Origin of the sequence: Planosporangium spinosum (genome assembly GCF_049999945.1) — a bacterium.
Lineage (GTDB): Bacteria > Actinomycetota > Actinomycetes > Mycobacteriales > Micromonosporaceae > Planosporangium > Planosporangium spinosum.
Map to the genome: position 1 here is coordinate 1 of NZ_JBLYUB010000009.1, position 56,791 is coordinate 56,791.

47 protein-coding genes, 1 tRNA gene and 4 pseudogenes (1 of these 52 cut by a window edge) are annotated in these 56,791 nt (G+C 73.2%); 25 read left to right on the top strand and 27 right to left on the bottom strand.

The window, feature by feature from the left end; translation table 11 throughout:
• Positions 1–189 precede the first annotated feature (189 nt).
• Positions 190–612, bottom strand: coding sequence for a DUF2000 family protein (locus ACNTMW_RS14260; RefSeq protein WP_426634008.1), 423 nt, complete (start codon positions 610–612; stop codon positions 190–192).
• Positions 613–661: 49 nt separating this feature from the next.
• On the opposite strand from ACNTMW_RS14260, the gene ACNTMW_RS14265 reads away from it, so the two are divergent.
• Positions 662–1,465: an AraC family transcriptional regulator gene (locus ACNTMW_RS14265; protein ID WP_426634009.1), complete on the top strand. Its 804-nt coding sequence runs from the start codon at positions 662–664 to the stop codon at positions 1,463–1,465.
• A 194-nt stretch (positions 1,466–1,659) separates the two neighbouring features.
• Positions 1,660–2,667 carry a GGDEF domain-containing protein gene (locus ACNTMW_RS14270; RefSeq protein ID WP_426634010.1) on the top strand — a complete coding sequence of 336 codons (1,008 nt, stop codon included), beginning with the start codon at positions 1,660–1,662 and terminating at the stop codon, positions 2,665–2,667.
• Positions 2,668–2,688: 21 nt separating this feature from the next.
• Here ACNTMW_RS14270 and ACNTMW_RS14275 read toward each other — a convergent pair whose 3' ends face one another.
• Together ACNTMW_RS14275 and ACNTMW_RS14280 are read right to left on the bottom strand one after the other, a co-directional pair.
• Positions 2,689–3,102 (bottom strand): STAS domain-containing protein, encoded by a 414-nt coding sequence (locus ACNTMW_RS14275; RefSeq protein ID WP_426634012.1) that lies wholly within the window; start codon positions 3,100–3,102, stop codon positions 2,689–2,691.
• A gap of 270 nt (positions 3,103–3,372) precedes the next feature.
• Positions 3,373–3,468 (bottom strand) — tRNA-Sec (locus ACNTMW_RS14280).
• Positions 3,469–3,628: 160 nt separating this feature from the next.
• Here ACNTMW_RS14280 and selD point away from each other — a divergent pair.
• Positions 3,629–4,618, top strand: coding sequence for a selenide, water dikinase SelD (gene selD, locus ACNTMW_RS14285; RefSeq protein WP_426634013.1), 990 nt, complete (start codon positions 3,629–3,631; stop codon positions 4,616–4,618).
• A gap of 127 nt (positions 4,619–4,745) precedes the next feature.
• On the opposite strand, the gene ACNTMW_RS14290 is transcribed toward selD, so the two are convergent.
• From ACNTMW_RS14290 to fdh, 6 genes and pseudogenes are all read right to left on the bottom strand, one after another.
• Positions 4,746–4,979, bottom strand: coding sequence for a hypothetical protein (locus ACNTMW_RS14290; protein WP_426634014.1), 234 nt, complete (start codon positions 4,977–4,979; stop codon positions 4,746–4,748).
• A gap of 35 nt (positions 4,980–5,014) precedes the next feature.
• Positions 5,015–5,392, bottom strand: coding sequence for an MFS transporter (locus tag ACNTMW_RS14295; RefSeq protein ID WP_426634015.1), 378 nt, complete (start codon positions 5,390–5,392; stop codon positions 5,015–5,017).
• A gap of 26 nt (positions 5,393–5,418) precedes the next feature.
• Positions 5,419–5,793 (bottom strand): annotated as a pseudogene (locus tag ACNTMW_RS14300) (MFS transporter); the annotation flags it as partial.
• Between the two features lie 14 nt (positions 5,794–5,807).
• Positions 5,808–6,932 carry an NrfD/PsrC family molybdoenzyme membrane anchor subunit gene (gene nrfD / locus ACNTMW_RS14305; RefSeq protein ID WP_426634016.1) on the bottom strand — a complete coding sequence of 375 codons (1,125 nt, stop codon included), beginning with the start codon at positions 6,930–6,932 and terminating at the stop codon, positions 5,808–5,810.
• 37 nt (positions 6,933–6,969) lie between these two features.
• The gene (locus ACNTMW_RS14310; RefSeq protein ID WP_426634017.1) at positions 6,970–8,049 is read right to left on the bottom strand and encodes a 4Fe-4S dicluster domain-containing protein; all 1,080 of its coding nucleotides are present in this window, start codon (positions 8,047–8,049) and stop codon (positions 6,970–6,972) included.
• Positions 8,050–8,086: 37 nt separating this feature from the next.
• Positions 8,087–11,329: pseudogene (gene fdh, locus ACNTMW_RS14315) on the bottom strand (formate dehydrogenase); the annotation flags it as partial.
• Between the two features lie 384 nt (positions 11,330–11,713).
• Between fdh and ACNTMW_RS14320 the strand changes: the two are divergent.
• Positions 11,714–14,041 (top strand): hypothetical protein, encoded by a 2,328-nt coding sequence (locus tag ACNTMW_RS14320; protein WP_426634019.1) that lies wholly within the window; start codon positions 11,714–11,716, stop codon positions 14,039–14,041.
• 29 nt (positions 14,042–14,070) lie between these two features.
• Positions 14,071–14,352 (top strand): acylphosphatase, encoded by a 282-nt coding sequence (locus ACNTMW_RS14325; RefSeq protein ID WP_426634020.1) that lies wholly within the window; start codon positions 14,071–14,073, stop codon positions 14,350–14,352.
• 19 nt (positions 14,353–14,371) lie between these two features.
• Here ACNTMW_RS14325 and ACNTMW_RS14330 read toward each other — a convergent pair whose 3' ends face one another.
• A complete protein-coding gene (locus ACNTMW_RS14330; protein ID WP_426634021.1) occupies positions 14,372–15,001 on the bottom strand; it encodes an ATP-dependent Clp protease proteolytic subunit in 630 nt (209 codons plus the stop codon).
• Positions 14,998–15,297 carry a helix-turn-helix domain-containing protein gene (locus ACNTMW_RS14335; protein ID WP_426634022.1) on the bottom strand — a complete coding sequence of 100 codons (300 nt, stop codon included), beginning with the start codon at positions 15,295–15,297 and terminating at the stop codon, positions 14,998–15,000. Before ACNTMW_RS14335 ends, ACNTMW_RS14330 begins: the two co-directional genes overlap by 4 nt.
• A gap of 589 nt (positions 15,298–15,886) precedes the next feature.
• Here ACNTMW_RS14335 and ACNTMW_RS14340 point away from each other — a divergent pair.
• A complete protein-coding gene (locus ACNTMW_RS14340; protein WP_426634192.1) occupies positions 15,887–16,417 on the top strand; it encodes an RICIN domain-containing protein in 531 nt (176 codons plus the stop codon).
• Here the strand turns inward: ACNTMW_RS14340 and ACNTMW_RS14345 are convergent.
• Positions 16,396–16,938 (bottom strand): annotated as a pseudogene (locus ACNTMW_RS14345) (TetR/AcrR family transcriptional regulator); the annotation flags it as partial. The gene ACNTMW_RS14340 and the pseudogene ACNTMW_RS14345 overlap by 22 nt on opposite strands.
• 175 nt (positions 16,939–17,113) lie before the next feature.
• Between ACNTMW_RS14345 and ACNTMW_RS14350 the strand changes: the two are divergent.
• From ACNTMW_RS14350 to ACNTMW_RS14365, 4 genes are all read left to right on the top strand, one after another.
• A complete protein-coding gene (locus tag ACNTMW_RS14350) occupies positions 17,114–18,679 on the top strand; it encodes an MDR family MFS transporter (protein ID WP_426634193.1) in 1,566 nt (521 codons plus the stop codon).
• Between the two features lie 385 nt (positions 18,680–19,064).
• Complete coding sequence (locus ACNTMW_RS14355) at positions 19,065–19,841, top strand: C1 family peptidase (RefSeq protein WP_426634023.1); 777 nt, start codon at positions 19,065–19,067, stop codon at positions 19,839–19,841.
• A 207-nt stretch (positions 19,842–20,048) separates the two neighbouring features.
• Positions 20,049–21,524: a glutamate-cysteine ligase family protein gene (locus ACNTMW_RS14360; RefSeq protein ID WP_426634024.1), complete on the top strand. Its 1,476-nt coding sequence runs from the start codon at positions 20,049–20,051 to the stop codon at positions 21,522–21,524.
• Between the two features lie 141 nt (positions 21,525–21,665).
• Positions 21,666–22,889 carry an acyltransferase family protein gene (locus ACNTMW_RS14365; RefSeq protein WP_426634025.1) on the top strand — a complete coding sequence of 408 codons (1,224 nt, stop codon included), beginning with the start codon at positions 21,666–21,668 and terminating at the stop codon, positions 22,887–22,889.
• Here the strand turns inward: ACNTMW_RS14365 and ACNTMW_RS14370 are convergent.
• The 4 genes and pseudogenes from ACNTMW_RS14370 to ACNTMW_RS14385 form a co-directional block, all read right to left on the bottom strand.
• Positions 22,839–23,666 (bottom strand): annotated as a pseudogene (locus ACNTMW_RS14370) (hypothetical protein); the annotation flags it as partial. The gene ACNTMW_RS14365 and the pseudogene ACNTMW_RS14370 sit on opposite strands and share 51 nt — an antisense overlap.
• Before the next feature lie 67 nt (positions 23,667–23,733).
• Entirely contained in the window at positions 23,734–25,854 is a 2,121-nt protein-coding gene (locus ACNTMW_RS14375; protein ID WP_426634026.1) for a putative bifunctional diguanylate cyclase/phosphodiesterase, read from the bottom strand.
• Positions 25,851–26,057 (bottom strand): hypothetical protein, encoded by a 207-nt coding sequence (locus tag ACNTMW_RS14380; protein ID WP_426634027.1) that lies wholly within the window; start codon positions 26,055–26,057, stop codon positions 25,851–25,853. Before ACNTMW_RS14380 ends, ACNTMW_RS14375 begins: the two co-directional genes overlap by 4 nt.
• Before the next feature lie 265 nt (positions 26,058–26,322).
• Positions 26,323–27,246 (bottom strand): MHYT domain-containing protein, encoded by a 924-nt coding sequence (locus tag ACNTMW_RS14385; RefSeq protein ID WP_426634028.1) that lies wholly within the window; start codon positions 27,244–27,246, stop codon positions 26,323–26,325.
• A 555-nt stretch (positions 27,247–27,801) separates the two neighbouring features.
• Between ACNTMW_RS14385 and ACNTMW_RS14390 the strand changes: the two genes are divergently transcribed.
• The 3 genes from ACNTMW_RS14390 to ACNTMW_RS14400 all read left to right on the top strand — a co-directional run bounded on the left by ACNTMW_RS14390 (position 27,802) and on the right by ACNTMW_RS14400 (position 31,653).
• Positions 27,802–29,211 carry an alpha,alpha-trehalose-phosphate synthase (UDP-forming) gene (locus tag ACNTMW_RS14390; RefSeq protein ID WP_426634029.1) on the top strand — a complete coding sequence of 470 codons (1,410 nt, stop codon included), beginning with the start codon at positions 27,802–27,804 and terminating at the stop codon, positions 29,209–29,211.
• A 179-nt stretch (positions 29,212–29,390) separates the two neighbouring features.
• Complete coding sequence (ligD, locus tag ACNTMW_RS14395) at positions 29,391–30,329, top strand: non-homologous end-joining DNA ligase (protein ID WP_426634194.1); 939 nt, start codon at positions 29,391–29,393, stop codon at positions 30,327–30,329.
• Between the two features lie 139 nt (positions 30,330–30,468).
• A complete protein-coding gene (locus ACNTMW_RS14400; protein WP_426634030.1) occupies positions 30,469–31,653 on the top strand; it encodes a GAF domain-containing sensor histidine kinase in 1,185 nt (394 codons plus the stop codon).
• Between the two features lie 26 nt (positions 31,654–31,679).
• Here ACNTMW_RS14400 and ACNTMW_RS14405 read toward each other — a convergent pair whose 3' ends face one another.
• Entirely contained in the window at positions 31,680–31,943 is a 264-nt protein-coding gene (locus ACNTMW_RS14405; RefSeq protein WP_426634031.1) for a UBP-type zinc finger domain-containing protein, read from the bottom strand.
• Entirely contained in the window at positions 31,940–33,520 is a 1,581-nt protein-coding gene (locus tag ACNTMW_RS14410; protein WP_426634032.1) for a Na+/H+ antiporter, read from the bottom strand. Before ACNTMW_RS14410 ends, ACNTMW_RS14405 begins: the two co-directional genes overlap by 4 nt.
• A gap of 107 nt (positions 33,521–33,627) precedes the next feature.
• On the opposite strand from ACNTMW_RS14410, the gene ACNTMW_RS14415 reads away from it, so the two are divergent.
• The 3 genes from ACNTMW_RS14415 to ACNTMW_RS14425 all read left to right on the top strand — a co-directional run bounded on the left by ACNTMW_RS14415 (position 33,628) and on the right by ACNTMW_RS14425 (position 38,002).
• Complete coding sequence (locus ACNTMW_RS14415) at positions 33,628–35,391, top strand: thiamine pyrophosphate-requiring protein (protein WP_426634033.1); 1,764 nt, start codon at positions 33,628–33,630, stop codon at positions 35,389–35,391.
• A 54-nt stretch (positions 35,392–35,445) separates the two neighbouring features.
• Positions 35,446–36,453, top strand: coding sequence for a lactonase family protein (locus tag ACNTMW_RS14420; RefSeq protein WP_426634034.1), 1,008 nt, complete (start codon positions 35,446–35,448; stop codon positions 36,451–36,453).
• A 76-nt stretch (positions 36,454–36,529) separates the two neighbouring features.
• Entirely contained in the window at positions 36,530–38,002 is a 1,473-nt protein-coding gene (locus ACNTMW_RS14425) for an amino acid permease (protein ID WP_426634035.1), read from the top strand.
• A gap of 55 nt (positions 38,003–38,057) precedes the next feature.
• Here ACNTMW_RS14425 and ACNTMW_RS14430 read toward each other — a convergent pair whose 3' ends face one another.
• Positions 38,058–39,554: an amidase gene (locus ACNTMW_RS14430; RefSeq protein WP_426634036.1), complete on the bottom strand. Its 1,497-nt coding sequence runs from the start codon at positions 39,552–39,554 to the stop codon at positions 38,058–38,060.
• A gap of 329 nt (positions 39,555–39,883) precedes the next feature.
• Between ACNTMW_RS14430 and ACNTMW_RS14435 the strand changes: the two genes are divergently transcribed.
• The gene (locus ACNTMW_RS14435; RefSeq protein WP_426634037.1) at positions 39,884–40,600 is read left to right on the top strand and encodes a COG4315 family predicted lipoprotein; all 717 of its coding nucleotides are present in this window, start codon (positions 39,884–39,886) and stop codon (positions 40,598–40,600) included.
• A 200-nt stretch (positions 40,601–40,800) separates the two neighbouring features.
• Positions 40,801–41,673 carry an NAD(P)-dependent oxidoreductase gene (locus tag ACNTMW_RS14440; protein ID WP_483428539.1) on the top strand — a complete coding sequence of 291 codons (873 nt, stop codon included), beginning with the start codon at positions 40,801–40,803 and terminating at the stop codon, positions 41,671–41,673.
• A gap of 6 nt (positions 41,674–41,679) precedes the next feature.
• On the opposite strand, the gene ACNTMW_RS14445 is transcribed toward ACNTMW_RS14440, so the two are convergent.
• Together ACNTMW_RS14445 and ACNTMW_RS14450 are read right to left on the bottom strand one after the other, a co-directional pair.
• Positions 41,680–42,609: a hypothetical protein gene (locus tag ACNTMW_RS14445; RefSeq protein ID WP_426634039.1), complete on the bottom strand. Its 930-nt coding sequence runs from the start codon at positions 42,607–42,609 to the stop codon at positions 41,680–41,682.
• Positions 42,610–42,767: 158 nt separating this feature from the next.
• Positions 42,768–43,961, bottom strand: a complete 1,194-nt coding sequence (locus ACNTMW_RS14450) for a glucose-1-phosphate adenylyltransferase family protein (RefSeq protein ID WP_426634040.1) — start codon at positions 43,959–43,961, stop codon at positions 42,768–42,770.
• Between the two features lie 114 nt (positions 43,962–44,075).
• Here ACNTMW_RS14450 and ACNTMW_RS14455 point away from each other — a divergent pair, with 114 nt between their 5' ends.
• The 4 genes from ACNTMW_RS14455 (at position 44,076) to ACNTMW_RS14470 (ending at position 48,627) form a co-directional block, all read left to right on the top strand.
• Complete coding sequence (locus ACNTMW_RS14455; RefSeq protein ID WP_426634041.1) at positions 44,076–45,482, top strand: ferredoxin reductase family protein; 1,407 nt, start codon at positions 44,076–44,078, stop codon at positions 45,480–45,482.
• Positions 45,483–45,538: 56 nt separating this feature from the next.
• On the top strand, positions 45,539–46,111 hold the full coding sequence (locus tag ACNTMW_RS14460) for an FMN-binding protein (RefSeq protein ID WP_426634042.1): 573 nt from the start codon (positions 45,539–45,541) through the stop codon (positions 46,109–46,111).
• Positions 46,108–46,905 (top strand): FAD:protein FMN transferase, encoded by a 798-nt coding sequence (locus ACNTMW_RS14465; protein ID WP_426634043.1) that lies wholly within the window; start codon positions 46,108–46,110, stop codon positions 46,903–46,905. Before ACNTMW_RS14460 ends, ACNTMW_RS14465 begins: the two co-directional genes overlap by 4 nt.
• Positions 46,906–46,992: 87 nt before the next feature.
• Positions 46,993–48,627, top strand: a complete 1,635-nt coding sequence (locus ACNTMW_RS14470) for a sensor histidine kinase (RefSeq protein ID WP_426634044.1) — start codon at positions 46,993–46,995, stop codon at positions 48,625–48,627.
• 4 nt (positions 48,628–48,631) lie between these two features.
• Here the strand turns inward: ACNTMW_RS14470 and ACNTMW_RS14475 are convergent, their stop codons facing one another.
• The 4 genes from ACNTMW_RS14475 to ACNTMW_RS14490 all read right to left on the bottom strand — a co-directional run bounded on the left by ACNTMW_RS14475 (position 48,632) and on the right by ACNTMW_RS14490 (position 51,147).
• Positions 48,632–49,777: a PP2C family protein-serine/threonine phosphatase gene (locus tag ACNTMW_RS14475; protein WP_426634045.1), complete on the bottom strand. Its 1,146-nt coding sequence runs from the start codon at positions 49,775–49,777 to the stop codon at positions 48,632–48,634.
• A 17-nt stretch (positions 49,778–49,794) separates the two neighbouring features.
• Positions 49,795–50,175: an STAS domain-containing protein gene (locus ACNTMW_RS14480; protein WP_426634046.1), complete on the bottom strand. Its 381-nt coding sequence runs from the start codon at positions 50,173–50,175 to the stop codon at positions 49,795–49,797.
• Positions 50,176–50,248: 73 nt separating this feature from the next.
• The gene (locus ACNTMW_RS14485) at positions 50,249–50,641 is read right to left on the bottom strand and encodes a response regulator (protein ID WP_426634047.1); all 393 of its coding nucleotides are present in this window, start codon (positions 50,639–50,641) and stop codon (positions 50,249–50,251) included.
• 149 nt (positions 50,642–50,790) lie between these two features.
• Complete coding sequence (locus ACNTMW_RS14490) at positions 50,791–51,147, bottom strand: hypothetical protein (protein ID WP_426634048.1); 357 nt, start codon at positions 51,145–51,147, stop codon at positions 50,791–50,793.
• Positions 51,148–51,595: 448 nt separating this feature from the next.
• Between ACNTMW_RS14490 and ACNTMW_RS14495 the strand changes: the two genes are divergently transcribed.
• Positions 51,596–52,015, top strand: a complete 420-nt coding sequence (locus tag ACNTMW_RS14495; RefSeq protein ID WP_426634049.1) for an Imm1 family immunity protein — start codon at positions 51,596–51,598, stop codon at positions 52,013–52,015.
• A 53-nt stretch (positions 52,016–52,068) separates the two neighbouring features.
• Here the strand turns inward: ACNTMW_RS14495 and ACNTMW_RS14500 are convergent, their stop codons facing one another.
• Positions 52,069–53,685 (bottom strand): methyl-accepting chemotaxis protein, encoded by a 1,617-nt coding sequence (locus tag ACNTMW_RS14500; RefSeq protein WP_426634050.1) that lies wholly within the window; start codon positions 53,683–53,685, stop codon positions 52,069–52,071.
• A 91-nt stretch (positions 53,686–53,776) separates the two neighbouring features.
• A complete protein-coding gene (locus ACNTMW_RS14505) occupies positions 53,777–55,060 on the bottom strand; it encodes a citrate synthase (protein ID WP_426634051.1) in 1,284 nt (427 codons plus the stop codon).
• Positions 55,061–55,290: 230 nt separating this feature from the next.
• Here ACNTMW_RS14505 and ACNTMW_RS14510 point away from each other — a divergent pair, with 230 nt between their 5' ends.
• Positions 55,291–56,511, top strand: a complete 1,221-nt coding sequence (locus ACNTMW_RS14510; RefSeq protein ID WP_426634052.1) for a carboxylate-amine ligase — start codon at positions 55,291–55,293, stop codon at positions 56,509–56,511.
• A 115-nt stretch (positions 56,512–56,626) separates the two neighbouring features.
• On the top strand, positions 56,627–56,791 hold the 5' portion of the coding sequence (locus ACNTMW_RS14515) for a hypothetical protein (protein WP_426634053.1). 324 nt of this gene lie beyond the right edge of the window; the window shows 165 of its 489 coding nt (coding positions 1–165); the start codon lies at positions 56,627–56,629; its stop codon lies off the right edge, out of view.

The window sequence follows — 56,791 nt, forward strand, 5'->3', positions numbered from 1 at the left end:
GTCTCCGTGTTGATGGTCTTCTTCGTCGATGAACCATCTACCGGAGACCTCGCCATCTATCGATGACCGACACGCCAGCGGCCGCAACCTACGCCGGCCGATCAACGGCCTATGAAACACGGCCTAGTGCCGGCCGGCCCGCTGGACCTCCGGCCGTCCACCCCCCGGCCCGGCGTCCACCCTCGACGGTCAGCGGTGCAGGCTGGCCCCCTTGAGCACCCTGTCCACCGCGTTGCGCGGGCCGTGCAGCGCCAACCCGACCAGGTCGAGCTTCTCCCCCGGTACCGCCCGTACGGCCGCACGGTTGTCCCGGTCGTTGCCGGTGCCGAACAGTTCCTGCGTGAAGATCGCCATCCGCAGGCCGCGCGCGAGGGCACGGGTGCGCGCGCCGGTCAACACGTCCCGGTCGCCCGCGAAGACCAGGACCGGCTGGCCGAACATCGGCAGGTACCGGGCGCCGTCCGCGTCGAGGTACTCCTCGCCGATCAGTTCCGGTACGGCGTGCGCGACGCCGCTGACCAGGAACGCGGTGACATTCAGCCGCTGCCAGGCCGCCAGGTCGTCCCGGAGCAGTACGGCAATCTTGGTGTCGAAGCGGATCGGCTCACTCATGACCTCGAGCCTGCCCGGTCGGGACGGACCGGTCTTGTACGTTCTTAGCGTGCCGACACGGCCGGCGAGTTCACACGTCAGCGCGTGGCGACCCGCGGTGCCCGGGATCGCCGAGGTGTTCCACGCCCACTTCACCGACCACGCGTACCCGCCGCACACGCACGACGTCTGGACCCTGCTGATCGTCGACGACGGCGCGATCCGCTTCGACCTCGACCGGCACCAGCACGGCGCCCTGCGGCCGTCGGTCACCCTGCTACCGCCGCACGTGCCGCACGACGGCCGCTCCGCCACACGGCACGGCTTCCGCAAGCGGGTCCTGTACCTCGACACGTCGGTCCTCGGCCCGGAGCTGGCCGGCGCGGCCGTCGACCGGCCGAGCCTGCCAGATCCACGGTTGCGCCACCGGATCCACCAGCTCCACCGGGTACTCACCCAGCCAGGGGACACGTTCGAGGCGGACAGCCGGCTCGCGTTCATCCTGGAACGGCTCGGCCGGCAGCTGCGCCGGCACGTCCCGACCGGATCCCGGCCGCCCGCCCGCGGCCTCGCCGTACGGCTGCGCGAACTGCTGGACGCCCGGACCACCGAGGGCATCACCCTGCGCGAGGCCGCCGACCTGCTGCACGCCCACCCGACCCATCTGGTACGGGCGTTCACCCGGGTGCACGGACTGCCGCCGCACCTGTACCTGACCGGCCGCCGGATCGAGCGGGCGCGCCGGCTGCTGCTCGCCGGCCAGCGTCCCGCCGAGGTCGCCACCGCGGCCGGGTTCTACGACCAGGCCCACCTGACCCGGCACTTCACGCGCTACCTCGGGGTGAGCCCCGCCCGGTACGCGCCTTCACGGTGATCCGGATCGCCGGTGCGGGCTACCTGATCCACCTCGCGTTCCTCCCCCAGTTCATCGACCCGCACGGCTGGCCGTCGAGCGATGACCCGCGCCGGCACCGTGACCTCGCCCCGCCACCATCGCGAGCTAGCCAAATGGAACATACGGTGCGACCATCGCGACGTGCCGACAACCGCTGAAATTCCCTTCACCACGTGACACCGCTGCCGATGTGGGGTGACGTGGGTGGCGCGTTCGACCGGGTCGCGGCACGTCGGTGGAAGGTCCTGACGGCCTCGGGGCTGGCAGTTTTCGGCTACGGCTGCGCCGTCGCCTACTGCCTGCTGACCTGGTCGCAGCCGAACCGGCCGGCCATGCTCGCCGCCTACGGCTTCGGACTGGCGCTCGGCGTTGTCGGCGTGGGTGCCGCGGTCCGGGGAGTCTCGCGCGCCCTCGGGTACCGGTTCCCCTTCGCCATGCTGGCGTGCGCCATCATCGTGGTGACGTCCTGCGCGTACTGGGACGGCGGCGGCGGCTCGCCGGTCGCCCTGGGCTTCATCGTCCCGGTGCTGCTGGTCGCCAGCTCCACGGCGCGCCTGGGGCTGCTGGCCGCGTTCGAGGCGGTCATCATCGGCGCGTACCTCTTCGTCGCCGCCGTCGGGGAACCGCCACCGCCGGGATTCGTCCTGCTCTTCGTCGGCAGCATGCTGGGGGTGGTCGGGGTGTGCGCCACCCAGGCACAGACCCTGGCCCGGCAACGGTCCCAGCTACGCGCGCTCGCGCAACTGGACCCGCTCACCGGCGCGTTCAACCGGCGTGGCCTGGCCGAGGCGGCCCGGCAGCTCTTCGCCGGTGGCGTTGCCAGCCCGTCGGTGGTCTGCCTGGACCTCGACGGTTTCAAGGCCGTCAACGACACTCTCGGCCATGCCGCCGGTGACGAGCTGCTGCAGTGGGTCGTGGCGGCGGCGCGCGACGCGCTGGGGCCGGCGGACATCATCGCCCGCACCGGCGGTGACGAGTTCGTCGTCGTGCTCGCCGAGGCCGATGCCTCCGCCGCGCAGGAGGTGGCTGACCGGATCGGCCGGTCGCTGCGCGAGCGCACCGGGGTCAGCGTCGGCTGGGCCTGCGCCCCCGACGACGGGGACACCCTCACCGCCCTGATCCAGACCGCCGACCGGCACCTGTACCGGCAGAAGCAGCAGCACCGCGTCGGCAACCGGTGAACCGGACGCCGGTGCGGACGGCTACGGACCGGCGAGCCCGAGCGGTCCGGCAAGGCGGGTGACCTCCAGTACCCGCCGCACCGGGGGCTGGGCGTTGGTCATCGTGAAGGTGACACCGGCGGCGGTGGCCGCCCGGCAGCCGGCGACGAGGGCACCCAGACCGACCGAATCGATGAACGACACCTCCGCGAGGTCGACCCGCAGGCGACGGCAGCCGGCCGTCCGGGCGGCTCCGACGAGGACGAGTCGTACCCGGTCCGCGGCGTCGATGTCGAGGTCACCGTCCAGCGAGACGACGATCTCGCCGTCGGCGGTCAGCCGCCGAGTAGAGATCACCAGGTCGCTGGGTTCGGCCGGTCCGGCCAGGAACCGGGGATCCTCGCCGGGGATCCGCACCGGTTGCGACAGGTCGGCCTCGTCCCCCTCGGCGTCCACTACCGCACCTCCCGCTGATCGGTACTGCCCGGCATCAGGGAATCCAGTGGAACGGGGACCATTGGATCATCCTGCCGGCACATCCACGCCTGCACCAGCCCGCGGCGAATGGCCGGTACGGCCGCGGAAGACGACGAGGGCCCGTGCGGGGTGAATGACCGACCGCGCCGGTACCGGGCCGCAGGTGGGACAGATCCTGACGCTGCGCTTCGTACCGGTCTCCGGCAGGCACGCCGCGCGGACCGGCGCCGCGACCTGCGTTTGTTCTGGTGGCGGAGGCGGACGGGAATCGAACCCGCCTGACCCGGATCCCGGGCCACATCGGTTTTGAAGACCGTGGGGAGCACCAGCTACCCGAACGCCTCCACGGGCTGCTGACCTGCGACGTCGCCGCGGCTCAGCAGCCGTGTCCCCCACCTTATCGAGATCGTCCGGGCCGCACCCGCGGCAGGTACCCGCCCGTGACGCCGGGCGCGACGGCCACCACCGATCCCCGGACGAACCGTCCACATGTCAGAGTGAGGTCATGCGGTTGACCCAGTACGCGCACGGCGGCGGCTGTGCCTGCAAGATTCCACCCGGCGAGTTGGAGGCCGTGGTCTCCGGCCTGGTCGGCGACGCCCCGCCGAACGGCCCCGGCGAGTTGCTCGTCGGGCTCGACGACGGCGACGACGCCGCGGTGGTCCGGATCCAGAACGGCACGGCGATCGTCGCGACCGCCGACTTCTTCACCCCGGTCGTCGACGACGCGTACGACTGGGGTCGCATCGCGGCCGCGAACGCCCTCTCCGACGTGTACGCGATGGGCGGCACCCCGGTCGTCGCGGTGAACCTGCTGGCCTGGCCGCGCGAGGTGCTGCCGCTGGAGCTGGCCGCCGAGGTCCTGCGCGGCGGCCTGGACGTGGCCCGCGAGGCCGGGTGTCACGTCGCCGGCGGGCACAGCGTCGACGACCCGGAACCCAAGTACGGCATGGCGGTCACCGGCGTCGCCGACCCCGAGCTGATCATGCGTAACGACGCCGGTACGCCGGGGGTTCCGCTGACCCTGACCAAGCCGCTCGGCATCGGGGTGCTCAACAGCCGGCACAAGGCGACCGGCGAGGTGTCGGCGCCCGCCGTGGACGCGATGACCACCCTCAACCGGGACGCCGCCGCGGCGGCGCTGAAGGCGCACGCGGTCTGCGCGACCGACGTGACCGGCTTCGGGCTGCTGGGCCACCTGCACAAGCTGGCCCGGGCCAGCGGGGTGACGGCGGTGGTCGACGCGGCCGCGGTGCCGTACCTCGACGGCGCGCGCGAGGCGCTCGCGGCCGGGTACGTCAGCGGCGGCACCCGGCGCAACCTCGACTGGGTGCGGCCGCACCTGGTCGCCGACGGGGTGGCCGAGGACGAGCTGCTGCTGCTGGCCGACGCGCAGACCTCGGGCGGCCTGCTGGTCGCGGGCGAGGTGCCCGGTTACCCGGTGGTCGGCGAGCTGGTCCCCCGCCGCGACGGGGTCACGCTGGTCGTCCGCTGATCACGCCCCCATGATCGTGGAGACTTTTCCGCGCGCCGGCACGGAAAAGTCTCCACGATCATGCAGAGGGTCACGGCACGGAGAGGCCACGGCACGGGAGAGGTCACGGCACGGGAAAGGTCGCGGCTCAGCGCAGGACGACCCGCTTGCCTCGGCTGATCGATGCCGCCCAGTCGGTCAGCCACGGCTCGGGCAACGCTTTCCCGGCGTTGGCGCCCCACACCTTCGCCAGTTCGGCGCGCACCTCGGCGACCGGCGCGCCGGCACACCGCCGGACCAGCCGGTCGAGTTCCGGCTGCATCACCGCGTTGAAGCGGTCGATGGCCCGGCGGGCCCGGGCGTCGATCTGGAACCTGGCCATGACGGCAGCGTACGGGCGAACGCCGCGGTCACACGTCAGTGACGCGCGACAGGAGTGACCCCGCCCCGGTACAGCGCCGGCTCCGCCGGCATCCTCGTGGTCACCGGCAGCGCCACGGCCAGCAACGCGACGAGCGCGAGGACGGTGAACGGCAGGGTGTAGCCGTGGCCGCTCACCTCGTACAGCCAGGCGGTGACCAGCGGCCCGATCACGCCGCCGATGCTCCACACGATGATCATCGCGCCGTAGACCGCGCCCGCGTGGGCGGTGCCGAAATAGTCCGCGGCGGTCGCCGGCATGGTGCCGAACCCGCCCCCGTAGGCCAGGTACACCAGCGCACCGAGCAACGCGAACAGCCCGAACGCCCGGGCGGGCGGCAGTACCAGGAAGCAGATCGCCTGCAGCAGGAGCATGCCGATGAACGCGGCGTGATGTACACCGCACCCATCCCGATGCCGCCCAGCACCCCGTACGTAAGCACCAGCAACCACAACTGGTCACGCGAGGTCACCAGCGAGGCACCCATGATGCCGAGCGCGTACAGCACCCCGCCGCCGAGGGCGACCGGGCGGGGACCGTAGCGGTCCTGGATGCGCCCGCCGACCATGCTGCCGATGAAGATGGTCCCGACCGCCACCTCGAACGGCAGGACCACCTGCGACTTGGTCCAGTGGAACTGGCTCTGCAGCGGCTGGTTGAACACGTTCCAGGCGTACACCGCGCCGAGCGCGATCTGGACCAGCACAGCGGCGACGACCGGTCCCCACCGTCCTCGCGTCCGGATGTCCGATTCGGTGGCCGTCCGGGACGCCATCGCCGGTCCTATCGTCAGTCGGCCTCCGGCACGTTCACCTTCTCCACGCGCTCGAGGCCTCGTTCTTCGATGCGCTGCCGCTGCGGCACCACCACGTACTTCGGGTCCTGCGCTGAGTGCTTCCCGGCCTCGAAGACACCGAAACGGGTAAGGGCCGATCCGATTACCAGGCTGGCGCCCGACAGCGCGGACAGCACCCGGCTGCGGGCGCCGACGAGGGCGCCCACCGCCCCGGCCACCGTGAAGGCGCGGGCCGCCCGCAACTGCTTGCCCGCGCGGCCGAGGTGGAAGGGCTCGCTGACCACGCCCATGTCGTGTTCGACCTTGTGCATCGCCGCCATCTCCAGGGCGGCGCCGGCGACCGCGAGCCGCCGCACCGGGCCGGTCTCTTCCAGCGGCGCAATCGCCAGCCCGATGCCCGAGGCCGCGGCCGTCGCGCTGCCGGCGAAGACGAACGGCAGGTACGGGTACGCCCGGTTCCACGACGGCACGGCGGTGTCGGCCAGCAGCACCGCGGTGTACGTGGCCAGTGGCGGCCCGAGCGCGAACGCGGCGAGCCCCGCGCCCCGGCCGGCCGGCGGCAGTACCCGCCGCGCCAGCCCGGGCACCCCGCGCCGGGGCAGCAGCGGCGCCGCCTCGGAGACCGCGGCGACGCCCGCCGCCACGCCGAACGTCGACAGGATCCAGGTACCCACCGACATCGGCGAGGTCGGCTTGGCCACCCGCAGCATGTGGTGGAACCGCTCCGGGCGCCCCAGGTCGTTGATCAGGAAGTACGTGCTGGCGCCGAGCGCGGCGAGCGACGTCAACCGGCCGGCCCGGCGCAGCGCCGGCCGGCCGGTCAGGTCCGCGCCGGCCGCGATCATCGACGAGGCGGCGGCGAGCCCCCCGGTGAACAGGTACGCGGCGATGTCGTGCCGCCACACCGGGGCCTTGAGGATCGGCCGGCCGTAGTACGAGGTGAACTCGGCGCGCGGCACCATCGCCCGCTCGCCGCCCGCCCGGCGTTCCCGCCGGCCACCACCCGGGCCACCGCGGGACGCCTGGAACTCCCGGAGCCGGCCGCCGACCGGCGGCCGGCCGGCCGGTTCGCGGCTCGCGGCCTCCCGCCCCGTACTGCCCAGATCGCCGGCCGTCACGACCCGCCCCCTCCCCACCGAAGAAACACGCCGGCGGTCATCGCCGTCGGCCCAGGAACGCGACGGCGACCGCCGCCGCCATCGCCAGCGCGGCCTTGCCTGCGGTCCGCCACATGTCCGGCAGGTCCCGGGTGGGCACCACCGGGTCCGGCGGCAGCCCGTACACCTCCGGCTCGTCGAGCAGCAGGAAGAACGCGCCGTCGCCGCCGACCCCGTCGTTCGGGTCGTTGCCGTACAGCCGGGCGCTGGTCTCCCCCAGCTCGTGCAGTTTCTCGACCCGCCGGGCCGCCCGCTCCCGCAGCTCGTCGAGGGGCCCGTACTGGATCGACGTGGTCGGGCAGGCCTGGGCGCAGGCCGGCTCCTTACCGTCGCCGATGCGGTCGTAGCACAGCGTGCACTTCCACGCCCGGCCGTCGCCCTTGCGCTGGTCGATCACCCCGTAGGGGCAGGCCGAGACGCAGTATCCGCAGCCGTTGCAGATGTCGGGCTGGACCACGACGGTGCCGAACTCGGTGCGGAACAGCGCGCCGGTCGGGCAGACGTCCAGACACCCGGCGTGCGTGCAGTGCTTGCACACGTCCGACATCATCAGCCAACGGAAGTCGGTGCGCTCCCCACCGGGGAGCTGACCGGGCAGTACGGACAGCGGCATGCCCAGGAACTCACCCGCCATCTGGGCGGCCGCCGCCGGCTCCGGGCTGGGCTGCACCCCCGGCTCCGTGCCGGTCTCCTTGGTGGTGGTCGCCGCCTTCGTCGCCGTGACCGGGGCGGCCGCCGTCCCGGTCGGCACGCCCTCGAACGCCGGGATCTCCTTGCCGGCCTGCCCCCCGACGGCGGCTCCCCGCTCGGCCAGCTTCTCCCGGGACACCGGCTGCTCGATGAAGGCGACGTGCCGCCACGAGTTGGCGGTCAGCGCCCCGGTGTTGTCGAACGACATGCCGAGCAGGTCCAGGCCGTGCTCCGGGACGTCGTTCCACTCCTTGCAGGCGACCTCGCACGCCTTGCAGCCGATGCAGACGCTGGTGTCGGTGAAGAAGCCCATCCGCGGTGGCGGGTCGACGTACCCGGCGTCCTGGGCCGGGTCCAGCGGGCCGTAGAAACTGTTCCTACCCGCCATGGTGGGGCCTCCCCAACCGCTTGGACTCCTCGCCCGTGTCCGTGGTGAGGATCGGGGTGTGGTGGGATTCCGCGATCCCGGCGCGTCGGCGGTACTCGTTGACGTACTCCACCATCCGGCGCCCCCGCGGCCGCCGCCCGGGCCGCACGTCGCAGCTGCCGGTCTTGCCCTCCTGGATCAGCACGTTCGAGTCGAGGACGAAGGCGAACAGGTCGTTGGTCGAGTCGCCCTTCGACCACCCCTCCGGACCCCAGTGGTAGGGCAGCCAGATCTGGTGGACGACCCTGTCGGATATCCGCAGCGGCGCCATCCGGTCGGTGACCAGCACCTTCCCCTCGACCACGCCGCGCGCGGTGACGACGTGCCCCCAGCCCAGGTGGGTCAGGCCCCGCTCGGCGGCGAGCTCCGGCGACACCTCGAAGAACATCTCCGGTTGCAGCTCCGCCAGGTGCTCCACGAACCGGCTCATGCCGCCGGCGGTGTGGTGCTCGGTGAGCCGGGCGACCGTGAACACGTACGGGAACACGTCGACGTGCGGCTCCGGCGGGCTCGGGTGGGTGGTGTTCTCCGGCCGGTCGTACACCTTGCGGACCGGGTTGGCCTGCTGGCCGTACAGCGGGTTGCGCACCGGCGACTCGGGCGGCTCGTAGTGGGCCGGCATCGGCCCGTCGACCAGGCCCGCCGGCACGTACAGCCAGCCCTTCCCGTCGCCCTGCATGATGAACGGGTCGTCACCGGCGATCGCGTCGGGGCCTTTGTCCTCGGGGCCGGGCCGGTACGACGGCGGCTTGGTCTTCTCGAAGTCGGGCACGTCGTACCCGGTCCAGCAGCCCTTCTCCTCGTCCCACCACAGGTACGCCTTGCGCTCGCTCCACGGCCTACCGTCCCGGTCGGCCGAGGCACGGTTGTACATCAGGCGCCGGTTGGCCGGCCACGCCCAGCCCCACTCGGCGGCCACCCAGTCCTGCTCGTGCCGGGACCGGCGCCGGGCGGCCTGGTTGACCCCGTCGGCGTAGACGCCGGTGTAGAGCCAGCAGCCGCCGACGGTCGTGCCGTCCTCGCGCAGTTGGCCGAACGTGCTCAGCGTCTGGCCGGTTTCGATCACGTACCCGTTGATCTCGCGCAGCACCGCCTCCGCGCTGGGCTCGTCGTGTTCGCCGTGCGTCGGGTAGTCCCAGGCCAGGTCGAGCAGCGGGCGGTCGCGTTCGAGCGTCGAACCGGCCAGCTTCTGCCGGATGATGCGGCCGAGGTGGTAGAAGAACCACAGTTCGGAGCGGGCGTCGCCGGGCGGCTCGACCGCCTTCTCCCGCCACTGCAACAGCCGCTGGGTCTGGGTGAACGTGCCCTCCTTCTCCACGTGGGAGGCGGCCGGCAGGAAGAACACCTCGGTGCGGCACTCGTCCGGCACGATCTCGCCGGTCTCCACCTCGGGGCTGTTCTTCCACCACGTGGCGCTCTCGATCTCGAACAGGTCGCGCACCACCAGCCAGTCGAGGTTGGCCATGCCCAGGCGCTGCGCCCGGCCGTTGGACGAACCCACCGCGGGGTTCTGGCCGAGTAGGAAGTACCCCTTGATCTTGCCGTCGATCATTCGCAGGACCTGCTGGTACGTGCCGTGGTCGCCGGTCAGGCGCGGTATGTAGTCGTAGCAGAAGTCGTTGGCGGGCGTGGCCGCCTCACCCCAGTACGCCTTGAGCAGGCTGGCGCAGTATGCCGGGGCGTGGTGCCAGTACCCCTTCTGCTCGGGGTGGCGGATGCTCTCCACCCAGTCGCGGTAGGTGGGGTGGATCTGCGCGACCGGCATCGGCAGGTAGCCGGGCAGCAGGTTGAACAGCGTCGGGATGTCGGTGGAGCCCTGGATGCTGGCGTGCCCGCGCAGCGCCATGATGCCGCCGCCGGGCCGGCCGATGTTGCCCAGCAGCAACTGGATGATCGCCCCGGTGCGGATGTACTGCACGCCGACGCTGTGCTGGGTCCAGCCCACCGAGTACACCAGCGCCGTGGTGCGCTCCCGGCCGGAGTTCTCCGTCCAGGCCCGGGCCACCTCTTCGAACTTCTCCCGCGAAATGCCGCAGGTCTTCTCCACCATCTCCGGGGTGTAGCGGGAGAAGTGCCGCTTGAGGATCTGGTAGACGCAGCGCGGGTGCTGCAGCGTCTCGTCCCGCTTGACGTTGCGGGACACGCCCGGCCCGTGCGACTCGTGCTGCAACGGCATCGCCGTCTCCCGCTCGAGCACCGCGTCACGGTCGGCACCGCCCGGCTCGTGGCCCTCGTACTGCCACGTCGTCGGGTCGTAGACACCGGTCTCCGGGTCGTAGCCGGAGAACAGGCCGTCGAGGTCCTCGGTGTCGCGGAAGTCCGCACTGACGATCGACGCCGCGTTGGTGTAGGCCAGCACGTACTCCCGGAAGTCGAGCTCGTTGTCCAGGATGTACCGCGCGATCCCGCCCAGGAACGCGATGTCGGTGCCGGCCCGGATCGGCACGTACGTGTTCGCCAGGGCGCTCGTACGGGTGAACCGCGGGTCGACGTGAATGATCTTCGCGCCGCGCTCCTTGGCCTCCATGACCCACTGGAACCCGACCGGGTGGCACTCGGCCATGTTCGAGCCCTGGATGATGATGCAGTCAGCGTTGGCGAGGTCCTGCTGGAAGTTGGTGGCGCCGCCGCGACCGAAGCTGGTCCCCAGACCGGGGACGGTGGCGGAGTGTCAAATCCGGGCCTGGTTTTCGATCTGTATCGCGCCCATGGCCGTGAAGAGCTTCTTGATGAGGTAGTTCTCTTCGTTGTCGAGCGTCGCCCCACCCAGGCTGGAGATGCCCAGCGTACGGTTGAGCCGCCGGCCCTCGGCGTCGACGTCCTCCCAGGTCTGCGCCCGGGCCGCGATGACCCGGTCGGCGATCATGTCCATCGCCGTGTCGAGGTCGAGGTCCTCCCATTCGGTGCCGTACGGGCGGCGGTAGCGCACCTTCGTCTGCCGGAACCTGCTCGTCACGAGGTTCTTGCTGGCCGCGCCCTTCGGGCAGAGCCGGCCGCGCGAGATCGGCGAGTCCGGGTCGCCCTCGATCTGGGTGACCCGACCGTCGGAGACGTACACCCGCTGGCCGCAGCCGACCGCGCAGTACGGGCAGACGGACCGGGCCATGGAATCGGCCGTCTCGGTCCGCGCGACCAACTCGCGCGAGCGCTTCGACTTCGACGCGGCGCCGCGACCCAGCGGATCGGTACCGGTGAGCTGACGGTAGACCGGCCAGCCTTCGATCCAGGTGCGTACGCCCATGCACCATCAGTACCACGGCGCCGTCGCCGGAAAACATGATCTAGACGGGCGATTTTCCGCCGGCACCACCCGCGGATGCCGTCCGTACCGCCGCGCCCACGCTCTGTACGGACAGTCACCCGTCCGAGGCGGAGAGACCGGACGTCTCGGGCAACCCGGCGCGTCAGGGTTGCGCTGCGCGCACGACAGGCGAATTGTGCATGGGTGCGTGCGGGCGTCCAGCCTCGAATTTTGAGGTATGCTCGCCGACGCGCCACCGCCGGATAGTCCTCACGGAGGGTGACCCTTTCAGTGCAGCTAAGCCTCAGGCACTGGCCTGACATGCGCCTCACGTGGGTATCCGGCTGCGCCATGGTGCACTCCGGACCGGAGCCCGGTGCCGGCATGACGGCACTGGTCACGAAGGCGTCCGGCTCGCACGAACTGGCCGTGGTCGTCACCTCGCACACGCTGCGCCTGCTGCCGGCGATGATGAACGAGCTGGCCGACGCCCTGACCGAGCAGTTCCCACCGCGCTGCAACCGGGTCCGCCTGGTCGCGTGGAACAGCGGCTGCCTGCACGACGACCGGCCAGCCCCGGCCTACCAGCTCGCCACCCGGCTCGGCGTCGAGGTGATCGCCCCGGCCGGACCACTGCTCGGGGTGCCGGGCGGCTCGCTGTTCGCGGCCGCCGGCCGCGGTGCGCAGCGCCCCGGCGGCTGGTGGCGGTTCGCCCCCGGCAGCGCGCCGTCCCGCGTCGGCTGGCGCTACCCGGCCCCGCACTGGGACCCCGACCTCGGCGACGTCGGAGAGCTGGGCAACGACCTGGTCGTCGAGCAGGTGCCGGCCGGCCTGTGGCTGCACCGCTCCGGCTACCGCAACGTCACCGACCTGGTCTACTCGGTGCCCGTCGACCCCGACAACCCGGCGCTCATCGTCTCGCATCCCGACGAGAAGCCGCTGCACCACGACGACCTCGCCCGGGCGCTGGCCATCCTGCCGCGCCGGACGGTCGAGCGGCTCGTCTTCACCCCGTACGGACCGGAGCCGGTCGCCGAGGGCCGACTCGGCGACGTGGCGGCCTCGATCCTCGGCACGCCCACCCGGTCGCGCATCGGCCTTCCGCTGTACGGGTCGGGCGGACAGCGCGCCCTGGTCACCATCGACGCCGACGGACGGCCCCGCTGGCGACCGTTCGTCCGCGAGCTGCGCCACGACCCCCGCGCGGTGTCGGCGGCGGCCGAGCCGACCGACTGGGTCAACCCGTCGCCCGAGCTGCTGACCACGCCGGCCGGCGACGCGACGTTCGCGCTCCCCGCCGGCTGGGCGGTCGAGACGATCGAGGCCGGCCTGTGGATCCGCCCGGAGCAGCTGTCAGAACCGGCCGACTGGGCCCGCACCCTCCCCCTCGACGTCGACGAGTGCGCCGTCCTGATCGGTACGCCCTCCACCGGCCATCCGGCACCCCCCGGTCCGGCTATCGCCGCGCTGCTGGAACAGCTGCCCGCCGACGCGCGGTCGCGGCTGCGGTTCGCGGTGCCCCGCGGCGCCGACGACGCGGTGATGGACCTCGCCACCGCGCTGACGGAGCAGCTCGCCGGCACCGCCGAGGTCCGGGTCCTCACGCCGCCCGGCCGCCGGCGGGCGCGCGAGGCGTCGCAGCCGGCCGCCCCGGCGTCGCACGCCCTCCGGGAGCCGACGCCGTACCCGCCGCAGCCGGTGTACCGGCCCGCGCCGACCCCGCCGCCGCCCCACGCCGCCCGGCAGCTCACCCCACCGCCCCACGCCGCCCGGCCGGTCAGCCCGGCGGCGTCCGCGGCCACGCCGGCCACGCCGTACCCGCCACAGCCGGGGTACCGGCCCGCGCCGACCCCGCCGCCGACCCACGCCGCCCGGCAGCTCACCCCGCCGACCCCGCCGCCGACCCACGCCGCCCGGCAGCTCACCCCGCCGACCCACGCCGCCCGGCAGCTCACCCCGCCGACCCCCCCGCCGACCCACGCGCTCCGGGAGCCGACGCCGTACCCGCCGCAGCCGAGTCCTTACCCGGCGCGGCCCGCCGACGAGCCGACCCGTGCGCAGTCGCCCGCGGCCCGCGAGCCGTTCGCGTCGCCGATGGCGCCGCCGGCACGGCCGGTACGGCAACCCGGCCCACCGCCGATGGCACCGCCGGTGTCCCCGGCACCGCCGCCGATGGCACCGCCGCCCCCGCCGATGCACGCGGCCCGCCAGCCGGGGTACAGCCCGTACCAGCCGTCGGCGCCGCACCCGACGCAGGCCGCCCGCCCGTCCGGTCCGCAGCGCGGGCCCGCGGTCCCGCCCCCTGCGCACCAGCAGCCGACCCCGCAGCCGCCGCGTCTGGCCCACCCGCCGGCACCGGCCGCGCCGCCGATGCCGGCGGCGAGCCATCCGATGCCGCCGACGATGCGGCCGGGGCAGCCCGCGGCGCAGCAACCGATGCCGCCGATGCCGCCGGTCTACCAGCCCACCCCGCCGCCGATGCCCACCGTGGCCTCGTCGGCGCCGGAGCCGGCCGACGACTCACAGGACCTCCTGCAACGCAGTGAGATCCGCTCGCACCGCACCGCCGGGGGCAAGTCGGGCAAGGCGATCCGCGAGGACGACAAGGCGACCACGTCGGAGCTCAACCGGCTGCTCGGCTTCTTCGACGAGATTCGCAAGGCCCGCGCCTGGGACGAGGAGCCCGCCGGCTCACGGCCGGGCGGTTCCTGACCGGCCGGCCGGACGCGGACGGTTCGACCATGGTCCGCAAGCGGGTGGTCGTCTCCGGCCGCGTGCAGGGCGTGTACTTCCGCGACACCTGCCGCCGGGTCGCCGTCACCCACGGGGTGGCCGGCTGGGTGCGCAACCTGCCGGACCGGCGGGTGGAGGCGGTCTTCGAGGGCGAGCCCGATCCGGTGCAGCGACTCGTGGACTGGGCCGGGCACGGCCCCGAGCAGGCGGTCGTCTCGCACGTGGACGTGCACGACGAGCCGCCCGAGGGGCTGACCGGGTTCACCGTCCGGCAGACTCCGCCGAGCTGACCGCCGATCGCCCCACCGGCTACCGGGGCGCCGGTGGCACCAGCTCGTCGACCAGTCCGTACTCGCGCGCCTCGGTCGCGTCCATGAGGCGGCCCGCGGCGAAGTCGTCCTCGACCCGGCTGCGCGGCTGCCCGGTGACCGCGGCGACCCGTACCACCAGGTCCTCGAGCGCCCGGAGGTAACGGCCGGCGGCGGCCGCGACCTGGTCGGCGGTGCCGTTGACGCCGTCCGCGTCCGGCTCGACCAGCCGGAACCTGGCGTGTGGGTAGGCCAGTCGCCGGCGCGCCGCGAGGTACACGCCGACCGCCGCCCCGCCGACCTCGCCGATCGCCGTCGCGTGGACCGGTGCCCGCATCACCTCCAGCGCGTCGACGAGCGCGAACACCGCGGAGAGGTCGCCTTCGGGGGTGTTGAGGTGCAGTCGTACCGGTTCGGTGCCGAGCGCGTCCAGGGTGAGCAGGGTGGCCGCCACCCGGTTGGCGACGTGGTCGACCACCGGCCCCTGGATCAGCACGATGCGCTGGGAGAACATCCGCTCCTCCAGCCAGGGTGCGACGCCCGGGTCGGCCTGGAACGGCGGGTGCGGCAGCGACCGGTCGGGTGGTACGCCCCAGCGGTCAGGCGGGTTCGCGCGGATCGACGGGTTCACTGTTCACTCTCCTCGGCTCGGGGGGAGCGGGGGTCCGCCGGTGCCAGCCGGACCTCGATGTGCCGGCCGACCGCCGCCGCGTACCGCTGGAGTGTCGACAGCCGGACGTCGACGGCGCCGGCCTCCACCCGCGCCACGGCCGGTTGCGAGGTGCCCATCCGGTCGGCCACCTCGGCCTGGGACAGCCCGGCCGCGCGGCGCTCGGCGACCAGCTCGGCCAGCAGGTCCCGGCGGCCCCGGGCGTTCTGCGCCATCTCCCGGAAGCCGGGCAGCACGGGAAGGTCGTCGTCTGGCATATCAGAAACGATATAACGGCTCCGCCAGTGGCGCCGCTATCACCCAGCGGCGGCGTTACCAGCGGATTTCCGGCACCCTCGTGCGGCGAGATCGAATCGACCAGGTAAATATTGTCCGGTGAAACCGCACGAGTCGGGCGGCCTGTACCGCGTCCGACGCCGGCTCGGCCTGCGCCGGACAGCCGTCCCGCAGCCGGCCCCGGCGACCCCCGCACCGCAACCGGCCCAGACGACCACCGTCCCACTACCGGCCCAGACGACCACCGTCCCGCTACCGGCCCAGACGACCACCGTCCCGCTACCGGCCCAGACGACCACCGTCCCGCTACCGGCCCAGGCGGCCATCGCCGCGCTCCCGCTGGCCCAGCAGCAGTGGCTGCTGCCCGCGTCCCTGGGCGTCCTCGTCGCCGGCCTGGCCGCCGGTGGCGTACTGGCCGCGTTCGGCCTGACCCTCGGCGGGGGCGCGCAGGCCGCCCCGGTCCACGATCCCCAGGCCCCGCTGCCCGGCCTGGCGACCGGCTCGCCGACCCCCGCCCGGCCGCCGGCCTCGGCCGACCCGTCGCCGTCGGCCGGACCGACGCTTCCACTGATGGGCGCCCTGTACACCGGGTCGGGGCGCTGCCTGGACCTGGAGAACCCGGACAACGGCGGGTGGGCGGTCACGACCGACTGCAACGGCTCCGACCGGCAGCAGTGGCGGTTGACCCGCGGCCCGGACGACCAGTACATGGTGGTCAACCTGGCCGGCTCCGGCTGCCTGGACGTGGAGAACGCCAGCCACGACGACGGTGCCCGGATCGTGCAGTGGACGTGCCACGACGCGGACAACCAGCGCTGGGTGGTACGCCCGGACATGGACACGTTCACCCTGGTCAACGCGTACAGCGGGATGTGCGCCACGGTGGAGGGCGACGGGAAGCTGCGGCAGCGCACCTGCGGCACCGACCCCGCCCAGCGTCTGCGCGCCAGCGCCCCGACGCCGGCCCCGTCACCGAGCAGCTCCAGCGCGCCGCCGGATCAGCCGCCGGGTGACCCCGGCACGCCGGCGCCGGAGCAACCGCCGGGCGACCCCGGCACGCCGGCGCCGGATCAGTCGCCGAGCAGCTCCAGCGCCACCTGAAGGCCGGCCTCCTGGCGCTGCTCGTCGCTGACGCCGTCCTGGTTGAGGACGAACCAGGTGGCGTGCACGGCGAAGATCGCCAGCGCGCTCTTGAGCTGGTCGGGCAGGGGCGCGTCCCGGTCGGCGAGGAACTCCAGCATGGCCATCATCCGCTCGCGCATCTTCTCGCCGGCCGGCATGGCGCGCATGGTGGTCTGGTTGCGCTCGAAGAAGCGCATCATGTCGTGGTGCCGGCCGTGCCGCAGGTGGCGGGCGTACCGCCGGACGAACTCGCGCCGGGCTTCTCCGGTCCGCGGCTGGGTCTGCGCCCACGCGATCAGCTCGTCCATCACCGCGATCCGGTCCTCGACCATGCTCGCGATGATGTCCTCCTTGGTCTTGAAGTGGTAGTAGAGCGCCGCCTTGGTGACGCCGAGCCGCTCGGCGATCTCCCGTAGCGAGGTCGCCTCGTACCCCTGCTCGGTGAACAGTTCGAGGGCGATCTCCTGGATCCGGGTACGGGTGTCGGCGTTCTGCCTCATCGCGCTCGAGATGCTCCCTGTCCGCATCGGAAACTTACTTGACGGCCGGCAAGTACCGAGTCTACGGTACCGGCGACGCTAACTAGCCGGCCGGCAAGTAAGTCGGCCCGCTTGATCAAGGGGGAGCGTACCTGTGTCCGCATCCGAGACGGCACCAGCGCGCCAGCGCGAGGTCATGATGGTGCTACCCGGCCTGCTGCTCGCCATGCTGCTGGCCATGCTCGACAACATGATCATCGGCACCGCGATGCCGCGGATCGTCGGCGAACTGGGCGGCCTCGCCCACCTGTCCTGGGTGGTGACGGCGTACGTGCTCGGCACGACCGTCTCGACACCGATCTGGGGCAAGATCGGTGACCTGTACGGGCGCAAGACGATCTTTCTGACGTCGATCCTGATCTTCCTGGTCGGGTCGGCGCTGTGCGGGATGGCCGGCTCCGACCTGCTCGGCGGGCCTCACAACGGGATGGGCCAACTGATCGCGTTCCGGGCGCTGCAGGGGCTCGGCGCGGGCGGCCTGATGGTGAACGCCTTCGCGATCATCGGCGACCTGGTGCCGCCCCGCGAGCGCGGCCGGTACCAGGGCGTGATGGCCGCCGTCATGTCGCTGGCCATGATCGCCGGCCCGCTGGTCGGCGGCTTCATCACCGACCACCTCAACTGGCGCTGGGCCTTCTACGTCAACCTGCCGATCGGCGCCGTCGCGCTGCTGCTGCTCGCCGCCCGACTGCACCTGCCCACGTACCGGACGGAGCACCGCATCGACTGGCCCGGCGCCGGCCTGCTCGCAGTCGGCATCACCGCGCTGGTCCTGATCACCACCTGGGGCGGCAACGAGTACGCCTGGCGCTCGGCGCAGATCCTCGGCCTGGCCGCCCTCGGCGTGGTGTCGCTCGGCATCTTCCTCGCCGTGGAGCGGCGCGCACCGGAGCCGATCCTGCCGCTGAACCTGTTCGCCAACCGCAACTTCAGCCTGATCTCGGCGATCGGCTTCCTGCTCGGCTTCGCGATGTTCGGCGCGATCAACTTCCTGCCGCTGTACCAGCAGACCGTGCAGGGCGCCTCGGCCACCAACTCCGGCCTGCTGCTCCTGCCGATGATGGCGTCCGCGATGGTGGTGAGCCTGTTCGTCGGCCGGGTCATCACCCGTACCGGCCGGTACAAGATCTTCCCGGTCATCGGCGGGGTCGGGATGGCGCTCGGCATGTGGCTGCTGTCGTTGCAGGACGCGCACACCAGCCGGCTGCAGACGGGGCTGTTCATCGCCGTGCTCGGCCTGGGGATGGGCTTCCTGATGCAGACCACGCTGCTGATCGCGCAGAACAGCGTGGAGCAGAAGGACCTGGGTGTGTCCAGCAGCACGGCGACGTTCTTCCGCTCCATCGGCGGCTCGTTCGGCGTGTCGATGTTCGGCGCCGTCTTCAACCACCGGTTCGGCACCGAGATCGTCCACCACCTCGGCGCGGCCGGCGCCAAGCTCAGCCAGGGCGGCGCGCGACTGGACCCCGCCGCGCTGAAGGCGCTGCCGGCGCCGGTGCGGCTCGGCTTCCTGGAGGCGATGGCCACGTCGGTGTCCACCGTGTTCACCTGGGCGATCGCCTTCGCGGTGGCGGTACCCGTGCTGGCCGTGCTCATCAAGGAGGTACCGCTGCGCGGTGGCCCGGCGGCCGCCGGCGCCGGCGGCCAGGAACCGGGGACGGCGGAACGGATCGAGGAGCCGACGGCGCCGGCGGTGCGGTAACGCCGGTACCCGGGCGGGGGTGCCGGCGCCGGACGCCGCGCCCCCGCCGGCCGGTGCGGATCTTGGAACGATGCGGCGCGCCCACCGCGCTCTCCCCGCCGATGTCGACCACCTCCGTCGCGTCCCGCGCGCCCTCATCCTGCCGGCCACCGGGCGGCCGGGCGGTGGCCGGCGGGGCGTCGCGCGGCCTGAAGACCGGGCGTCATGGGGTCTGCTGACCGGGCCCACCGGTCGTCCGGACCACGGGCGACCCCGGTCCGGTCGGAGACACTTTCCTTGAGCTGGACATCTGCTCGGCGGAGAGTCGGAGTCGGGCATCTGCTCGGCGAGTGTCGTCGTTGCCGGAACACCTTCTACCGGAAGTCCCCCGAAAGGCAGGACGATCATGACTGCACCTACTCCTCGCAAGGTCCAGCGGTACGGGTGGATTCCGGACCTGCCGGACCAGCGCGACCACCTGTACGCGGCACCACCCGCGGTGCTCCGGGCGCTGCCACCCAGCGTGGACCTGCGGGACCAGTGCCCCAAGGAGGTCTACGACCAGGGCCAGCTGGGTAGCTGCACGGCGAACGCGATCGCCGGGGCGTTCGAGTTCGACCTGCTCAAGCAGAAGCTGGCCGACTTCATGCCGTCCCGGTTGTTCATCTACTACAACGAACGCGCCCGGGAGCACACCACAAGCTGCGACAGCGGCGCCATGATCCGCGACGGCATCAAGAGCGTGTCCAAACAGGGCGTGTGCAGCGAGACGTCGTGGCCGTACGACGTCTCCCGGTTCGCCGAGAAGCCGCCGAAGGCGTGCTACGACGAGGCGCAGGGCAACCTGGCCACCTCCTACCAGCGGATCCTGCCCCTGCTGTCGCAGCTCAAGGGGTGTCTCGCGCACGGTTACCCGTTCGTGTTCGGGTTCCGGGTCTACGAGAGCTTCGAAAGCGCGGAGGTCGCGAAGACCGGCGTCGTACCGATGCCGAACTCCACCGAAGAGGCGCTCGGCGGACACGCGGTGCTCGCCGTCGGTTACGACGACGCCGACGCGCGCTTCCTGGTCCGCAACTCGTGGGGCCCCGGCTGGGGGCAGGGCGGATACTTCACGATGCCGTACGCCTACCTCACCGACCGCACCCTCTCGTCCGACTTCTGGGCAGTCCTGCGGGTGAGCTGAGCGCGCGGGCGACCCCAGCGCGTCGGCGAGCTGACCGCGCAGGCGACCCCAGCGCGTCGGCGAGCTGACCGCACGGGCGGACCGGGCCGCCAGCGAACCGCGAGCCCGGCGGGTCGCCGGCGACCGAGGTCGACCGGCGGCCCGCGTTTGTCCGGCCGGTTACCGTGGGTATCCACCCCTCGGCCAGAGCGGAAGGGTGGTGCCCGGATGGGGCAGGAGGTCGACCAGCGGGAATTCACCCGCGAGGACAGGCAGCGGTACCGGCAGAAGGTGCGGCGCTGCCTGGACGTCTTCGCGCGGATGCTGCGCGAGTCGCGTTTCGACACCGACCGGCCGATGACCGGGCTGGAGGTCGAGCTCAACCTCGTCGACGACCGGGGCGACCCGGCGATGCGCAACGCCGAGGTGCTGCGGGCCATCGCCGATCCCAACTTCCAGAGCGAGCTGGGCCAGTTCAATATCGAGATCAACGTCGACCCGCAGCGACTGGCGCCGGACGGCCTGGCCGGCTTCGAGGAGACGGTACGCAGCAGCCTCAACGCCGCCGAGGAGCGCGCCCGGCGGGTCGGCTCGCACCTGGTGATGGTGGGCATCCTGCCGACGCTGCGGCCGGGGCACCTGACCCACGACACGCTCTCCGCCGACCGGCGCTATGAGCTGCTCAACCAACAGATCTTCGCCGCGCGCGGCGAGGACCTGTACATCTCGATCGACGGCGTCGAGCGGCTGGCCACCACCGCCGACACCGTCGCGCCCGAGGCAGCCTGCACGAGCACCCAGTTCCACCTGCAGGTCTCCCCCGAACAGTTCCCCGCGTACTGGAACGCCGCGCAGGCGATCGCCGGCGTGCAGGTGGCGGTGGGCGCCAACGCGCCGTTCCTGTTCGGCAAGGAGCTGTGGCGCGAGACCCGGATCCCGCTGTTCGAACAGGCCACCGACACCCGCTCCGAGGAACTCAAGGAGCAGGGGGTCCGGCCCCGGGTGTGGTTCGGCGAGCGCTGGATCACCTCGATCTTCGACCTGTTCGAGGAGAACGTGCGCTACTTCCCAGCCCTGCTCCCGGTGTGCGAGGACGAGGACCCGGTCGAGGTGCTCGACCGGGGCGACACCCCCGGCCTGGCCGAGTTGCGGCTGCACAACGGCACGGTGTACCGCTGGAACCGGCCGGTCTACGACGTGGTCTCCGGCCGTCCGCACGTACGGGTGGAGAACCGGGTGCTGCCCGCCGGGCCGACCGTGGTGGACACCCTCGCCAACGCCGCCTTCTACTTCGGGCTGGTCCGGGCGCTCGCCGAAGCGGAACGTCCGGTGTGGAGCCAGATGTCGTTCCGGTCGGCCGCCGAGGACTTCCACCTCGCCTCGCGGCACGGCCTGGACGCCAACCTGTACTGGCCGGGCCTGGGCACGGTACCGGCCAGTGAGCTGGTGCTGCGCCGGCTGCTGCCACTGGCGTACGCCGGGCTCGACCGCTGGGGCGTCGACGCCGGCCAGCGCGACCGGCTGCTCGGCGTGATCGAGCGGCGCTGCGTCACCGGCCGGAACGGCGCACGCTGGCAGGTCGACACCGTCCGCCGGTTGGAGACCGACGACCACCTCGACCGGTACGGGGCGCTGCGCGGCATGCTGCTGCGCTACATGGAGCACATGCACGCCAACACGGCCGTCCACGAGTGGCCGGTGTGACGGGTGCCGAGTATCTCTCAGCATCTTCACAGCGCCCGCTGAGCCGCTACGCAGGCCCGGCGGACAGGGAGTCGACAGCAGGACGCGGGGTCGCGTACGCCGACCCCGCGCCAGCGCGTCGACGACCGAGGGGGTGGGTCCGTGTCACCCTCCCGGCACGCCGACCCACCCCCGGTCGCCGGCACGGTGGGGGCCCGCAGCGCATACGTGGATCTGCTGCGGGTCCTCGCCATCACGCGCGTGGTCGTCTACCACAGCCTCGGCGTAGCCTGGCTGACCGTCGTGTTCCCGGCGGTGGGCGTGATGTTCGCGCTGGCCGGGTCGCTGATGGCGGCGTCACTGGACCGGCGCGGCGCCGCGGCGGTACCCGGGCGGCTGCGCCGCCTGCTCCCTCCCGTGTGGACGCTCGCCGCGGTCTGCGTACCCGTCATGCTGGCGGGCGGGATGCACCTGGACTGGTCGGTGCTGTGGTGGCTGGTGCCGCTGCACGACCCGCCCGCCGACGCGTGGGGGTCGGCAACCCTCGGCATGATCTGGTACCTGCGGCAGTACCTGTGGTTCGTCCTGGCCTCGCCGCTGGCGCTGCCCGCGTTCCGCCGCTGGCCGGTGGGCTGCCTGCTCGCGCCGCTGGCCCTGCTGGTGGCGCTGAGCCTGACCGGTACCCGGGCGCCCGGGCCGGTCGCCGACCTCGCCCTGTACGGCGACTGCTGGCTGCTCGGCTTCGCCCACCACGACGGTGTCCTGCGCCGACTGCGCCGGTCCACCCTGCTGGTCGCGGCGGGCGCGCTGGCCGCCGCCGGCGGCGGGTGGATCCTGACCCACCCGGGCCCGCGCGGGTACGACCTCAACGACATCCCTCTGGGCAACGCGCTCTGGTCGGCGGCGTTCCTGCTGGTCCTGCTCGGACCGGCGGCACCGGTCGCGACGCGGGTACCGCACCGGGCGGCCCGGCTGCTGACCGCCCTCAACAGCCGGGCGATGACGGTGTACCTGTGGCACCAGACCGCGATCGGGGTCGTGGCGGTGGCCGCCGGCCACTGGCGGATCGACCTGGCCCGGCCGGCGGGCCGGCTGTTCCTGCTCGCCGCGGTGGGCACGCTGCTCGTGCTGGCGGTCGCGAGCTTCGGGTGGGTGGAGGACGTGGCCGCCGGCCGCCCGCCGGCGTTGCTGCCCACCGGCGAGCGGCCGGTGCCGCTGACCACTGCCGAACGGCCGGCTGGCGGCCCGTACCTATCCGGCCCGCTCGCCGCGCAGCGTCGCCCAGACGACCTTGCCGTCTCCGGACACCGCGGTACCCCAATCGGCGGTGCAGGACTCGACGAGGTACAGACCCCGGCCACCGGTGGTCATGCTGGGCCGCCCTGACACCGTCCACGCCGGCATCCGGGGCGGCACCCGGCTGCCGTCGCGCACCGCGAGGTGCAGGTACGGGCCGCGCAGCGTCGCCGTCAGATCCAGGTCGGTACCGGCGTGCAGCACGGCATTGCCGACCAGTTCCGAGATCACCAACTGGGCCGGGTCGGTCAGGTCGGCCAACTCCCACCGGTCGCACACCCCGGCCACCAGCCGGCGCGCGACGGCGGCCGATCCCGGGTCGGCGGGCAGCCGTACCCGGATCCGCCGCAGCCCGGCCTGCGCGTCGAGGGCGGCCGCGAGAGCCAGATCACGGTGCGGGTACACGGGCAGTTCCCGGCCGAGCAGACGGCACACCTCCCGGCCGGTCGCGGTGCCCGGCGCGGCGCACAGCATCAGCGCCACGGCCGGCCCGTGCCGCTGGTGGCGCGGCACCGCCGCGAACACCGACAGCGCCGACCGGTCCGCCACCGCCAGCCTGGTCAGGTCGGCAACGACCGCGAGCGGGAACTCGGCCAGGCACTTCACCAGGACGCCCCGGACCTGCGGAGTGGCGGCGAGGTCCAGTTCGCCCGCGAATCCGACCACGGTGAACGAGTGGTCCAGGTCCCGGTCGACGGTGACGGTCAGCGTGGCCATCGGTACTGCGCGGACGTTCGCCGCCGGGCACGACCCGGCGGGACGATGGTGCCGTGCGCGCCGCGCACGGCGAGCGGGCCGCCGGTCGCCATGACCGGGTGGTACCCGGTAGCGGCCTCCGGTACGCCCCGACCTGCCCTGAAAATTCATCCGACTGACATCGACGGCGATGTAAGCCGGTTCGCCCGGTTCATCCGGAGATATCGGCGATGGCCGGTTACCAGGCCAGGATCATCTCGGTGATCCGTTCCGGCGGGCCGGGGTGGGCGTAGAAGAATCCCTGCCCGGAGTCGCAGCCCACCGCCCGCAGCCGGTCTGCCTGCATCCGCGTCTCCACGCCCTCGGCGGTGACGGTCAGGTCGAGCGCGTGCGCGAGCTGCACCAGCGTCGCGACCATCCGCTCGCCGGCCCGGTCCGCGTGGCCCGGACGGCGGCCCTGGGTGCGCAGCCCGTCCACGAACGAGCCGGCCAGCTTGATCGCCTGTACCGGCAGGGTACGCAGGTAGGTGAGGTTGGAGTAGCCGGTGCCGAAGTCGTCGATCGCGATCCGCACGCCCATCGCGGCGAGCTTGGTGAGCGCGGCGAGGGGCTCGTGTCCGGGGCCGATGAGCGCACTCTCGGTCAGTTCCAGCTGAAGGTACGCCGGTTCGAGGCCGGTACGGTCGAGGATAGCGGCGACGTCGTCGACGAGGCTCGGCTCCTGAGCCTGCCGCACGGCGAGGTTGACGCTGATCAGCGGTGCCGCGTCCCCGGCGAGGTCGCGCCATTGGCGGCCCTGCCGGCACGCCTCCTCGAGCACCCACAGGCCGAGCGGGACGATCATCCCGGTCTCCTCCGCGAGGGCCACGAACCGGTCCGGGGCGAGCCGGCCGAGCCGGGGGTGCCGCCAGCGAACCAGGGCCTCGGCGCCGATGATGGTGTCGCCGCCACAGAGCACCAGCGGCTGGTAGTCCAGCACGAACTCGCCGCGGTCGAGGGCGCCGGGCATCGAGGCCGACAGCTCGTAGCGGGCCACCTCCCGGTCGGTGCGGTCGGCGTCGAACAGCGCCCACCGCCCCTTGCCGTCGGCCTTCGCCCAGTACAGGGTGATGTCGGCGGCGCGCATCAGCTCCGCCGGCGTGGTTGCGGCGCAGTCGCGGTCGACGATGCCGATGCTCGCCGTCACCGCCAGCCGGTGCCCACCCGCCCCGACCGGCTGGGCCAGCGCGTCGAGCACCGCCTCGGCGAGCGCGACGACCTCACCGGTGGACCGGTGATCGTGGATGAGGATGACGAACTCGTCGCCGCCCATCCGGGCGACCAGGTGCCCGGCCCGGGAGACGCGCTCGTGCAGCCGGTGGGCCACGGCGATGAGCAGCTCGTCGCCGACGTCGTGGCCGAAACTGTCGTTGACCGCCTTGAACCCGTCGAGATCGATGTAGCAGACCGCGACCCGGTCACCGGTGCCGGCCGACTCGAACAGCTCATAGAGCCGGTCGAACAGCAGGGTGCGGTTGGGCAGGCCGGTGAGCGGGTCGTGCAGCGCCTGGTGGCGCAGGCGCAGCTGCTGCTGGTGCCGCTCGGTGACGTCTTCGACCATGACCGACTGGAACCGGGGCTCGCCGTGCTCGCCGCGGATGAGGGAGCCGGCCAACTGCGCCCAGAACACCTGCCCGTCCCGGCGGCACACCTGCTGGTCGGTGCGGACCCGGTCCCGCTCGGCGCGGCCGAGCTCGGCGAACAGCTCGGCGACGGCCGCCGCCCCGGCGGGGTGCACGAAGTCGGCGATCCGGCGCCCGCACAGCTCCTCGCGGGTGTAGCCGGTCATTTCCGCGAGGGTGCCGTTGGCATCGACCAGGCGGCCACCGAGGTCGGCGATGCCGATACCGAAGGGCGCCCCGGCGAACACCGCCCGGAATCTCGCCTCGGTGGCCCGCAGCGCCGCTTCGGTGTCGACCCGGGCCACGGCGGCGGCAGCCCGGATCTCCTCCTGCGCGTCGCGTGTGCGTTCCCGCAGCGCCTGGGTGAACCCCTCGGCCAGCGCGCCGAGCAGCCGCAGCACCCGGCCGTCGCCCGGCCGTCCGAGCCCGGCGCCGAGCACCTCGACGGTGCGGCCGAGCGCCTCGCCTCCGGTGATGTCGGCCGCGACCAGGTCGGCTCCGGCCCGCCGGCCGGGCGTGGCGTCGAACGGTTCGGCGTCGAGCGCGTCGGCCAACCGGCGCACCAGGTCGCGCAGGAGCGCGCGGAGCCGGGCCATGCCCGGGTGGGCGCAGCCGGTGTCGACGACGGCCTGGGCCCAGCGACGGGCGAGGCCGTCGAGGTCGACGCGGTCCGTACCGGCGACGGTCACGTGGGTCATGACCTCCGCCCCGCCGTCAGCGCACCCGCTTCCTCGCGCGGCGCGTCCGGCATCGGCCGGGCGACCTCACCCGTCACCTCGCCGTCGGCGTCGTCGCGCGAACCGCCGGGACGGCGCTCGCACCTCCGGGCCGCGCGCGGTCGAGCGAGGCCGGCGCCGTCCGGCAGCACAGCCTGGCGCTCCACAGCCCAACCGCTCGTCACGCGAGCAGCCTAGGGGCTCCCCCGCACCCGGCGGTACCCGTCGTTCCGTCGAATCCGTCAGCCGCGGCACTCCCGCGCCACGAAGAGCACTGCCAGCGACGATGCGGTGACGCGGAAGCGTCACCGCAGCCCGGACGTCGACGGTGTCATGGACACGGCTGCATCATCGCCACGAAATACCTAAATATGGCTGTGGAGTGTTCGCGATCGGGCGCCGCCGCGCCCGCGGAGCCGAGCGGCGGGTACGGCGTACCGGTCCCGCACGTCAACGGTGCCGCCCGTTCGGCAGCCTCGGCAGCACGACGGTCCGCTGGTCGCCCGCGTACGAGCCGGTGGCCTGTACGGGAATCCGGACGGGGGCACGATCGGTGACGTCGCCGGCGGCGGCCCGGCCCGCCCGCCCACGGTCGGCGACCCTGTCCGCCCGCTCGCGGTCGGCGACCCTGTCCGCCCGCTGGCCATCCTTGCGCATCGACAGCCCCACCGTGACGTAGGCGAGTGCGGTGACGACGACACAGGCCAGGATGCTGATCGGCAGCAGCAGTGCGAGCGCGCTGACGCCCGTGATCGCGGTGGGCTGGGAGGTCAGGGTGACCCGGATGGCCGACATGCCCGTGTAGTGCATGCTGGAGACCGCCAGGCCCATCAGGAGCGCGGCCGTCACGGTAGCGGCACCGCCGCGGCGGATGTACAGGGCGAACCACAGCGCGGCGGTGGCCGCGACGATCGCGATCACCACCGATGCCGTGACCCGGACAGGATCGAACGACATGACACCGCCCAGGCGCATCGCGGCCATTCCGGTGTAGTGCATCGCCGCGACCCCGATCCCGGTGATCGGGCCGCCGATGAGCAGCTTCGACGACCTGGGGCTGCCCATGCCGACGATGAACAGCCCGATCCCGACGATGACGACGGCGATGACCACGCTCACCACCGTGGTCGGCACGTCGTAACGCACAACCGTGTCCGGCACGTCGAATCCGATCATCGCCATGAAGTGCATGAGCCAGATCCCGGTGCCACCGATCGCGACGGCCGCCAGTGCGAGCCAGCGGGCCCGCGCCGCGCCCTCCACCTCGCGGGCCCGGGCTGCGAGTATGAGACCGAGCAGAGACCCCAGGAACGACATGACGTACGCCAACGTGGGACTTGTCCACCCGTACGCGAAGTGATGCACTTCCGACACGAAAATTCCCTTTCACCGCCAGTGGCCGTGATGGCACGGACACCTCACGTTCGACGACTACCGGGGGGATTCAGCCACTTTCGACCGCCGGGCCGTCGCACACGGTGTGCGAGTCGCAGCGACGGTTGTCGACCGGTGACGCCGGGGATGGAATACCGACGATCCGGGTAGGATGACGCCGTCGGTCGACATTCCACCGTCGAGACGGGCACGGCGGCCGGCCGGACGCGCCATAGCCAGAAATCTCCATCGGGACTCTCCGCGGACAGTCCACCCGGCACCTCACAGGACACCTCTCCACCGGGTGCCCCCGCCGGGAGCAACGGCATTCTCCAGCCGGGAGACTTGCGCAAATGTGAGAAATTCTCATGCCCACTGTCCGTGAGCGAACGGTGGCCGTATCGTGTTCGACACCGACACCTCGCGGGGCGCCGTCGCCACATTCCCCGATCAGCGACCCGCTGCCGCACCTACGGTCGACGCGGACCGGCGATCCAGATCACGTTTGATGGACATCTGCCGAGGAAATAGACCGGGGAAAACGGAGAGGTACCTGTGAGCGAGCAGTACCGGTTCGTCGTCGTCGCCAACCGCCTACCGGTCGACGAGATGGTAGACGAGGACGGCAAGCGCGAGTGGACCCGTAGTCCCGGCGGCCTGGTCAGCGCCCTGCACCCGATCGTGCGCGCCCACAACGGTGCCTGGATCGGCTGGTCCGGCGGCACCGGCGAGGCACCCGAGCCCTTCGACTTCGACGGCATGTGGCTGCACCCCATCCCACTGTCGGCCCAGGAGCTGGACTACTACTACGAGGGCGAGTCCAACGCCACCATCTGGCCGCTCTACCACGACGCGGTGGAGACGCCGTCGTTCCACCGGCACTGGCGTGAGGCGTACCGGCGGGTCAACCGCCGTTTCGCCGAGGCCGCCGCGGCGGCCGCCGCCCCCGGCGCCACCGTCTGGGTGCACGACTACCAGCTCCAGCTCGTCCCGGCGATGCTCCGGCAACTCCGCCCTGACCTGCGCATCGGCTTCTTCCTGCACATCCCGTTCCCGCCGGTGGAGCTGTTCATGCAGCTGCCGTGGCGGACCAGCATCCTGGAAGGACTGCTCGGTGCCGACCTCGTCGGCTTCCAGCGCCCCGGCGGCGCGGAGAACTTCCTACGGCTCACCCGAACCCTGCTGGGGCTCGAACCCGAGGGCGACCACGTGGTCGTCGACGGGCGCACGGTCACCGCCCGCGCGTTCCCGATCTCGATCGACGTCGCCGAGATGGAACGGCTCGCGGCCGACCCACACATCCGCGACCGGGCCCAACAGCTCAGCACGGAGCTGGGCGGGCACCGCCGGCTGCTGCTCGGCGTGGATCGGCTCGACTACACCAAGGGCATCGAGCACCGGCTCAAGGCGTACCGGGAGCTGCTCGCCGAGGGTCGCCTGTCCAATCGGGAGGTGGCGCTCGTGCAGGTGGCCACGCCGAGCCGGCTGCGCGTCGCCCAGTACCGCCAGCTACGGGAGCGGGTCGAGCGCGAGGTCGGCCGGATCAACGGCGAGTTCGGCGAGGTCGGCCTGGCACCGGTGCACTACCTCTTCCGCTCGTACGACCGCGAGGAGCTGCTCGCGCTCTACCTCGCGGCGGACGTGATGGTGGTGACCCCGTTGCGCGACGGCATGAACCTCGTCGCCAAGGAGTACGTCACCGCGCGTACCGATGACACGGGCGCGCTGGTGCTCAGCGAGTTCACCGGCGCCGCCGCGGAACTGCCGGAGGCGTTTCTGGTCAACCCGCACGACGTGGACGGGCTCAAGGAGGCGTTCGTGGCGGCCCTGAACACGCCGGCCGAGGAGCGCCGCGACCGGATGCGCCGGATGCGCGCGCACGTGGGCAGCCACGACGTGACCCGGTGGGCCCGGGATTTCCTGGCCGATCTGGGCGAGGTCGGCAGCGCCTGCCCGACCCGCTAGTACCCGTCCCGCCGGGCGCCACAAGAACGGCTGAAGATCTGCGCAATGTCGCGAACTTTGCTGCTTACCGGGCACCTGATACCGCAATGTTCGCGACATTGCGCAGATCTTGAGTGGTGATTTTGCCCGTTTTGCCGCTATAGCTGCGATTCGTTCTTCATGATCGGTGGGTGCGACCGATGTTGGCCGTCCCCGGTCCGGTACCGACCGGACCGGACTGGGCGTTCGAGTTCAAGTGGGACGGCGTACGGGCGATCGTCGAGGTCCGGGGCGCGGCGGTCCGGACGTTCAGCCGCGGCGGCCGGGACGTCACCGCCGGCTACCCGGAGCTCGCGACACTCCCCGACCTGCTCGGCGGGCGGCACGCGGTACTCGACGGGGAGATCGTCGCCATCGGCGGTACCGGCGTGCCGAGCTTCGCGGTGCTCCAGCAGCGGATGCACGTCCCCGCCCCCGCCACCCGGCTGCTGGCCGGTGTGCCGGTCCAGCTCTACGTGTTCGACGTGCTCGCCCTCGACGGCCGGGGCACCGCCGACCTGCCCTACCGGCGGCGCCGGGAGCTGCTCGACGGCCTCGGGCTGCGCGGCCCGGTGGTCCACGCGCCGCCGCACTTCACCGGTCACGGCGGTGACGTGCTGACCGCCGCTCGCGAGACCGGCCTGGAAGGGGTCGTGGCCAAGCGGCTGGACTCGCCGTACCGCCCGGGCATACGGTCACCGCACTGGGTCAAGACGCCGCTCACCGTGACCACCGAGGTGGTCGTGGTCGGCTGGAAGCCCGGTGCGGGCCGGCGTACGGGCACGGTCGGCTCGCTGCTCATGGGCGGTCACGACGCCGACGGCCGGCTGACCTACCTCGGACACGTCGGCACCGGGCTGACCGAAGCCGCGCTCGACCTCCTGCGCGACCGGCTCGCCCCGCTGGCCCGCGCCACTCCGCCGCTGGACCCCCCACCACCCCGCGAGTACGCCCGCGGCGCCCGCTGGGTGCAGCCGGTCCTGGTCGGTGAGGTGGCCTACCGCGCCGTGACGCCCGACGGTCGGCTGCGCCACCCCTCCTGGCGCGGTCTGCGCACCGATCGCGACCCGCGCGAGGTGGGGCGGCCGGATCCGCGGTGACGGAGCGAGACCGCGGGGACGGAGCGAGACCGCGGGGACGGGGCGAGACCGCAGGGACGGCGGCGCCCGCCGCGTACCGTACGTCGCTCCTGCGCACCGCACTAGGATCAAAGAGCGCCCGAACGGCGGGAGGACTGCGATGCGACCCCCGAAGCCGCCGCACGAGGCGGAGCGGCTGCGGGCCCTGCACGAGTTCACGATCCTCGACACTCCGCCCGAACCGGACTACGACGAGGTCGTCGCGCTCGCGGCGCACATCTGCGCGGTCCCGATGTCGCTGATCAACCTGATCGACGCGGACCGGCAGTGGTCCAAGGCACGCATCGGCGTCGACGAGGTCGAGGTCCCCCGGGAGGTGTCGTTCTGCGCGCACACGATCCTGGGCACCGACCCGATCGTCGTGCCGGACGCGACCGCCGACCCCCGCTTCGCCGACAACCCCTACGTGGTCCGGGACCCGGGTGTCCGGTTCTACGCCGGCGCGCCCCTGCTCACCACCGAGGGGTACGCCCTGGGCACCCTCTGCGTGGTCGACCGGTCGCCACGGCAGCTCGGACGCTCCCAGCTCAAGGCGTTGCGGGCGCTGTCGCGCCAGGTCATCGCGCAGCTCGAACTGCGCCGCTTCACCGTGTTGCTGGCCGGCGGGACGGTGCGGCTGCGCGAACTGGAGCGGCGCCTGGAGGATCTCGCCGGGCTGGCCGGGCGACTGCGCGAACCGCTCGGTTCGCTGCGCGCCTGGCTCGCCGCCCCGGACGAGCCGGACGTCCGGGACGCCGTCGCCGCACACGCCGGCCCGTTGCGCCGGCTCGTCGACGACCTGCTGGCTCTGGTGGACCCGGCGTCGGCACCGGCGCTATGCCGGCGCCTGGTGGACCTGAGCCAACTGGTCCAGCGCGCCGCCGAGGCGGTCCGGCCGATCGCCGACACCCGCAGCGTCCCGGTGCTGTGCACGTCCGTCACGCCGACCCCGATCCACGCCGACCCGGCCCGCCTCGAACAGGCGCTCACCCATCTGCTGTTCAGCGCCGTCAAGTACGCCCCGGCCGGGGGCCGGCTGGAGGTCTTCAGCGGACCGGACACCATCCCGACGGTACGGGTACGGGACCGGGACGTCGGACGCGAGCGGCCCGGTCTGTTCGACCACTTCCTGCAGCAGGCGGTACAGCGGCCGCCCGGCGACCCGCCCCGCCGCGGGCTCTGCGCGGCCAAGACCGTCTTCGACGCACACCGGGCGACGGTGACGATGTACGACCGTCCCGGCGAGGGCACCACGCTGCACGTCACGTTCCCCGGCGCGGGCGAGCCCGGCCCCGGTGCCGGCTGACCGGACCGTCCCGGCCCGCGCCCGGCTCAGCCGATCTCCTCGTCGACGAAGCACCAGCGCCACCACTCCCCCTCCTCGAAGGAGCGGATCACCGGGTGCCCGGTCCGTGCGAAGTGCTCGGTGGCGTGCCGGCGCGGCGAGGAGTCACAGCAGCCCACGTACCCGCACGCCAGGCACAGTCGCAGGTGTACCCAGTCGTGGCGGCCCTCGTCGAGGCAGCCGGCGCAGCCGGCGAGCGTGACCGGTGTCGGCTCGGTCGAGCCGACACCGTCGAGGTGCGGGCAGCTCATTGGTCCTCCCGTTGCAGCAACGATTCCTCCAGGTCCATGTCGCGCTGTGCCCGGCGCAGCACCTCCTCCGGGATCTTGCCCTCGTCCCGGGCCCGCCGGAACACCTCCCGCTCGGCGTCGAGCATCGCGCGGCGCAGCCGGCTGTACGCCTCCGACGGCGTCTCCTGCCGCCGCCCGCCCAGCCGCTCCCAGGCCAGGTTGGTCCGGTCGGACAGCAGCGTCCGCAGCCGTTCGAGCACCGAGTCGGGTACCGGCCCGTCGCGGTTGGCCAACTCCTCCAGCCGGGCGCGCGCCGCCCGGGCCGCCGCCTGCTGCACCGACGCCTCGGCGAGCGCGTCCACCTTCGGGTCGTCGGCGGGTATCCGCAGCCACCTCGCCATGACCGGCAGGGTCATGCCCTGGAGGACCAGCGTTCCCACGATCACCGAGAATGCCAGCCAGACGAACAGGTCCCGGGGGTAGGGCCGGCCGTCGGCCAGGGTGGGCGGCAGTGCGAGCGCCGCGGCGAGGGTGACCACACCGCGCATCCCCGCCCAGGCGGTGACCGTCGGGTACCGCAGCGGCGGCGCCGGGTCGTGCCGGCGGATCCGGGGGATCAGCCGGGCCAGGTAGGTCACCGGGTATGTCCAGACGAAGCGGGACACCACCACGACCACGAGCACCACGATCGTGGCCCTGGCCACCACGCCCAGCGGGGTGTTCAGGTCGTGCACGATGAACCGCAACTGCAGGCCGACCAGCAGGAAGACGATGCCCTCCAGCAGGAACTTGACCATGCGCCAGAAGGCGTCCATCTGCAGTCGCGAGGCCGCCGACATCAGCGTCGGGTACCGGTGCCCCAGGTACAGGCCGGTCACCACGACCGCCACCACGCCGGAGGCGTGCACCTGCTCGGCGGGCACGTAGACCACCCACGGCACGAGCAACGACACGGCGTTGTCGATCAGCGGCTGGGTGACCCGGCGGTGGATCCAGGCCAGCACGACGGCGCCGAGCCCGCCGATCAGCACGCCGCCCCCGGCGGCGAGCAGGGCGTCGCCGGCCACGCCGAGCGGGGTCAGGATGTGGCCGGTGGCGGCGGCCACCGCCACGCGGAACAGCACCAGCGCGGTCGCGTCGTTGACGAGGCTTTCGCCTTCGAGGATCGCGACGATGCGGCGGGGCAGCCCGATGCGCCGGGCCACCGCGGTGGCGGCGACCGCGTCCGGCGGGGCGACGATCGCGCCCAGGGCCATCGTCGCGGCCAGCGGCACGGCGGGCAGCAGCAGGTGCACGGTGTACCCGACGCAGACGGTGGTGAACAGCACCAGCCCGACCGCGAGCAGCAGGATCGGGCGCAGGTTGTGCCGGAAGGCGGGTACCGACGTTTCCACCGCGGCCACGTACAGCAGGGGCGGCAGTACACCGAACAGCACGACGTCGGGCTCCAGGCGCACCTGCGGGACGGCGGCCACGAACGACAGCGCCAGTCCGACGATGACGAGCAGGATCGGCGACAGCGCGCCGAGTCGGCGCGCCACCACGGAGACCGCCACGACGGTCGTCACCAACCCGACCACGACCACCAGCAGCGTCACCCGTTGAGCCTACGTCCCCGATCGATCTCGCCGGGCCGGGAGTGATCGGACCGGCAACCGGCCGTGACGCGCGGAATAACCACCGCCGCGGCGGGAACGCACCCGGGATGGGGACTCTCGTCGCCGACGCCGTCGTGGCGCGGCTGCGGGCGTGGGGGGTACGCACGGTCTTCGGGTACTCCGGCGACGGCCTCGAAGGGCTGCTCGGGGCGCTCACCCGGGCCGGTACGCCGGAGTTCGTCCAGGCCCGCCACGAGGAGTCGGCGGCGTTCATGGCGACCGCGCACGCCAAGTACACCGGTGAGCTGAGCGCCTGCGCCTCCACCCGCGGCCCGGGCGCGGTACACCTGCTCGGCGGCCTCTACGACGCCCGCCACGACCACACTCCGGTCCTCGCCGTCCTGGGCGAACAGGCCGGGTCGGTCGCGGCCTACCAGCACGGCCCGGACCCGCGGCTGCTCTACCAGGACGTGGCCGGCGGGTTCTGCGCGGAGCTGCGCAGCGCCGCCGACGCCCGGACGCTGGTCGACCGGGCGGCCCGGCACGCGGTCGCCACCCGCGGCCCGGCGGTCCTGGTGATCCCGCACGACATGCAGTACCGGCAACTGCCCGCCGGGGCGCCGGACGGACGGCCGGCCGGGTACGGCCCGGCCCGGATAGTGCCCGACGAGGTCGATCTGCGGGCCGCGGCCCAGGTGCTCAACGCCGGGCAGCGGGTCGCCATCCTCGTCGGCCAGGGCGCACTGGGGGCGGCCGCCGAGATCGTCGGCGTCGCCGACCGGCTCGCGGCCGGCGTCGGGTACGCCCTGCTGGGCAAGCCGGCGCTGGACAACCGGCTGCCGTTCGTCACCGGGCCGACCGGGCACCTCGGCACGACCGCCAGCTACGAGCTCATGCGCGACTGCGACACGCTGCTGATGGTCGGCACCGACGAGCCGTGGTCGGAGTACCTGCCGGCGGTCGGCCAGGCCCGCGCGGTTCAGGTCGACATCGACGGCCGGCGCCTCGGCTACCGGTACCCCACGCAGGTCAACCTGCTCGGCGACGCCGCGCTCACGCTGCGCGCCCTGCTGCCGCTGCTGCGCGAGCGCACCGACCGGTCCTGGCGTACCCGGATCGAGGAGTCGGTCCTGGAGTGGCGCCGGCTGGTGGCCCGGCTCGGTGCCGAGCCGGCCCGGTGGCTCAACCCGCACCTGGTCTTCGCGGAACTGAACGCGCGCCTGCCCGAGCGGGTGCTCATCGGCGTCGACGTCGGTTCCTCGGTGTACTGGTACGCCCGTCAGCTCTACCTGCGGCCAGGCATGGTGGCCCACCTGTCGGGGACGTTCGCGGCGATGGGCTGCGGGGTGCCGTACGGGCTGGCCGCCAAGCTCGCCCACCCCGACCGACCGGTGCTGGTGGTGGCCGGCGACGGTGCCATGCAGATGCTCGGCATGGCGGAGCTGATCAGCGTCGCCCGGTACCGGGACCGCTTCACCGACCCGCGCTTCGTCATCCTGGTCCTGCACAACAACGACCTGGGCGAGGTGAGCTGGGAGCAGCGCGAGCTCGACGGCGACCCGCGGTTCGCCGCCTCTCAGGCGCTGCCCGACGTCGACTACGCCGGGCACGCGCGACTGCTCGGCCTGGACGCGGTCCGGGTCGAGCGGCCCGACGAGGTCGACCCGGCCCTGGACCGGGCGTTCACGGCCGGCGCGCCGGTGCTCGTGGACGCCGTGATCGAACCCGCGGTGCCGCTCGTACCGCCGCACCTGGCGCCGGCGCAGGCCCGACGCATCGACGACTCGCTGCGCGCGGAGGGCGAGTTCGGCAGCCAGGCCCGACGGCTGCTGGCCGCCCACTCGGAGATCGAGTTCGACCGTACGCCGTGAGCGGCGCCGGGTCCGCGACCCGCCGGCCGGGGTGCGCCGTGAGAGGGTGGGCGCATGGTCATCTATGTGGGGTCGTACACGCCCGACGCCGGCGGTGCGGGTACCGGCGTCTCGGTCTGGGATGCGCGGCTGCGCCCGGCCGCTCGTGAGGTCGCGCTGCCGGCCCCGTCCTGGCTGGTCGCCCACCCGTCCGCGGCGGTGCTGTTCGCGGTGAACGAACTCGACTCCGGCGGGGTGACGACGCTGGCCCGGGGGGCCGACGGCGCGCTGGCGGTGGTCGCCCGGCAGCCCAGCGGCGGCGCGGCGCCGTGCCACCTGTCGGTCACCGCGGACGGCCGGCACCTGCTGTGCGCCAACTACGGCAGCGGCAGCGTCGCCGTGTTCGCCGTCGGCGCCGACGGTACCCTCGGCGCCCGCACCGACCTGGTAACCCACCACGGTGCGGGGGCGGACCCGCAGCGCCAGGAGGGCCCGCACGCGCACCAGGTGGTCGCCGACGGCGCCGGGGCGATCGCCGTCGACCTGGGTACCGACACCTTGCACGGGTACCGCCTCACCCCGGACGGCACGCTGGAACCCACCTGGACGACCCGCGCCGGCGCCGGGGTCGGCCCCCGGCACCTGGTCACCGGCCGGGCCGGGCGCCGGTACGTCGCCGACGAGCTCGCCGGCACGGTGTCGGTGTACGACCCGGACCCCGCGACCGGGGGCCTGCGGCTGGTGCACCGCCGGCCGGCGACCCTGACCGAGCCGACGGGCGCGACCCTGCCGTCGGAGATCGCGCTCTCGCCGGACGGGCGGTACCTCTACGTCGGCAACCGCGGCGCCGACACTGTCACCACGTTCGCCGTCGACGGCGACGGGCTGGCCGGGGTCGATGAGACGCCCTGCGGCGGGCACTGGCCGCGCCACCTGGTCGTCGACGGCGACCTGATGTACGTGGCGAACGAGCGCTCGCACGCCGTCACCGTGCTGCGGGTCGACCCGGACACCGGGATCCCCCGCCTGACCGGCGACCGCATCGAGGTCCCCAGCCCCGCCTGCGTCCTGGTCGACCGGTAGCCGGTACGGAAGACGTTTCGGCCCCCCGGTCGCGCGGGCATGAACGCTGTCAATCGAGCAGCGGGGCAGGTGGGTCGTGTCCATATTCCGTACCAAGCCGGTGGAGCAGTCGATCAGGGAGACCGACGAGCCGGAGCACCGGCTGCGGCGTGACCTGTCCGCGCTGGACCTGGTCGCGTTCGGCATCGGCGTGATCGTCGGTACCGGCATCTTCGTGTTGACCGGGCAGCAGGCGGCGATCAACGCCGGCCCGGCGATCGTGGTCTCGTTCGTCCTCGCCGGGATCGTCTGCGCGCTGGCCGCCATGTGTTACGCCGAGTTCGCCTCGACGGTGCCGGTGGCCGGCTCGGCGTACACGTTCGCGTACGCCACGCTCGGCGAGTTCATCGCCTGGGTCATCGGCTGGGACCTGTGCCTGGAGCTGGCGCTGGGCGCCGCGGTGGTGTCCCGCGGCTGGTCGGCGTACCTGCAGCGGCTGTTCGACCTGCCGCCCTGGCTCGCCGGGGACAAGGCGGTACCGGACTGGGGAGCGATCTTCGTCGTCGCCGCGCTGGGCATCGTCATGATCGTCGGTATGAAGCTGTCCAGCCGCGTCACGAACATCCTCGTCGCGGTCAAGCTGGCCGTCGTGCTGTTCGTCATCGGACTGGGCGTCTTCTTCGTCAAGGGCGCCAACTATCACCCGTTCATCCCGCCGGCGCAGCCCGCCGCGGCCTCCGACGGCGCCAACGCGCCCCTGCTGCAGGTCATCGCCGGGGTGACCCCCCAGCACTTCGGCTGGTTCGGCATCCTGGCCGCCGCCGCGATCGTGTTCTTCGCCTACATCGGCTTCGACGTGGTCGCCACGACGGCCGAGGAGACCCGCAACCCGCAGCGGGACATGCCGCGCGGCATCATCGGGTCGCTGGTGGTCTGTGCGCTGCTGTACGTCGCGGTCTCGGTCGTGGTCACCGGCATGACGAAGTACACCAACCTCAACACCGGCGCGCCGCTGGCCCGGGCGTTCGACGAGGTGGGCCAGGGCTGGGCGGCGCACCTGATCTCGCTGGGCGCGATCTGCGGCATCACCACCGTGATCCTGGTGCTGATGCTCGGGCAGAGCCGGGTGTTCTTCGCGATGTCGCGCGACGGCCTGCTGCCGTCGGCGGTCGGGAAGGTGCACCCCCGCTTCGGTACCCCGTGGCTCATCACGATCATCACGTGCGCCGTGGTCGCCGCCCTCGCCGGCTTCATCCCGCTGTCCGAGCTGTCCGAGCTGACCAGCATCGGCACGCTGTTCGCGTTCGTCGTGGTGTCGATCGGCGTGGTGGTGCTGCGCCGGACCCGGCCCGACCTGCCCCGGGCGTTCCGCGCGCCGGGCGTGCCGTGGCTGCCGGCGGTGAGCGTGCTCGCCAGCGTCTGGCTGATGCTGAACCTGCCGGTGCAGACCTGGGTCCGGTTCGTGGTGTGGATGGCCGTCGGGCTGGTGCTCTACTCCCTCTACGGCCGGCGCCACAGCCGGCTGCGCCGCGCCGGTACGGCCCCCGCGAAACAGCCGCTGAAGGCCTGACCTGACGCCGACGCCCCCCTGCCGCGCGGACCGTGTGCGGCAGGGGGCGTCGGCGTCAGCTCGGGACGGAGCTGAGCTGACCGTCGCGCGCCCCGGCGGTGATCGGCGGCGGGGTCCAGCCGCCGAACACCCGTTCGAGCTCCAGGGCGACCGCGATCGACACGTGGTCGCGGCCGTGCCCGGCCACCACCTGGACGCCGAGCGGCAGACCGGCGCTGTCCAGGCCCAGCGGCGTCTGCGTGACCGGAAGCCCGGCCAGGTTGAACGGCACCACGTGGGCCAGCCACCATGGCCGCCCCACGGTACGCCCGTGGCGGGGCGCCGTGGTCGCCAGCGACGGCTCCAGCAGCACCCCGTCACCGATCGCGTCCCTGAGCTCGGCGGAGATCCGCTCGCCGGCCCTGATCAACTGCTCCGCCAGGCGGCGCGGTACCCGCGCCTGCGCGCGCTCGGCGACCAGCAGCAACCGGGTGGCGACGGTGTGCGGGCCGCCCCGGCGCAGCAGCGTACCGAGGCTGACCTCGCCCGCGCCCGCCGCGAACAGGACGTCCCGGGCGCCGATGCCGGAGCTGCGCGCGAGGGTCGTCACGTACGAGTCGACCGCGCGGCGCAGCGCGGGCATCCGCCGCCGCCGCACCCGCGCCCCGGCGGCGGCGAGGGCCCCGGCGGCCCGCTCGCGCGCCCACAGCATGTCGTCGCTGGCGATCAGCGGCCAGCCCTCGTCGATGAGCAGGACCGGCAGGTCCCGCAGGGAGACGTCGGCCGGGTCGCCCAGGTGGACCTCACCGACCGTGGGGTCGAGACCGTCGGGCCCGGCGATGATCCGCAGCAGCGGCATCAGGTCCTCGGCCCGGCGGGCGAGCGGCCCGTGCACGAACAGCGGGCGGTTGCCGTCGTCGCAGGGCGGCCAGGATCCGGTGGCCGGCGACAGCCCGTGCGACGGCTTGTGGCCGAAGATCCCGCAGCAGAACGCCGGGATCCGGATGGAGCCGCCGATGTCGGAGCCGAGGCCGAACGGCGAGGCCCCGCTGCCGACCGCGGCGCCCTCTCCCCCGGACGAGCCACCGGCGGTACGGGTCGGGTCGTAGGGGTTGCGGGTACGTCCGTAGAGCCGGTTCTCGGTCTCCACCCACAGGCACATCTCCGACGTGTTGGTCACGCCGAGCACGATGGCCCCGGCGTCGACCAGGCGCTGCACGACCGGCGCGGAGGTGCCGGCCGGGACCCCGCCCCGGGCGACGACCCCGGCGCTGTTGGGCATGCCGGCGACCGCCACCGACTCCTTCACCGTGCACGGCACGCCGAGCAGCGGTGGCAGGGCCGCGACCTCCGCCGGTCCCGCGGCCCGGGCGGCACAGACCCGGGCGTCGGCGGCGCGGGCCTCGGCCCGGGCGGCGTCGAACCGGTCGACGACGAGCGCGTTGATCCGCGGATTGGCCCTGCCCAGGGCGGCGATGTGCGCCTCCACCACCTCGACCGCGCTGGCGCGTCCCTGCCGGATCGCGCCGGCGAGTTCCCGGGCCGACATTCCGGTGAAGGCGAGCGTGCTCAAACCGACCTCCCGCGGGTCTTGGTTACGCAGACCAGCAACGTACCCACGGGTAACTTGGCCGGCAAGTACCGACCCTCCCGAGGTCACAGGCGGTTTCAAAATTAGTTCCGGGAAGCCGTGAACCACCCGGGGCACTCCCGCGTACTCCTGAGCGTGGATGGATCTGGTCGGCGGGGGCGAGGCGCCCGAGCCCTGCCCGACCGGTGGGGAAGATCCGGCCCGGCACCCGCCGGGCCGGACTTCACCGGACAAGAGAGCACCAGGTCGGTCGGGGCACGTACCACTGCCCACCGGACCCCTGACACCCAGGCGAGTACCAAGGAGGAGACGTGATCCGAGCCAGCCGCGCTGCATACCTCGTCTGCGGGGTGCTGACCGCGCTCGCACTGGCGGGGTGGGGCGTCCGGGCGGCCGGAACGCCGCACAACGACGTCGCCCGCAACACCGCTGCCCCGTTGGCCGCTCCCACCAACACCCAGGCGCCCGCCAACGCCGGCGCCGAGGACCCCAACGCCGCCAACGGTGGTGCCGGCGGCGCCGCGGCGCCCGAGGCGAACACCCCGGCGGCCGTCCAGGTCGGCTCCAACACCACCAAGCTGACGGCGAAGTCCCTGCCCCGGATGGGCCAGGTCGTCGTCGACCAGGAGGGCTGGGTGCTGTACCGCTTCGACAAGGACACGCCGAACCCGCCGGCCACCAACTGCAAGGACAAGTGTGCCAAGGTGTGGCCGCCGGTGATGGCCGGCGACGGCAACCTTCCCCAGCTCGAAGGTCTCGACCAGGCCCTGGTCGGCACGATCAAGCGCCCCGAGGGCGGCACCCAGGTCACGCTCGCGGGCTGGCCGCTGTACCGCTACATCGGCGACAAGAAGCCCGGCCAGTGGACCGGCCAGGCGGTCGGCGACACCTGGTTCGTGGTGAGCCCGAACGGCAAGAAGAACCTGACCTGCCTGCCGACCGCGCCGCCGAAGGCGGCCGAGCCGCCGGCCGAGGGCGACACCGGCGCCGCCACCGGCGACGCCAACTCCGGTGGCGGCGGCTACTGACGCACCACCGACGCACCACCGACGCACCACCGCTGACCCCGCGGCGTCGTCGCCAGAAGACTGGCGGCGGCGCCGCGGCCGTCTGTACCGACGGTCGCGTGCGTCCGCCGGTCGGGGCGTACGGTGCCGGGCCCGCCCCAGGTGTGGAGCGGGTGATGTCCGGGTACCCCGGCGCCAGACACGGCAGAAAGGGACGCACCATGACGATGGCGGTACTCGGCACGGGCATCATGGGTTCGGCGATGGCCCGCAACTGGCTCGCCGCGGGCGAGGCGGTACGCGCCTGGAACCGCACCCGCGCGAAGGCCGAGCCGCTGGCCCGGTCCGGTGCGCGGGTGGTCGACGACCCCGCGACGGCCGTCGACGGCGCCGACGTCGTGGTCACGATGCTGTACGACGCCGACGCCGTGGCGGAGACCATGGAGGCCGCCGCCGACCGGCTGCGCCCCGGGACGCTGTGGCTGCAGATGTCCACGGTCGGCATCGAGGGCTCCCAGCGGCTGGCCGACGTCGCCGCCGCGCACGAGCTGGTCTACGTCGACGCGCCGGTCGTCGGTACGAAGGAGCCGGCCGAGCAGGGCAAGTTGACCGTCCTGGCGTCCGGTCCCGACGGCGCCCGCGACCGGGTCGAGCGGTTGCTGCGGCCGATCGCGGCGAAGGCGCTCTGGCTCGGCCCGGCGGGCAGCGGAAGCCGGATGAAGCTGGTGGCCAACACGTGGGTGCTCACCGCGACCGCCGGGGTGGCCGACGCGTTCGCCCTGGCCGACGCGCTCGGGCTCGACGGCACGGCGTTCCTCGAGGTGATCGCCGGCGGGCCGCTCGATCTCACGTACGCCCACGTCAAGGGTGCGTCGATGATGCGCCGCGAGTTCCCGCCGTCGTTCCCGGTCAGCGGCGCGCTCAAGGACGCCATCCTCATCCGCGCCGCCGGGGAGGCGGCGGGGGTCGACCTGGCCGCCGTCGAGGCGGCCCGCCGGTACCTCGCCGCGGTGGCCGACCGGTCCCACCGCGACGACGACATGGCGGCGATGTACCTGGCCGCGCGCGAGGCCCGACCCACCGGTACCGCCTGAGCGGGTTCAGGCGGCGGCGTCGACGGCCCGCGACCGGCGTGGGCGGGGCAGCCACCGCCGGCCCGTCGCCCGGCGCAGGCAGTCGTTGACGTAGGCGCGCGCCAGTCGGGCCTCCTCGGCCGCGGTCTCCGCCTCGTCGGCCCAGGCCCGGGCCGCCACCGTGGCGACGTCGACCGCCTGGTACGCGCTGCGCTCGGCCACCGCCGCCGCGTGGTACCGGCGGTGCGCGGCGCGCTCGGCGGCGCGCCGCAGCAGCACCTCGCGCTCGTGCCGGGCGTGCACCTGGTTCCAGCCGCTCGCGTGCCGCAGCACCGCGCGCAGCTCGTCGACGGAGATACCGCCGCGCCGGTAGGCGCCGAGGGCGGCGCGGGCGACCTCGTCACGCGGGTCCGGTTCGGCCGGGACCGGCGGCCCGGCCGGCTCCCCGTCCCCGGCGGGGCCGGGCGCCTCGGCGGCGGGGCCGGGCGCCTCGGCGGCCTCGGCGGTCAGTACCGGCCAGGCGCCGCTCGCGCTCGCCGCCGGCCACACCTCGCCGCCCACGGCGGTACGCAGCGCGGTGACGTACGCCTGCTGGGCGGTGTCGTACTCGTACCAGGCCCGCTCCCGGACCCACTCGGCCGTCCGGCAGCGGGCCCGGGCGACCGCGACCGCCGCCTGCGCGTCGGCGGCGGCGATCCCGGCGCTGACGGCCTGCATGCACAGCGCGTCGACCTCCGCGAGCAGCCGGGCGAGGTCTCCCGCGCGGGGCCGGCGGGTGCGCAGCGGTGTCACCGGCGGCGGCGCCGGTACGGGGTCGGCGGCGCGCCGCTGCCGCCACGCGAGCCAGCCGGTCACCAGCAGGACGAGACCGGCCACGGCGAGCAGGCCCAGCCACAGGGCGACGGCGATGGCGGGCACGAAGCCCGCCGGCGCGGCAAGGGTCGCTGGCGCGTTCACGACAACGGCTCCCCACGTCCGGTGACCGGCTCGGCAGACGGTGACGCCCGACAGACGGTGACGCTGCTCGACAGACTACGACGCCGCGCCGTCCGGGACGCCGACGACGCGGTATCGAACAGTTTAGCTACCTATCGGCCCCGCCGACGCGCGCGGTCTCACGCCCCGGACGGCTCGTCGGCCCGTACCCGTGCTCCGGCGGCGACCGCGGACCCGGACGCGACCACCGCCCCCGCTCCGACCAGCACGACCTCGGCGTCGCGGGCCGATCCGTCCACCCGGGCTTCCGCGCCGATCCGCGCGCCCGAGTCCACCACGGCGCCGGTCACCCGCGCACCACGCTCGACCAGCGCGCCGGGCAACAGCACCGAGTCGGCGACCCGCGCGCCGGGCTCGACGACGGCACCGGGCGACAGCACGCAGCGCTCCACCCGGCCGGCGACCCGCGCACCCGGCGCCAGCAGCGCGTCGACCACCTCGGCGCCACGCTCCACCCGGGCCGCGCCGTGGCGGGTGTCCGCGGTCAGCATCGGCCATGCCGGGTCGTCGAGCCGGATCGGCGGCTCCGCGGCCACCAGCTCCAGGTGGGCGGACAGGTACGCCGGGACCGTACCGACGTCGCGCCAGTACCGCTCGAGCCGGTACTCCCGTGCGGTCGCCTCGCGCACCAGCGCCGGCAGCAGGGCGTCCCCCAGGTCACCGGGGCCGTCGTCACCGGCCTTGGCCGCTATCCGATCGAGCAGGTCCAGGGTGCGTACCGGGTCGAAGACGAACACCTCGGTGGCGACCAGGTCGGTGGCCGGCTCGTCGGGCTTGTAGACGTACTCGGTGATCCGGCCACCGTCGGTGCGTACCACCCCGTACCGGCCGGCCTCCCCGATCGGCCGGCGGGTGGTCACCATGGTGACGTCGGCGCCGCTCGCGGCGTGCGCGCGCACCACCTCGTCGTAGTCGAGCCGGTACACCGCGTCGGCGCTCACCACGACCAGGTGCTCCGGCGCGAACTGGCGGATCAGGGGCGCCTGCCGCCCCAGCGCGTCCGCCGTACCGCGGTGCCAGCCGCCGGCCTCGCCCGCCGGCTCCGGGTGCAGGATCAGCAGCCCGCCCTGGGTGCGGTCGAGGTCCCACGGCCGCCCGTTGGCCAGGTGGTCGGCGATCGACGACGCGTGGAACTGCTCGATCACCCACACGTCCTCGATGCCGGAGTGGCGGGCGTTCGACAGCGGCACGTCGATGAGCCGGTACGAGCCGCCGAACGGTACCGCCGGCTTGGCGCGGTGCTCGGTCAGCAGTTCCAGCCGGCCACCGGCGCCGCCGGCGAGGACGATCATCAGGGTACGGGGGCGTGTCATGTACCGGACTTACCCGTCCCGGCGGCCCGCTACCGGGCCGCCGATCTCACAGGTGCCGATCAGCCAATCCACAGGTTCATCGTCGATAGTTGAGCACACAACCAAGGAGGTGCGGTGACCGCGACGACGACCCGGATGGCCGACCCGACGACCGGGGTGGCGCCCCGGCCGAGGCGGTCGGTGTGGCCGGACATCATCGGCGCGGCGGGCGCGTTCAGCGTGCTGTTCGTCGTCGCGCTGTGGGTACGCGGCCGCGGCCTGCAGGACCTCGGCGGCCTCGTGAGCGGGGTGACCTCGCTCGGCCGGCTGACCGGCCTGCTCTCGGCCGACCTGCTGCTGCTCCAGGTACTGCTGATGGCCCGGGTCCCGTGGGTCGAGCGGGCCTATGGCCAGGACCGGCTCGCCCGCTGGCACCGCCTGGCCGGGTTCACCTCGTTCCACCTGATGCTCGCCCACCTCGTGCTGATCACCGTCGGGTACGCCGGCACGGCGCACGCGAACGTGCTGCGGGAGGCGTGGAACCTGATCATCACGTACCCGGGGATGCTGCTGGCGACCGCCGGCACGGCCGCGCTGGTGATGGTCGTGGTCACCTCGGTACGCGCGGCCCGGCGCCGGCTGCGCTACGAGTCGTGGCACCTGATGCACCTGTACGCCTACCTCGGGGTCGGGCTGGCGCTGCCGCACCAGTTGTGGACCGGCGCCGATTTCACCGGCTCCCCGGCGGCCACCGCGTTCTGGTGGACCGCGTACGGGGTCTGCGCCGGCGCCGTGCTGGTCTTCCGGCTCGGGCTGCCGCTGTGGCGGACCGCGCGCCACCGCCTCGAGGTCGCCGCCGTGGTGGCCGAGGCGCCCGGCGTCCACTCGGTCTACCTGCGCGGCCGCCACCTGGATCGGCTGCCGGTACGGGCCGGCCAGTTCTTCCAGTGGCGTTTCCTCGCCGGCCCGGGGTGGAGCCGCGCCCACCCGTACTCGCTGTCGGCCGCACCCCGCCCGGACTGGCTGCGGATCACCGTGAAGTCCCTCGGCGACGACAGCCGGCGGGTGGCGGCGCTGCGGCCGGGCACGAAGGTGCTCGTCGAGGGGCCGTACGGGCAGCTGACCGCCGGCCGGCGTACCGCGCGCCGGGTGACGATGATCGCGTCCGGGGTCGGCATCACCCCGCTGCGCGCGCTGCTGGACGAGCTGCCGTACGCGCCGGGCGACGCGACCCTGCTCTACCGCGCCCGCTCCGAGGCGGACCTGGCGTTCCGCGGCGAGCTGGAGCACCTCGCGGCGGTCCGCGGCGTGCGGGTGCGGTACCTGCTGGGGCCGCGGGGACGGGACGGCTCGTGGCTGCCCGCCGGGTGGGGCGCCGACGACCGCGCCGACCTGGCCGGCCTGCGCCACCTCGTCCCCGACATCGCCGGCCACGACGTGTACGTCTGCGGGCCGGACCCGTGGATGGCGGCGGTGGTCCGCGCGGCGCGCGCCGCCGGGGTACCCGACGCCCGCCTCCACCTCGAACGCTTCACCTGGTGACACCCGCGCCCACGACCCGCGCCAGCGATCAGTCACACCGGAAGGAACCCCGACACATGCGCAGGATCACGATGTGGTTCGTCACCACGGTCGCCGTGGTCGTCCTGCTGTTCAGCTACCGGACCTCGACAATGGGTCCGGGCGCGACCACCTCGGTCGTGGCGGGCTCGGCGGGCGGCAACGCACCGGGCGTGGTCTCCGGCGACGTGCCGGACACGACGGGCGGCGGCTCCGACGACAACCGGTCGGCGGGCGGCTCCGGCGCCACCGCGGCCCCGGGGACGGCCGGCTCGACCGGGTCCAACGGCTCGTCCGGGTCGTCGGGGTCGACGCGCGCGTCCGGGTCGAACGTCGTGGCCAACGGCACGGTGGCGCAGACCCGGTGGGGACCGGTACAGGTCCGGGTCACGATCAGCGGTGGGAAGATCACCGACGTCACGACGCTCCAGATCCCGGACAGCAACCGCCGCGACATCGAGATCAACTCATACGCGGTGCCGCAGCTGCGCGCAGAGGTGCTCGCCGCGCAGAGCGCGCGCATCGACGTGGTCTCCGGGGCGACCGTGACCAGTGAGGGCTACCGCAGCTCGCTCCAGGCGGCGCTCGACAGCGCGCACTTCACCGGGTGACCGACGGGCACGGGGCGGCCGACGCGAACCGGGCGACCAGACGGGCGTTCGTCGAACAGATCATGGGCCTGCCGGTCAGCGTGCACGTCCGCGGCCCGCGGGCCGGCTCTCCCGCCGCGGCGGCCGCGGTCGCCGCCGTCTTCGCCGAGCTGCGGCTCATCGACGCGCTGTTCAGCCCGTACCGGCCGGACAGCCTGGTCAGCGCGGTCAACCGCGGCGAACCGGTGCGCGACCCGCTGCTGGACCTCGTGGTCGACCTGTGCGAGCGGGCCCGCGAGCGCACCGGCGGGTACTTCGACGCGCACCTGCCCGCGCCGGCCGGCGGCCTCGTGTTCGACCCGTCGGGCCTGGTGAAGGGGTGGGCCGTCGAACGCGCTGCGGCGTACCTGGCCGAACTGGACCGCACGGAGCTGGACTGGTACGTCAGCGCCGGGGGCGACCTGGTGGTGCGCGGCTCGTGGCGGGTCGGCGTGGAGGACCCGGCGCAGCCCGACCGGCTGGTCACCGCCCTCCAGGTGACCGACGGCGCGGTGGCGACCTCGGGCAGCGCGCACCGGGGTGCGCACGTGTTCGACCCGCACACCGGCCGTCCGGCCCGCGGGTTGCGCGCGGTGACCGTCATCGGCGAGTCCCTGACCTGGGCGGACGTCTACGCCACCGCCGCGCTGGCGCGCGGGCCGGAGGCGGTACGCTGGCTCGCCGGCGTCGCGGGCTACGAGGCGCTGCTCGTCCGCGACGACGGCACGCTGCTGGCCACCCCCGGCTGGCCGCTGCTCGACCCGCGGGACGACTGAACCGGGCGGGTGGCCGCCTGAAACATTCCCAGAGACCTCACAGCACCGTACCGGCCTGCCTCCAGCGCCGGGACGCACAGTAGCAAAGTGGTCGGCCGTAACACCCGGGACCGGATCCCGCGCCCACTCCCCGCGGTCCGGCGGGCCGTGGCCGTGCTGCGCGCCGCCCGGACCCGCGCGCGCGGCGCCGGTCGGGCGGTCGGCGGCTTCGTCGACCGGGTACCCCTGCGGGTGCGCCTGGTGGTCGCCGTCCTGGCGCTGGTCGCCGCGGCGCAGGTGGCGACCGGCGCGGCCGCGCTCGCCGCGCTCGACCGGTCCCTGACCAACCGGCTGGACGGCCAGCTCACCTCGTCCGCCCGCGCGGTCGCGCGGCAGTTCCGGCACGGCGTACCCCTCAACGCCGGCGACCTGGTCCGGCTCAACCTGCCCGGCGCGGTCTACGTGCAGGTCAGTGGGCTCAACGGCGACCGCCTGCCGGCCCTGTCGACCGGCGGCCGCCGGGCGCCGGAACTGCCGGCGGACCCCGGCGCGCTGGACACGCCGGTGACCGTGCCGGGTACCGACGGGGGTGCCTGGCGGGTGGTGGTGGAGCCGGTACCCGCCTCCGACGCCGTCCTCGTCATGGCGGTCAGCCTCGACCAGCAGTCGGCGACCGTCGCCAGCCTGGTCGGCATCGACGCCGTGGTGAGCGGGGTCGTGCTCGTCGTCCTCGGCGGCGTGGGGTACCTGCTGGTGCGCGCCAGCCTGCGCCCGCTGCGGCAGGTCGAGGCCGTTGCGGCCGCCATCGCCGACGGCCAGCTCGACCAGCGGGTACCCGAGCGGGACCCGCGCACCGAGGTGGGCCGGCTGGCCCGTTCGCTCAACGCGATGCTGGCCCGCGTCGAGGGCGCCTTCCGCGACCGGGAGGCGTCCGAGGCGCAGGCCCGCGCGTCGGAGCAGCGGATGCGCCGGTTCATCGCCGACGCCAGCCACGAGCTGCGCACCCCCCTCACCTCGATCCGCGGCTTCGCCGAGCTGTACCGGCAGGGCGCGGCCACCGGTCCGGGCGACGTCACCCGGTTCATGCGCCGCATCGAGTCCGAGTCCTCCCGCATGAGCCTGCTGGTGGAGGACCTCCTGCTGCTGGCCCGGCTGGACCAGCCCCGGCCGCTGCGCCGCGGGCCGGTCGACCTCGCGATGCTCGCCGCCGACGCGGTGCACGACGCCCGCGCGGTCGCCCCGGACCGGCCGATCGAGCTGCGTACCAGCGGCTCCTGCCTGATCAGTGGCGACGAGCCGCGGCTGCGCCAGGTGTTGGGAAACCTGGTCGCCAACGCGCTGACCCACACACCGGCGGGCACCCCGGTGACGGTCCGCGCTGTCCGCGAGGGAACCGGCAGCGTGCTGATGGAGGTCGCCGATCGCGGACCGGGGCTGGCGGCGGAGGACGCCGCGCGGGTGTTCGAGCGGTTCTACCGGGCCGACCCGTCGCGAGCCCGGCAGACCGGCGGCAACGGGCTGGGCCTGGCCATCGTCGACGCGGTCGTCACCGCCCACGGCGGCACGGTCGAGGTGGACACCGCGCCGGGTGCCGGCGCGACCTTCCGGGTACGGCTGCGGGCGCTGCCGGCGAGGTCGCCGCGCCCGCGCCCGGCACCGCGCGACAGCGGCCCCCCGCCCGGCCCGGCGGTGCCGGTGGAGTCCTCCGCACGCGGCGCGGCCACCGCCGACCGGGCCCGCTGAGCGGTCACCCCGCCGGCCCGGCCTCGTCCGGCCGCAGCGGCCGCGCCGCCACCAGACAGGTGTCGTCGGCGGGGTTGGCCTGGCGCAGCCCGGCCAGCAGCCGGGCCAGCGGCTGGTCGGGGGCGCACCGGATCGCGTCGGTCACCGCCGCCACCACCTGCTCCAGCCCTTCGGCCAGGGTGCGCCCGGGTCGCTCCACCAGGCCGTCGGTGTAGAGCAGGAACAGGTCCCCCTGGTCCAGGCGCACGGTGGCCGTCGCGTACGGGGCGTCCCGGACGGCGCCCAGCAGCAGGCCGGGCGGCCGGTCCAGCGGCACCGGCACGCCGGCCCGCGCCAGCAGGGGCGCCGGGTGGCCGGCCTGGGCCCAGGTCAGGACCTGCGTGGCCGGGTCGTAGCGGGCGACCACCGCGGTCGCGGTGGCGCCGTCGTCGGTGTCGAACAGCACCCGGTTGAGCAGCCCGAGCAGCTCGGCCGGGTCGGTCGTCACGGCCACGAGAGCGGCGAGCGCCAGCCGCAGCCGGGCCATCGTCGCCGCGGCCGGCAGCCCGTGGCCGGCGACGTCGCCGATCGCCAGCAACGTCCGGCCGCCGGGCAGCGCCGCCGTGTGGTACCAGTCGCCGCCGATGCGCGCCGCCTGCTCGGCGGGCAGGTACCGGACGGCGACCCGCAACCCGGGCAGGTCCACCGGTTCCTCGGGCATCGGCAGGATGATCTTCTGCAGGTCGACCACCAGCCGCTCGGCGCGGGCGACCCGGTCGGCCTGGTGCTGCCGCTCGTCGTACGGGGTCCACGCGACCACCAGATCCGGGCCGAGCCGGCTGACCCGGAAGGTGTACTCCCCCTCGACCCGTACGCCGTCGACGTCGGAGACGTAGCTGACCGGACCGACCCGGCGGGGCTGCCCGGTCGCCAGCACCTCCTGGTACACCGCCCACAGCGGATTGTCACGCAGGGTCGGGTAGGCGTCGCTGACCCGCAGCCCGAGCAGTTCGGTGCCGCGCCGGCCGACGGCGTCGGTGGTCTCCGAGCCCACCGCCTCGATGACGTAGTCGACCGGTGCGCCGTCGGCGCCCGGTACCGGGGCCAGCAGCACCGCCGTGGCCGGCACCGTGTCGAGGACCGTCTGTACCCCGGTGCGCCAGTACTCCATCGCCCCGGCTCTCCCGGTCAGCTGGCGACCGGTGGCGCGGTACGGCCGGCGCCGCCGGTAGTACCGGGGGCGGGCAGCGCCGGACGGGCCACCCCGAACAGCCGGGCCAGCCCGGTGACGCGCAGGTGCTCGTAGACCGACCGGGTCGGGTTCACCACGCTGAAGCCGGCATTCTTCGCGGTCGCGAGCCGGTATGCGGCGACGAGCAGCGCGATGCCGGAGGAGTCCAGGAACGTGACGGCCGCGAGGTCCACCCGGACCGCGCCCAGGGCCGCCCCGGTCAGCGCGGCGAGTACCGTCTCCCGTACCGCGGCGGAGTTGGCGAAGTCGATGTCCCCGAACAGGGACACCTCGATCGCGCCGTCGCCCCGGTCGGTGACCCGTACCGGCTCGTCCATGCGCGCCTCCGTAAACTGCCGCGACGTCGTGGCGAGACCTTCGCGGCGAGCATAGCCGGGGCGCGGTCGGCGCTCACGCGGCGGCGGCCGCCTCGGCCGGGACCAGCCCCAGCAGCACCAGCTTCTCGATGATCGCCACCGGAGGGAACGGCTTGATGACGTACTCGTGGGCACCGGCCGCGAGTGCGCGTACCACCTGGTGGTTCTCGCTCTCGGTGGTGACCATCATCAGGGACATCCCCCGCCAGCGCCGGTCGGCACGGACGGCCTTGATGAAGTCGTAGCCGTTCATCTCGGGCATGTTCCAGTCCACCAGCGCGACGTCGGGCACCCGGTCCGCGGCGAGGAGATGGTCGAGCGCCTCCCGACCGTTGCCCGCCTCGTGCACCTCGAATCCCAGCGGCACCATGATGCGCTTCAGGATGGAGCGCATCGCACGGGCGTCATCGATGATCAGAGCGCGCACGCGGTCACCTCTCGTCGTCTGCGCAGGAAGCAGCCGAGTGCTGACTTCCGGCACCGACGACATCGGCGCGGCGTGGTACGCCCTGAGGAAATCCCGCGCCCTGAGATTTCCGCTCCGCGTGCCGCGCCGCGCCGTACGCCCGTACCCCCTCAGGCGGCCCCGAGCCGGTCCCGGGTCGGCAACGGGCCACCCACCTCGACCACCATGTCGGCTATCCGAGTGACCGGGAGCTCCGGTACCCGGTCGGCCACGCCGTCGGCCACCCGTACCGGCGCCGCGACGTCGACGCCGCTGGCGATGACGACCAGCCGCGCGTGCACCGCCGTCGGGCACGGCGCGTGGCGCCCGCAGCTCGGGCACAGCCCGGACTCCCCCGCGGCGCCGTCGGCGCTGTGTGCCGCCAGCAGATCCAGCGCGGTCAGCGCCAGGACGCTGTCCGGCTCGACGAACCGCCGCCCGTCGCCTCGGGCCGGCTGTCGCGTGCCCGTCCCCTGCTTCTCGTCCACTTCCGTATCCCCCCTCGTTCGGGGATCACACGCCCTCCCTGACGCGAATCCCGGCAGGACCGTCCCCCAACCGGCCGCTGGTGAAACCGGGTGTCAGATCACTAAATGGCAACGTTTCACTGCGTACTGCCGTCCACCGCCGTTCACCCTCCTGTCGGGCATTTGCGGACGAACCATGAGCTAGGTTCCCCATCCCTACGGACCCTGCCGAACTGGCGAGTGGATCGCGAGAATTTCCCGCCAACAGTTGCGGAGCGTCCCGGACTGGTGCATGGTGACTGATGCCGCTGATCGGCGTGACTGCGAGTCACGTCGATCGGTCGCGGGGGACGCGGCGAGACAAGCTCGGTCTCGGAGAGCGCCGCGAGACAAGCCATGGGCGCGACGGTCGGTGCGATCCGGAGCGCGATCCCATGCCGGCCAACAACGACCGGAAGGAGCGACGGCGGTGAGGTACACGCTGCACTGGGGTCCGGACAACGCGCGGCGGATCACGACGGTCGCCGAGCTCGAGGGACTTCTGTCGTTTCTGACCACCGTCCGGGGCCGCGACGGCGCACCGCACGGCGTCGATCTGCTACCGGCCGGCGTGGACGAGGGCGGCCTGCAGCTCGGGATCGGACATCCGCAGCGCGCGTTCGTCGTCTGGCTGGACGCCGGCGCCGCACCCGGCACCGGCGGTAGCTACGGCATCGACGACGACCTGGAGGCGTGGCCGGAGCCGATCGGCTTCGACTGTGGCGTCGACGTGGTCGACTTCAAGCCCGCCTGGACCCGGGTCACCCCGCGCCAGGCCGTCCAGGCCGCCCGGGAGTACGTGGTGACCGGCGCCCGACCGACCTGCCTGCGGTTCGACCCCGACGCCTGACCCGACGGCCGCCGCCGGCCCACCGGTAGGGGAACGCGGCGGCCACCGGGTCGTCAGTAACGGAACGCGCCGACCACCTGTTGCAGCGCGGTCGCCGTCGCGGCGAGGTCCGCCGCGGCCCGCCGGGTGGCGCCGGCGTCGCCGCTGGTCGCCGACGCGGTACCCGCCACCCCGACGATGTTGTCGGTGATGTGCTGGGAACCCGCCGCCAGCTCGCTGACGCTGCGGTTGATCTCGCCGGTGGTCGCCGACTGCTGCTCGACGGCGGTGGCGATGGTCTGCTGAAGGTCCGAGATCCGGCTCACCACGTCGATGATCTGGTTCATCGTCTCGCCGGCACGCTCGGTGGTCTGCTGGATCGCGTCGATCTTGCCGATGATGTCCTCCGACGCCCGCGCGGTCTCCTGGGCCAGGTCCTTGACCTCGCTGGCGACCACGGCGAAGCCCTTGCCGGCGTCCCCGGCGCGCGCGGCCTCGATGGTCGCATTGAGCGCCAGCAGGTTGGTCTGCTCGGCGATCGACGTGATGGTCTTGACGATCTGGCCGATCTCCGCACTCGCGGCGCCCAGCTCGCCGACGGCGGCCCTGGTCGCCTCGGTACTGGTGACCGCGTCGGCGGCGACCGCCACGGCCGACGCCGTACTCCGGGCGATCTCCTCGATCGAGGCGGTCATCTCGTCGGCGGCCGACGCCACCGTGGTGACCTTGCCCGACACCTGCCCGGCGGCGCTCGCGGCCGCACCCGCCTGGTCGCTGGTCAGGGTCGCCTGCGCGTCCATCCGCCCGGACACCGTGGACAGGTCCCGGGACGCGGCGGCCAGTTCGGCGGCCCGCTCCCCCACGCCGGTCAGCGCGTCGCGCATCGAGGCACTGGCGTCGTTGAAGGCCCGCGACATCTCGCCCATCTCGTCGCGGGACTCGTCGTGGAGGGTCGTCGACAGGTCCCGGTCGGCGAGGGCCCGCAGCCCGTCGACCACCCGGCGGACCGGGTTCACCACGCTGGCGGTGATGGTCAGGGCGTTGCCCACCGCGAGGGCGAGCGCGACCAGGAAGCCGAGGATCATGATGGTGCGCGAGCGGGCGGCCAGGGCGTCCGCGTGCGCCTGGGCCGCGTCGCTGCGGGCGGCCACCGAGTCGGTCAGCTTGATGGTGGCGTCCAGGGCCTTGAAGTACTTGTCGTACGAGGGGCCGACGATCAGCTCGTTGGCCTGCTTGATGCTGTCCGGCGTGTCCTGGCGGTACCACTGCACGACCTGCTTGTCGGCCTCCAGGTACCCCAGCAGGTTGTCCTTGACGGTCGCGTACAGCTCGGCCTCGGCCGGGGTGAGGTCGGCCACCGGCACGGCCGCCAGTTCCTTGGCCAGCGCGCCGGCGGACTCGAGGTAGCCCTTGCGGTTGGGCGAGGTGTCCTCGGTGGCCGCCCGCCCACCGATCAGGGCGACGTCCCAGGCGTACGCGACCTGCCAGCCGCTGACGTCGGCGTCGCGAAACTTCAACTGCATCAACGTACGGTTGAGCAACGACAGCCGGCCGACGGTCTCGGCGACCTGTTTCTCCTGCTCGGCCTGGTAGACACCGAGGCCGGTGATCCCGGCCAGCAGCAGGACCAGCGTGCCGAAGGACGCGAGCAGCCGTGCCCGCAGCCGGGCCCGGCGCAGCAGACCGTTCATGAGGACTCCCGATCAGAACATGACTGACGTCACGGTGATCGACGACGGGAGTCGCTTCCTGACCGGTTCCGGGGTGTCGCTGACGCGAAGGTCAGCGCTGCTCGATCGGCACGAAGGCGCGCTCGGTCTCGCCGATGTACACCTGGCGCGGGCGACCGATCTTCGTCTCCGGGTCGGAGATCATCTCGCGCCACTGCGCGATCCAGCCGGGCAGCCGGCCGAGCGCGAAGAGCACCGTGAACATCTTGGTCGGGAAGCCCATGGCCTTGTAGATGAGGCCGGTGTAGAAGTCGACGTTCGGGTACAGCTTCCGCGACACGAAGAAGTCGTCGCTGAGCGCGACCTCCTCCAGCCGCATCGCGATGTCGAGCAGCGGGTCCGGCTTGGCCATCCGGCCCAGGACCTCCTGCGCCGCCTTCTTCACGATGGCCGCCCGCGGGTCGTAGTTCTTGTAGACCCGGTGGCCGAAGCCCATCAGCTTGATGCCGTCCTCGCGGTTCTTCACCCGGCGCACGAACGTGTCGACGTCGTCGCCGCTGGCGTGGATGGCCTCGAGCATCTCCAGCACAGCCTGGTTGGCGCCGCCGTGCAGCGGCCCGAACAGCGCGTTGACACCGGCCGACACCGACGCGAACAGGTTGGCCTGGCTGGAGCCGACCAGCCGCACCGTCGAGGTCGAACAGTTCTGCTCGTGATCGGCGTGCAGCACGAACAGCATGTCCAGCACGCGGGCGGCGACCGGGTCCACCTCGTACGGGGTGGCCGGCACACCGAACGTCATCCGCAGGAAGTTCTCCACGTAGCCCAGCGAGTTGTCCGGGTACAGGAACGGCTGGCCGATGGACTTCTTGTACGCGTACGACGCGATCGTCGGCACCTTGGCCAGCAGCCGGACCGTCGACAGGTCGACCTGCTCACGGTCGAACGGGTTCAGGTTGTCCTGGTAGAACGTGGACAGTGCGCTGACCGCCGAGGACAGCACCGGCATCGGGTGGGCGTCCCGGGGGAAGCCGTCGAAGAAGCGCCGCATCTCCTCGTGCAGCAGGGTGTGGTTGCGTACCCGGTCCGCGAACTGGTCGAGCTGGGCCTGCGTGGGCAGCTCACCGTAGATCAGCAGGTACGACACCTCAAGGAAGGAGACCTTCCCGGCGAGCTGGTCGATCGGGTAGCCCCGGTACCGCAGGATGCCGGCGTCACCGTCGATGAACGTGATCGCCGACGTGCAGGAGGCGGTGTTGACGAAACCGACGTCGAGGGTGACGTGGTCGGTCTCCTTGAGCAGCTTGCTGATGTCGAGGCCGGAGGGCCCCTCGGTGGCCTCACGCGCCGCCAGCGGTAGCTGGCCGTTCGCGTAGTCCAGCTTAAAGTCCGTCATTCCTGCTCCTCAACCGCTCCGCATTTTCCTACTCGCCGGTGGGCGTACCGATAAATCCTGCACCTGACCAGTCTGCCGTAGCGACCCGGATCACAAATCTGTTAGGGGGACCACTCGGCGTCCTCGCGCGCCGTCGCCGTCCGGAGCCACCACGCCCGGCGGGGCTGTTTGCCGCGCGGTCCCGCGGGGCACGTGGCAGGTGCCGGTGACGCGGGAGAGAGACGAGGGACATGGCTGGACCACTGCACACGGCTGAACCGCAGACGGCTGAACCGCTGACGGCAGCGTCCCCGACGACCACCGGTCCGGCGCCGGGCGGCGGCACGCGACTCGCCGACCGCACCCCCGATCGGGTACCGGCCCCGCTCACGCTCGGCGTCGAGGAGGAGTACCTCCTGGTGGACGTCGACACCGCCACGGCGACGGCGCGCGCGGACGAGGTGGAGGCGGCGCTCGACCCGGCGCTACGGGCACAGGTCAGCCGGGAGTTCCACGCCAGCCAGTTCGAGGTCGCCACGGGTGCCCACACCGACCTGGCCGCGCTGCGCGCGGAGCTGACCGGGCTGCGGCGGGCGATCGCGACCGCCGCGGCCACCGTCGGGTGCCGGCTGCTCGCCGTCGGTACGTCGGTGGTCGACGGGTCCCCGGCCCAGGTGACGGACGACCCGCGCTACCTCAGGATGGCCGAGCGGTTCGGCGCCATCGCCGACACGGCCGGGCTGTGCGGCTGCCACGTGCACGTCGGCGTGCCGGACCGCGCGCTGGCCCTGCAGGTCTGCAACCACCTGCGGCCCTGGCTGCCGACCCTGCAGGCGATGACCGCGAACTCACCGTTCTACGCCGGTGCCGACACCGGGCACGCGAGCTGGCGCTCGGTGCTGTGGGCGCGCTGGCCGAGCACCGGGCCCACCCCGTACTTCCGTGACCTCGCCGAGTACCGCAGCACCGTCGAGCGCATGATCGCCACCGGCGTGATGCTCGACGAGGGGATGATCTACTGGTACGCCCGACCGTCGGCCAGGTACCCGACCGTCGAGGTCCGCGTCGGCGACGTCTGCGCCACCCCGGAGGACGCCACGCTGGTCGCGGCGCTCATCCGGGCACTGGTGGCGACGGTCGTCGATGACATCCACGCCGGCCGGCCGGCGCCGCAGGTACCCGACAGCCTCCTCGCGGCCGCGCACTGGCGCGCCGCGCACGACGGGCTGGAGGGCGACGGCGTCGACCCCGCCAGCGCGACCGTGGCCCCGACCTGGCACCTGGTCGACCGGCTGGTCGACCGGGTCGAGCCGGCCCTGAACCGGCACGGGGACCAGGCGGCCGTCAGCGGCCTGCTCGACCTGCTCCGCCAGCGCGGCAGCGGCGCCGCCCGGCAGCGACGCGCCCGCCGCGACGGCGGGCTGCGCGAGGTACTGAAGGTCGTGACCGTCACCCCGGACGACCGCTCGTGACCCGCCCCGCCGGCGGTGTGCGGTGACGGCGGGGCGGGCGGCGCACCGTCACCGCGCACCGCCCGGCGGGGCGGCGCTAGGCTCTTGCGAAAGTCGATTCCGAAAGGCAGGTGCGATGACGAGCCAGCGGGTGTACTCGGACGAGGAATGGGGCCTGCTCGTGGGCCTGCCGCAATCGGTCATGATGGCCGCGATCTTCGCCGAGAGCGACAGCGCCAACCGGACCGCCTCGGAGAGCGGCGCCGGCCTGGACGCGATTGCGGCCGGCCGGGACTCCGGC

What these genes read in the sequence shown, in the direction of transcription:
- ACNTMW_RS14360 (WP_426634024.1), top strand. Translation starts at nt 20,049, where the DNA reads ATGGGGCAGGAGGTCGACCAGCGGGAATTCACCCGCGAGGACAGGCAG.
- ACNTMW_RS14310 (WP_426634017.1), bottom strand. Translation starts at nt 8,049, where the DNA reads ATGGCGGGTAGGAACAGTTTCTACGGCCCGCTGGACCCGGCCCAGGAC.
- ACNTMW_RS14295 (WP_426634015.1), bottom strand. Translation starts at nt 5,392, where the DNA reads ATGCTCCTGCTGCAGGCGATCTGCTTCCTGGTACTGCCGCCCGCCCGG.
- ACNTMW_RS14450 (WP_426634040.1), bottom strand. Translation starts at nt 43,961, where the DNA reads ATGACACGCCCCCGTACCCTGATGATCGTCCTCGCCGGCGGCGCCGGT.
- ACNTMW_RS14375 (WP_426634026.1), bottom strand. Translation starts at nt 25,854, where the DNA reads ATGACCCACGTGACCGTCGCCGGTACGGACCGCGTCGACCTCGACGGC.
- ACNTMW_RS14440 (WP_483428539.1), top strand. Translation starts at nt 40,801, where the DNA reads ATGACGATGGCGGTACTCGGCACGGGCATCATGGGTTCGGCGATGGCC.
- ACNTMW_RS14325 (WP_426634020.1), top strand. Translation starts at nt 14,071, where the DNA reads ATGGTCCGCAAGCGGGTGGTCGTCTCCGGCCGCGTGCAGGGCGTGTAC.
- ACNTMW_RS14290 (WP_426634014.1), bottom strand. Translation starts at nt 4,979, where the DNA reads ATGGCCAGGTTCCAGATCGACGCCCGGGCCCGCCGGGCCATCGACCGC.
- ACNTMW_RS14355 (WP_426634023.1), top strand. Translation starts at nt 19,065, where the DNA reads ATGACTGCACCTACTCCTCGCAAGGTCCAGCGGTACGGGTGGATTCCG.
- ACNTMW_RS14415 (WP_426634033.1), top strand. Translation starts at nt 33,628, where the DNA reads ATGGGGACTCTCGTCGCCGACGCCGTCGTGGCGCGGCTGCGGGCGTGG.
- ACNTMW_RS14320 (WP_426634019.1), top strand. Translation starts at nt 11,714, where the DNA reads ATGACGGCACTGGTCACGAAGGCGTCCGGCTCGCACGAACTGGCCGTG.
- ACNTMW_RS14335 (WP_426634022.1), bottom strand. Translation starts at nt 15,297, where the DNA reads ATGCCAGACGACGACCTTCCCGTGCTGCCCGGCTTCCGGGAGATGGCG.
- selD (WP_426634013.1), top strand. Translation starts at nt 3,629, where the DNA reads ATGCGGTTGACCCAGTACGCGCACGGCGGCGGCTGTGCCTGCAAGATT.
- ACNTMW_RS14510 (WP_426634052.1), top strand. Translation starts at nt 55,291, where the DNA reads ATGGCTGGACCACTGCACACGGCTGAACCGCAGACGGCTGAACCGCTG.
- ACNTMW_RS14420 (WP_426634034.1), top strand. Translation starts at nt 35,446, where the DNA reads ATGGTCATCTATGTGGGGTCGTACACGCCCGACGCCGGCGGTGCGGGT.
- ligD (WP_426634194.1), top strand. Translation starts at nt 29,391, where the DNA reads ATGTTGGCCGTCCCCGGTCCGGTACCGACCGGACCGGACTGGGCGTTC.
- ACNTMW_RS14460 (WP_426634042.1), top strand. Translation starts at nt 45,539, where the DNA reads ATGCGCAGGATCACGATGTGGTTCGTCACCACGGTCGCCGTGGTCGTC.
- ACNTMW_RS14505 (WP_426634051.1), bottom strand. Translation starts at nt 55,060, where the DNA reads ATGACGGACTTTAAGCTGGACTACGCGAACGGCCAGCTACCGCTGGCG.
- ACNTMW_RS14405 (WP_426634031.1), bottom strand. Translation starts at nt 31,943, where the DNA reads ATGAGCTGCCCGCACCTCGACGGTGTCGGCTCGACCGAGCCGACACCG.
- ACNTMW_RS14480 (WP_426634046.1), bottom strand. Translation starts at nt 50,175, where the DNA reads ATGGACGAGCCGGTACGGGTCACCGACCGGGGCGACGGCGCGATCGAG.
- ACNTMW_RS14400 (WP_426634030.1), top strand. Translation starts at nt 30,469, where the DNA reads ATGCGACCCCCGAAGCCGCCGCACGAGGCGGAGCGGCTGCGGGCCCTG.
- ACNTMW_RS14350 (WP_426634193.1), top strand. Translation starts at nt 17,114, where the DNA reads ATGATGGTGCTACCCGGCCTGCTGCTCGCCATGCTGCTGGCCATGCTC.
- ACNTMW_RS14475 (WP_426634045.1), bottom strand. Translation starts at nt 49,777, where the DNA reads ATGGAGTACTGGCGCACCGGGGTACAGACGGTCCTCGACACGGTGCCG.
- ACNTMW_RS14340 (WP_426634192.1), top strand. Translation starts at nt 15,887, where the DNA reads ATGGGCGCCCTGTACACCGGGTCGGGGCGCTGCCTGGACCTGGAGAAC.
- ACNTMW_RS14260 (WP_426634008.1), bottom strand. Translation starts at nt 612, where the DNA reads ATGAGTGAGCCGATCCGCTTCGACACCAAGATTGCCGTACTGCTCCGG.
- ACNTMW_RS14500 (WP_426634050.1), bottom strand. Translation starts at nt 53,685, where the DNA reads ATGAACGGTCTGCTGCGCCGGGCCCGGCTGCGGGCACGGCTGCTCGCG.